Raw genomic sequence first — 57,671 nt, 5'->3', positions numbered from 1 at the left:
CAAGCGGCAAAGGCAGCACGACCAAATCTAGATGTTTGGCAACCAGATGGGTGAAGTGACTAGGGGCGGTAAAGACAAAATCGGTATAGCTACACAAACTGGCTGCGCTATTAAAATCAGGGACGGTGATAGCTATATCTCTTTCATAGCCCAAGTCTGCCAAACGGTAATCCAATAACCAGCGGTCACTGCCATCGCAACGCACTTGTACATGTCGCAGTGCCAAGTATTGCTCGAGGTTCCATTGCTGTTTTAGTACAGGGTGATCTCTTCGTACCACGCACATTTGGGAATCTCGGTAAATCTCTTGTTCACAAATATCCCTAGGTGGAAGCATAGTTAACTTAGCATCATTAATGTCGATATCTTTACCCGTAATGCCGATATCTAGCTCTCCCATTTGGAGTTTCTTAAACGTTTGATCCGTCCAAGAGTGGGTGCTGATATTTAGATTCGGGCCTTGCATAAATATCGCTGGCAGGAAGTGGGGAAGAATTAATGGGTAAACACTTTCAACAGCTGCGATATGGAATCGGTATTCACTCGACTGAGGTGAAAATTGTTCAGGCTGAGTAATCAGCTCTAATTGATCCACTAGCGTTTCGAGCTTAGGTTTTAAGAACAACATTTTAGGTGTTGGCTTTAAGCCATGAGAAGTGCGAATGAAGAGGGGATCATCAAATTGTTCGCGCAACTTTGCTAGCGATTTACTGACGGCTGATTGGCTTAGATGGAGTCGGCTTGATGCACGTGTAACACTCAGTTCTTCACTCAAAACTTGTAAGCAAACAAGCAAGTTCAGGTCTATTCGAGCCAATTTATCAATTTTCATATGATTTTCCACTGAGGAATATTAGTGATGATTATAAGCCATTTGTTCGAATAACAGCATTCTTCTATTATGCGTGCTCTTTATTATCTATCTTGGAACCTATTTAAAGCATGTCTACATCTGCAAACTCTTCAACTGTGCAAAGTAAACAGCAAATGATTTTACTGACGCTATTAGTGCTGTTTAGCCCGCTGGCAATCGATATTTATCTGCCTGCGTTGCCACAGATTTCGCAAGCGTTTCACGTGGAACATGCATTAGCGCAAGATACGATTACTTGGTTCTTATTTGCTATGGGTGTTGGTCAGCTGTTTGCTGGTCCTTTAGCAGATAAACTCGGACGTCGAACTGTTGCATTGGCAGGTGTTAGCATTTATATCGTGAGCGCTTTATTGGCGTGGGGTGCTCAGAGTATTGAGTGGATGCTAATGTCTCGTCTGCTACAAGGATTGGGTGCGTGTGCAACGTCTGTAGCAGCCTTTGCGACGGTTCGCGATATCTTTGGTCCAGAACGCAGTGGCAAGATGATTAGCTACCTTAATGGTGCAATCTGCTTTATTCCTGCGTTGGCTCCAATCTTGGGTAGCTGGTTAACTCAGCAATTTGGTTGGCGTTCTAACTTTAGCTTTATGGCTGGCTTCGGTGTGTTTGTTGGATTCTGGCTTCTGATCCGTATGAAGGAGACCAACCCGACTACAGAGAAGCAAGCGGTATTTAAGCTATCGCGATACTGGTCTGTATTAAAAGTGCCTTCATTTTTGTTCCATGCTTCTCTATGTATGTTGGCAATGGCAGTCATTCTTGCTTACGTTACTTCGGCTCCTGTAGTGTTGATGGAAAATCTAGGCTTAACCATGAATGAATTTACCTTCTGGTTTGGTATCAACGCGGTTGTAAATATAGCTGCGTGTCTATCTGCTCCAAAGCTGATGGATAAATGGGGTACGCATAAAATTCTGATCTCTGGCATCGTGATGTTACTTGTAGCTGGTGGTTTGATGGTTGGAATGAAATCTCAAGGCACGGCTTTGGCATTTATGTTACCGATTTTCCTCTCATCGGTAGGCTTCGCTTGGATTCTGGGTTCTGCTGCTGGTAAAGCATTAGCACCATTTGGAGACAAAGCGGGTACAGCCGCTGCGCTACTAGGTCTGTTCCAAATGAGTGGTGCAGGGCTTGTTGTGGGTACGTTGCAGCGTTTTGAGCTGGAACCTCAAATGATGATTGCTCTTCAAATGTGGATCATCGCTCCTGCTCTTATTATTTTGCTTTCTAAAGCAGGTAAAGAGTGGCACAGATTAGCATTCCAATAGCCGATATTGACTGGAATACAGAATAGCGTGTCATTAATTTGAACAAGGGTTCAATTACGAAGTAAGGTTTTGTAAATACTCAGACGCGCTATTTTCTATTCGAGGTAACAGGTGTATATTATTTCGCTCATCGTCATCAGAAATAGTGTCTTGGAATCGAAATACAGTGTCCCTAACTACCTATGAAATGGCTCGTATTCTCGAGCAGTTAGAAGAATCACCTGAAAAAGTGATGTTTGGTAAGTTACTTAATGAGTTAGGTAATCAAAGCAGTGAGCGAGTACGTAGTGCCGCTAAACAAGTCCCACTACCAGTTCTGCGCGATTTAGTTTATCAATTTCAACAAGTGATTGATTCGCGCAAAGGTGAGCAAGTCGATCTACTGGCTAAACAATTAGCTCAGCAAGGTATCTCAGCCGAAGAGCTGTTGAACTACCTGAACAAATAAGTGATCCTGAAAAAAGAACCCAAGTCTGACGCTTGGGTTTTTTGTCTTTTCTGCTTTTGTAAGCTTTGAGTATTTCGCTACTCAATCTTCATTAAGGAATCACATTACGGTTTATTGGATTCTGCAATGAGATAAGCGTCTCTGTCGATTGCACTTCATCGATCGCTTGCAGCTTATCAATCAGTACAAACTGTAGTTCTTCAATTGAACGGCACATCAACTTTACGAAAATGCTGTACGCGCCTGTGGTGTAATAAGCTTCAACAACCTCATCAAGAGCATTCAGCTTTTCAAGTGCTGAGTGGTAATCACGCGCGGCTTTTAAGTTGATACCGATAAAGCAGCAAACGTCGTAGCCAAGCTTTTTGGTATTCACAACCACTTCTGTACCTTGAATAATATCGGCAGCTTTCATTTTCTCGATGCGCACGTGTATGGTTGCTGGGCTGACATTGAATTGTTTTGCCATCTCAGCGTAGGGCGTACGTGCATCGTCCATTAAGATTTTTAGAATAGCGCGATCAAGCTCGTCGAGCTTTGTAGAAGCAACTTGCATACAGGTTCCTAGTTCAATCGTTCAACGAAGATTCTTCCGCATCTTATCACACTGAAACCTTAGGTTTCTGATGAAAATCCGCTACACTTGCAGCGATTTTTGAAACTCATTATGGAATGACACTTTGCAGCTACAACTGATTTGTGAAGCCCCTGAACGCGCTTCTGAGCTTAATGAAATTGCCACACGCTGGAAGCTTACACACAGTGATGAAAGCGTATTTGCGTTGGTATTGACCCATGAGCGATTGGAACTGCGTAAGGTAGATGAGCCTAAGCTGGGTGCAATCTTCGTTGATTGGGTGACTGGTGCGGTCGCGCATCGACGCAAGTTTGGTGGTGGTAAAGGTCAATCCATTGCCAAAGCGGCAGGGCTAAATAAAGGTGTAACACCGACAGTGCTTGATGGTACTGCGGGTTTAGGCAGAGATGCCTTTGTGTTGGCATCTTTAGGTTGCAAAGTACAAATGGTAGAGCGACATCCTGTGGTTGCGTCACTGTTGGATGACGGATTAAATCGAGCCAAACAAGATGCCGAGATTGGCGCTTGGGTTTCACAGCGAGTGACCTTACTACATGCATCGAGTCACGATGCTTTAGATAATTTAGCCAATGACGCCAGCTTCGTTTGTCCTGATGTGGTGTATTTGGATCCTATGTATCCACACCCAGAGAACAAAAAGAAGAGTGCTTTGGTGAAGAAAGAAATGCGTGTATTCCAGTCACTTGTTGGTGCGGATAATGACGCTGATGCGCTACTAGCGCCTGCGCTAAAATTGGCAACGAAGCGTGTTGTAGTAAAGCGCCCAGATTACGCAAATTGGTTGGCAGAGCAAAAACCCAGTATGGCGATTGAAACCAAAAACAACCGCTTTGATGTTTATGTCATCGCAGCAATGAAAGAGTAATAAACCTAGCTTGCCTTTTTATTAGCAGAGGGTTATATATAACCAAGAATCATTATCATTTTTGTTTGGTTGTATTTATGGCTCAGCGTCTGTGTAAATTAAGTCGTCACGACATCACTGCCTCATTGTCAGATATTCATCGAATTGTTGCTGCGCCTAAGTACTTGTGTCGCTCATGCGCTCGTTCTTCTTCGGACAAAAATAGATTGTGTAAGCCTCAGGCTTTCAGCGTAAAAGCATCCACAGCTAAAGGCTCTGCTAGCAAGGAAAGAGTCAGTAAAGAAAGTGTGAAGGTAGAGAAGAGCAATAAAGCGGCATTAAAAGTTGCTAAGAAAACACTCAAAGCGCAGAAAAAGTATCACAAGAAATTGGAAAAAGTGCTTAAGAAACAACGTAAGCTCGCCAAGAAACAGCAAGCGTTACAGTTGAAGTTTTCTAAGTTAAATCCAGCGCCAAACGGTGAGTATTCACTTACTTCTCAGTACCATTAACGGACACTAATTAGCACCAAATACAAAAACGCCCATCGGTTTATACCTGATGGGCGTTTCGCTATTAGATTCTTTTCTCGCTGAGACTACGCGCGTTCAGCTACTTTATGGCTTTGGGCTACTCTTTATGCCTCTGAGCAATAGCTCTGGGCTACTTTACGCTTAACCCAAGTTTCATTGATCCATAAAGACAACAAGATAATGATGCCGCCAATCGACAGACGAGCGATATCCACATCGCGGTTCCAAATAACGATGTTGACGATTAAACCTGCTGGTACCAAAGCGTTGTTCATAATCGCTAACGCTCCTGCGTTAACCATACATGCGCCTTTGTTCCATACGAAATAACCCACACCTGATGCAATCACACCTAGGTAAATCAGAATACGCCATTGTAGAGATGTGGTTGGAAGTTTAGCTGGGTTACCGAGCAGCGCGAAAGCGACGGTTGCTACAACCAATGCGCCTAAATAGAAATAACCAAACACAGTGCGTTGAGGGAGCTCTACGCTTTGGTTTTCCATCACGTATTTATAAGCCACCTGACCAATAGCAAAACAAAGGTTAGCGCCTTGTACCACTAAGAAACCGATAACGAAGTTTTCGTTGATACCAGCAAACTTAATGAATACTGCGCCAGCCACCGCAATCGCCGCCGTTACTAGATACCACGGAGAGAAACGAGCTTTAAGCAAATCGTAAATCAAAGTGACGTAAATAGGCGTGAAAACGGTAAACAGTAGCACTTCAGGAACAGAGAGCAGTAAAAACGATTGATAGTAGAAGCAGTACATCAACCCAAGCTGGATACCACCAATAGCCATAAGCTGGATAATCAGTTTTTTTGGTACTTGCTTGAATTTTAAGAATGGAAGGAAAACAACGCTTGCCAGTGCGACACGCATGAACACTGAGAACCAAGAATCAACCTGACCAGCAAGATAAACGCCGATCAGGCTGAATGAAAATGCCCAAAGAAGGGTAACTGCAGATAAATAAAACATAATCCCTGATAATTTTATAAGTGGATGTTGAAAATTATCCGCAGTCTATCTGATTTATTATTGTTCGTCAGTCATTAAGTGGTACTACCAACATGTCGACAGGTGAGCAATTAATGAGCTGTCTTGTTGAGGAGAGCAGCTTGCTCCAAAAGTCTTGGTGGTGACCACAAACCACAAGGTCAATATTGAACTCTTTAATGGTGTCACAAAGCTCGTTACTCAAGTCACCGCTGCCAACCAATGTGTGGTTGATAGGGTAATTAGCATGATCCGCTAGCTCTTTAAGCTGAGCTTGTGAGGCTTCCATTGCATGATGCTGAGTTTCCGCCAAATTAATATCAATCAGTCCGGTATACAGTTCGGCGTAGTTAACATCGATATGGATAAACGAGACCGCAGCATCTAGAGGTGTTGCAAGTGCAACGGCTTTTTCGACCAACAATTTGCTGTCTTCAGATAGGTCAACAGCAACTAAGATATGTTTATAACCCATGATGCTTTCTCCATTTAATTGTCCTGATTTCAGGTTAATTAAACTCTAGCACCTAGAGAGAAACATTTTTGCCATGATGATCTCATATCCATGCTGAATGATGTGCCACCTCTAACTAACAAATAGTAATGATCGTGTTATAGTGACTTCAGTTTGTACAATTTTAGTTTGCACAATAATTTAGGAGCGTCCTATGCTTTCACAAGCGATGGTTGATCAATTGAATGATCAAATTAATCTCGAATTTTTCTCATCCAATCTATACTTACAAATGAGTGCTTGGTGTGAAGATAAAGGATTCGAAGGAGCAGCTGAGTTTTTAAGAGTTCACGCAGCTGAAGAAATGCAACACATGCAGAGACTATTTACTTATGTCAGTGAGACGGGTTCTCTGCCAATTTTAGGTGCGATTGAAGCTCCTCGACACGATTTTGCAAGCTTGGGTGACGTGTTTCGTGAGACCTATGAACATGAGCAAATGATTACACAAAGAATCAATAAATTAGCTCATGCGGCATTCACATCACAAGACTACTCAACATTTAACTTCCTTCAGTGGTACGTTGCGGAGCAACATGAAGAAGAGAAGTTGTTTAAAGGGATTTTAGACAAGCTAGAACTGGTTGGTGAAGATGGTAAAGCGTTGTTCTTTATCGATAAAGATCTAGCTGCATTGGCACAAAAAGGCTCATCTTCTGTAATGGATGCCCCTGCTGCTTAATTGCAGTGAAAAGACTGTAAACACGATCGTCTTTTTCTCCGGGTAGCCCTCTTACTTTGGATGTAGGGAGGAAAAGATGATCAGTGGAGATACCATTCTATTAGCGCTAATGATTGTTACTGGTATTAACGTAGCAAGATATCTGACCGCGCTGCGAGCTCTGATTTATATCATGCGAGAAGCTCACCCGTTGCTTTATCAGCAAGTCGATGGACGGGGGTTTTTCACCACACATGGCAACATGTCCAAGCAGGTTCGCCTATATCACTACTTGAAAAGTAAAGAGTACCTTCATCATCACGATGAAGTGTTTACTGGCAAGTGTGATCGTGTACGTGAGCTTTTCATTCTCTCTTCGTCCCTAGTGGTGTTTACCTCTGTGGTTGCGTTTATGCTCTAGATGAAGTGCTTCTATGCTTTGTATGATCAACTTTACGTTATTTATGAAGAACGTTATTTATGAACAATAGAAGCCTTGGATAAACGCATTGGTAAGAGTGAACGTTTACCGTTAAAATGCCGCTTCAAGTGAGTGAGGACGTACCGCTGTACGTCCTTTTTTATTGCCGTGTTCTTCTGACCAAGTTCTTGTGGTATCGGTTTGAAGAGGCAAAGTTCTAAATATTGGCATTGGTGAGTAATGAGTGAAAAAGTAGATGTTGTCATCATAGGCGCAGGAGCCGCGGGATTAATGTGCGCTGCTGAAGCTGGAAAACGCGGACGCCGCGTAATGGTGATTGACCATGCGAAAAAACCAGGTCGTAAGATCCTGATTTCGGGCGGTGGTCGTTGCAACTTCACCAACTACGATGTCTCGGCTCACAACTACCTATGTCGCAATCCGCACTTTGTGAAGTCGGCGCTTTCGCAATACACCAACTGGGATTTCATCTCGATGGTGGGTAAATACGGCATCGAGTTTGAAGAGCGTTCTCACGGTCAGCTTTTCTGTTTAGATTCCGCAAAAGACATTGTGAATATGCTGCTTAAAGAGTGCGAATTGCCGAATATTACTCAGCGTTATCAAGTAGAAACTCTGGATATTAAGCAAACCGAGCAGGGCTTTCATCTACACACCACACAAGGTGATATAGAGTGTGAATCTCTAGTGGTGGCGACGGGCGGTCTCTCAATGCCTAAACTCGGCGCTACACCATTTGGCTATAAGATTGCAGAACAATTTGGCCTGCCTGTGATTTCAACGACCGCTGGCTTAGTGCCTTTCACGCTGCATGTTGAAGATAAAGACGCGTTAGCGGAGCTTTCTGGTATCGCTGTTCCCGCTGAAATTCAGGCTGAATGTGGCAAAAGCTTTAAAGAAGCACTGCTGTTTACGCACCGTGGATTGTCTGGCCCATCTGTTTTACAAATTTCCTCGTACTGGAAACCAGGGCAAGCGGTCACAATTAACTTGGTACCTGAAGTGAATGTGGATGAGTTATTAACTCGCTCGCGTGAGAAACATCCAAACCAGACGCTCAAGAACACCTTAGCTCGTGTATTGCCTAAACGTTTGGTAGAGGTATTTATTGAGCGCAAACTGCTGGTGGACAAGCCTCTCAAGCAATTCAATCCTAAAGAGCTTGAAACGATCAAAGAGACGTTGGAGCAGTGGCGAGTTGCGCCAAATGGCACCGAAGGGTATCGAACAGCGGAAGTGACTCTTGGTGGCGTGGATACCGATGTGCTGTCGTCAAAAACCATGGAATGCAAAGACATTAAGGGTTTGTATTTTGTCGGCGAAGTGATGGATGTAACTGGCTGGTTGGGTGGCTATAACTTCCAATGGGCTTGGTCGTCAGGTTTTGTCGCTGGCCAGAACGCTTAATCTATTAACGCATTGTTTTAATTTATATTTATTTCGATGAGTATTAATTTCAGAGGCTTTCACTTAGAGCCTCTGAATTACACTGTTAACGTCAATTTTTTATTCCGACCACTCAACTCTAAATATACGTTTTTAAACTTCTTTAGCGCCTTTAGGCAAAACGGTAGGGTAGTATTTTCGTAGGTATCGCTGCTCTGCAATCATATCTTTGAATGATAAACCTTCACGCAGGTGGCAGATAACTTCATTGCCGACAATTCTCAGAACTTTTCCTTCGATTGCAATATTGTTATCCATTGAGTTGAGCAGCACTTCGCCTTTAATCACATCACCAATCTGGAACAGCGTTGTATCGCGGGTAATCACTCGCATACCTTGTTCCGAAATTTCACTGATTTTAAGTTCTTTGCCTTGAACTCGTAGCGTCGGCATGACCGTTCTCGTCTTATAACTTAGACGAAAAAATTGTCTTTGCTCGGTGTGATTAGTCATTGTCGTTATTGGCTTTTAGCCACTCTATTTTATTGGATTAAATTGAGCCGCAAGTTATTCGCGTACTCTCTAAGTTAAAGTTTATCTACTTTTGCTGATTTTTCGAAGCAAGCTCGATCTCAATCAGGGATTATTTAATCTGTTTCGGAACATTCCGAATGATTATTTCACTCAATTACCACAAGTGAAAATTATTTATGTAATAAATAACAACAAACAAGAGGCCGAAAAGATAGATTTCACGCGGTATTTTCTTTTGTACATTGAAAATGTAGTAGTCTTTACTTTAATTAACGTTGGTTAACTCAAAACTATAACTATATGAATTTACGCAAACTCTTTTTTATCTGTTTAGTCATCGTGTTCTCTGGTTGTGCTACCTATGCGGGGCTTAACTACGATGAACTGTTTGGTGCACCTCAAGTACGAGAGCGTCAGGTGGCTTTAGACTCGCCTCAAGCAAAGTATTTTATGCAAGAGGTGAAACCCATCATTGATAACCGTTGTGTGGTTTGTCATGCCTGTTATGACGCACCATGTCAGTTAAAACTCTCATCAGTCGAAGGGATTGATCGTGGTGGCAGCAAAACTCAAGTTTACGAAGGAACTCGCCTAAGTGCAGCAACACCGACACGTCTGTTTGAAGATGCTCAAACGACGCAAGAGTGGCGAGACTTTGGCTTTCATCCTGTGCTCAATGAACGAGACCAAACCACTCGCGCCAATCTAGAAGCGGGGCTAGTTGCAAGGTTATTGCAACAAAAAGAGTTGCACCCTCAGCAGCAGCAAGATCAGTTAGAAGGGTTTGATTTTTCTATTTATCGCGAGCAGCAGTGCCCAACGTTGGAAGAGCATGAAGCTTATCAGCAGGAGTATCCGGACTGGGGGATGCCTTTTGGTATGCCTAACCTGAACAAAAGCGAATACAACAAGTTGATGGCGTGGTTGGAAAACGGTGCGCAGATGAATGAGCACATTCCGTTAACGAAATCACAGCAAACCTTAGTCAATAATTATGAGACTTTGCTTAATGCGGACGGTATCAAGAACCAGCTCGCAGCTCGCTATATTTACGAGCACTTGTTCCTTTCTCATCTCTATTTTTCTGATTTAGAAGAGAAAACACCGCGTTTCTTTACTTTGGTTCGCTCCTCTACACCTCCGGGTGAGACCGTTAAACGAATTGCGACTCGTCGCCCGTATGACGATCCACAAGTCGAACGTGTTTATTATCGGATTATCCCAGAGCAAGGAACCATCGTTGATAAAACCCATATGCCTTATGCTTTGAATAAGAAGCGTATCCACGATTGGAAAGCGTGGTTTATCGACGCGGATTACAAAATTAGCCAGTTGCCAAGCTATGAACCGTCGGTGGCGGCAAACCCCATGACAGCGTTCATTGACCTGCCAGTGAATGCTCGCTATCGCTTCTTATTGGATAACGCACAGAACACCATAATGGGCTTTATCAAAGGTCCGGTTTGCCGTGGTCAGCTTGCGCTTAACGTTATCAATGATGACTTCTGGGTATTCTTCTTAGACCCTGATAAAGCGGATATCCCAGAGGTAAACGAGTTTTATCGCTCTCAAGCGGATAACCTAAAACTGCCTGCTGAGCGTGAGGACACCATCAACCCAATTGCTACTTGGATTAGCTACGCCAAGCAGCAAGCACGTTATTTGGAAGAGAAATCGGCATTTACCCGTAAGCAGTTTAAAGATGGTCGCTACGTCACTACGGATTTAATTTGGTCTGGTGACGGTACCAATCCGAATGCAGCATTAACCGTATTTAGGCATTTTGATAGTGCGTCAGTGGCGCAAGGTCTGGTGGGCAATAAGCCAAAAACCGCTTGGGTATTTGATTATTCATTGTTGGAACGAGTTCACTATCTGCTGGTGGCGGGCTTTGATGTTTATGGCAATTTTGGTCATCAGTTAGTGACTCGTATGTTTATGGATTTCTTGCGTTTAGAGGGAGAAAGTAACTTCGTGACGCTACTGCCACAGAACATGCGACATCAGGAGTTGTCGAGCTGGTATCAAGACCAAACGGCGTATTTCACCGAGTTTTTGCTACGTAACGTGAAGCCGTTTGATGAGCCAAGCAACGTGGAATACACCACCGATGATCCGAAATCAGAGCTGTTTGATAAGCTGCGAGAGCGAGTTCAGCCTGTGTTAAGCCCGAGATATGACATTGTGGATACTGGGTTTACCGATAATCATGAGCGTGAGCTGAATAGCGTCAATGAGATCACAGGCGAGGGTATCTTACCGATTCCTCAATTGATGATGCTGATGATTGAATCCAAAGCGGGAGAGTCTCAGTTGTTTACGCTGATCCATAACAATGCTCATAGCAACATTTCCAGCTTGTTTGATGAAGAGAATAACCGTGTTCCTGAAAACGACAGCTTAACTTTAGTGAGAGGTGTACTAGGAAGCTATCCAGCGGCATACCTATCACTAAAAGAAACCGAAATTCCTGAGCTGGTGGAACGTTTAAGAACCCTTGATGGTGAAGAAAGCTATGTTCAGTTGTTGGATCGGTTTGCTGTGCGTCGTAGCTCGCCGGACTTTTGGTCTTTCAGCGACAAGGTTCATCAGTGGTATAAGAAAGATCAGCCAGTTGAAGCGGGACTATTGGATTACAACCGGTTTGAAAACCGATAAGTTCGGTGGCTATTTTTACATCGTTTAGCAAAAAGCCAGTCTTACAACTGGCTTTTTTTCTTGATGACAAAGCTTCTTAATGTAAGAGCTTCTTAACAGCGAAGTTTCTTAATGTCAGTGTTTCTTAATAACAAAATAGCTATGAATCGCCTGTCACCAATGAACCAATCCGGCTGGTGTTCACTACTTTTCTGCGTTCGCTCATGATGATGAGCAGGCGTTGCAGTGCGATAAAGCTGAATAGCAAAATGCCAACGATGATTTTGGTCCACCAAGAGCTCAAAGTACCGTCGAACGTAATGTAGGTTTGGATTAACCCTTGAATCAACACACCAAACAGCGAGCCAAATACAGTACCAACACCACCCGATAGCAAAGTGCCACCGATAACCACAGCAGCGATAGCATCCAGCTCAACCCCTACAGCCGCGAGTGGATAGCCCGCAGACGTATAGATAGAGAACACAATCCCAGCACAGGTCGCTAAGAAAGTGGAAAGCATGTAGATACCAATGGTGGTGCGTTTGACCGGAATCCCCATCAAACCCGCAGAAGTGGCGTTACCCCCAATCGCGTACACGTTGTTACCAAATCGAGTGCGATGAGCCACCAGCATTCCAATCGCTACGATACACAACATCACTACCGCCAACAGGCTCAGGCGACCACCGCCCACGATGTGCCATGAAAAACGCGACATCTCTTTATAGACCGGGTGTTCAATAGGAATAGATTGCTCAGAGATTAGGAAGCTCACACCGCGCAGGAAGAACATGCCAGCCAATGTGACGATGAAAGCGGGTATTTTTAAGGTATCAATAATCCAACCCATTAAACCGCCAAACAGCGAACCCATAACCAGTACCATCACGATGGCAGTGAAAGGATGAACTCCCCATTCACCGATAACCGTCGCAAGGAAAATACCGGTAAATGCGACAACTGAGCCTACCGAAAGGTCGATACCGCCGGAGAGGATAACGAACGTCATACCGACAGCAAGAATGCCCAAGAACGCGTTGTCGGTGAGAATGTTACAGATCACGCGTGTACTCATAAACGCAGGAAATTCCACCATACAAAACGCATAGCCAATCAGGAACACTGTGATGGTGATAAACAGAGGAAAATTACGCTTAATCATTATCTATTTCCTCTTAATCAGTTGTATGACCGTTGGCGATTGCAATATCAACACGGTTAACACCACCAGCGATTTCACGATATGGTTCCACTGTGGCTGGTATCCCGAGAGCAAAATACCTGTGTTGATACTTTGAATGATGAACGCGCCAACCAGAGCCAGCATCAGGTTAAAACGCCCCCCCATCAGAGACGTGCCACCAATAACCACAGCTAAAATGGCATCCATTTCCAACCATAAACCGGCGTTGTTAGCGTCAGCGCCTTTGATGTCTGCTGCAACGATAATCCCTGCAATAGAAGCCATCACACCACTGATAACGTATACCGACATCACAATCGCAGGGGTGTTAATGCCCGCATTTTTGGCTGCTTTAATGTTGATACCCACAGACTCGATAAAGAGCCCCAATGCTGTTTTCTTGGTGAGCGCCCAAACAATCAATAGTGCGCAAACCAACAACAGGATTGGGGTAGGGAAATAGAACAGTGAGCCACTACCAAACCAAGAGAGAGTCTCATTGTTGAAGGTAATAATTTGCCCTTCAGTAATGAGCTGAGCCACACCGCGCCCAGCCACCATAAGAATCAAGGTGGCGACAATCGGCTGGATTTTACACACCGCAACAAGAAAGCCGTTCCATAAGCCACATGCTACGCCAGCTAACACTGAACAGAGCAAAATGGTGGACGGTGCGTAACCTTGCTCTGCCATACTGGCAAGCACGGCACCGCTGATCGCCATTACCGCGCCAACCGATAGGTCAATACCGCCGGTTGCGATAACCAGTGTCATACCTATGGTAAGTAGCGCAACAGGCGCACCGCGGTTAAAGATATCGATGACGCTACCAAATAGGCGGTCATCTTGAATGTGAATCGAGAAGAAATTATCGGCGATAAGGCTGTTAATAATGAACAGCAGGATTAAAGCCGCAAACTGTGGTGCACCCTTCGGCAAGGTAAACTTATTGCGCGGCTGCGGCGCTTTCGATGGCGCCTTTTGCAGTGACGCTTTATCCATCGATGCTTTCTCTATAGATGCCTTCTCTATAGGAGATAGGGGATTGAGCGAATTCATAATCACCTCAACTCGCAATTGCTTGCATTATGGCTGGCACGGAAAGTTCTTCGGTCGGTATCTCTGCAACGGGTTTTCTGTCACGTAATACCACCACGCGATCGGCATAGCCAACCAGCTCTTCAAGCTCAGAAGAGATAACCAACAGCGCGAGCCCATTGGCACAAAGACTTTCGATTAAACGAATGATCTCAGCATGAGCGCCGACGTCGATACCTCGGGTCGGTTCATCAAGGATCAAGAACTTAGGCTTGGTGAGTAGCCAGCGAGCGAGCAGAACCTTCTGTTGATTACCGCCGGACAAAAACTCAATCGGCTGTTCAAGGCTAGGGGTTTTGATTGCCAGTTGGTCAATGTAGCGCTGTGCCACGGCTTCTTGTTCTTTGCGTGAGATAGGCTTAAACCAGCCCCGTTGTGCCTGCAAAGCCAGAATGATGTTTTCACGCACTGATGCTGCGCCAATGATGCCATCGGTTTTACGATCTTCAGGGCAGTAACCAAAACCTAAGTGAGAAGCTTGGCGAGCCGAGCGAACCTGAATAGGGCGGCCTTTTAGTTCACAGGTGCCGGAATCACTAGGTTCAATGCCGAAAATGACTTTCGCGGTTTCGGTTCGACCGGAACCGAGTAAGCCCGCTAAACCAACAATTTCTCCGGCATGAACTTCAAGATTAAACGGGTGGATAGTGCCTTTTTTGCCGTAGTTGGAAAATGCCACCATAGGTTCGTTGTGCTTGCGGGTTTTTCCAGCACGTTTGAGAGCCGTATCTTCCAGTTCACGGCCAAGCATCATTTTCACTAGCTCAATTTGTGGTAGCTCGCGGGTCTCTTTGGTGCCAACCAACTGACCGTTGCGTAAAACGGTAATGCGGTCGCTCACTTCGTACACTTGGTCAAGGAAGTGGGTGATGAAAATTAGGCTTACACCTTGTTCTTTTAAACCAAGCATTATGTTAAATAACATCTTCACTTCGTTACTGTCGAGACTGGCGGTTGGTTCATCGAGAATCAGTATTTTGGCTGAAAGAGAGATGGCTCTGGCGATAGCAATTACTTGCTGAATAGCTACGGAAAAGTGGTTGAGAGGTTCAGTAACATCGATATCCAGTCCATAGCTGGTAACAATTGTACGTGCTTTCTCAGCCATGGTTTTTCGGTCAACGAAGCCCCATTTTTTAGGTTCATTGCCAATAAATAGGTTGTCCATAACAGACATGTTTGGCAGTAGGTTTACTTCTTGGTAAACAGTACCGATGCCGAGGCTTTGTGCGTGGGCGGTATTTTGCGGAGAGATAGTCTGACCATCGAGAGTGATTTCACCACCATCACGTTGATATACGCCGGTTAAAGTTTTAACTAACGTTGATTTACCCGCGCCATTTTCACCTAATAGCGCCATGATTTCGCCTTTTCTTAGGCTGAAATCGACATTTTCTAGCGCTTTCACACCGGGGAAATATTTACAAATTCCTTTAGCGCTGAGCAGGATATCTTGCTGATTGTCTAACGGCATAATAACTCCAACAATCTAAATCATCCCTCCCGAAAGGGAGGGATGATGACAATAAAATTAGTAACCTAAGTCTTTTTTCATTTCTAACTGAGCTTTTGCATCAGCTGGTAAATATAAATTGGACTCGGTAACAATTTTCTTCGGTGGAGTTGTGCCTTTATCTTTATATGCAATAAGTGCATCAAGAGCTGGGCCAGCCATATTTGGAGTAAGCTCAACGGTCGCGTTTGCTTCGCCACTCATCATCGCTTTAAATATATCTGGAACCGCATCAATTGAGACAATTAAAATATCGCTGCCTGGTTTTAAACCTGCTTCTTTAATTGCTTGAATAGCGCCAATTGCCATATCATCGTTATGGGCAAATACCGCACAAATATTTTTGCCGTTATTTTCAGCTTTAATAAAGCTTTCCATAACTTCTTTACCTTTACTACGGGTAAATTCGCCAGACTGAGTACGAACAATTTGAATATTGTCGACTTTGTCTACCGCATCGCTAAAGCCTTTTTTACGGTCGATAGCCACACTCGCACCGACAGTACCTTGCAGCTCTACCACGTTACATTTTTTGCTGCCTACTTTGTCGATCAACCATTTACCAGCCACAGCACCTTCTAATACGTTATCAGCAGTTACCGCTGTCATATAAAGAGAGTCGTCTTCTACTGTGATACCACGGTCTAGTAGGAATACTGGGATACCGTAGTCTTTTGCTTCTTCAAGCACAGGTCCCCAGCCAGTTTGCACTACAGGTGCGATGAAGATTGCGTCTACACCCTGAGCGATGAACGAACGTACAGCTTTGATTTGGTTCTCTTGTTTTTGTTGTGCGTCAGAGATTTTCAGTGTGACACCGCGTTTTTCTGCTTCAACTTTGGATACCGCTGTTTCAGCTGCACGCCAGCCTGATTCAGATCCAATTTGAGAAAAACCAACGGTTAATGAAGCAGCCATTAGTGAACCAGACATTAAAATGGTACTGACAGCGGTTGCTAAAGTGAGTTTTTTTAACATGATTAAGTCCCTATCTTGTTTAACTCTCCCTTCGTGTTTGAAGCGACAGCGTGGTTGACTCATGCACGCACTTCCCACCATAGACTGCAATACGTCCTTGCTATGTATGAGAGTAGGTGTTCATTGGTCGTCTAACTGTCATTTCAATAACGTTGGGGATATTTTGTTTCACTGTAATGCTCATTATTAAAATTTATTGAAATAGCTATGAGCAATAAAATATTAAGACGGGAAATTAACCTGTGGTTGGATTTTAATCACATAAAAAATTTGGTAGCCAAATAGTCCATTTTATTAGCAACTTACTACTACAAATCTAATACCTAAGTGCAATTAAATTTTGGCTTTTAATTAAATAAATATTACTGGGTTTATTTATTTGAAAATAAAAAAAGCCCTCTTAATTCGAGGGCAACATGAGAAAAATATATGTGGGGGTATATAACTTATTGAGTTTTCTGTTTGTAGCGGTCAAAAATAACTGCTGCAAGTAGGATTGCACCACGAACAACATATTGAGCAAACGGAGACATGTTCAACAGGTTCATCGCGTTCTCTACAGTACCAAGGATAAGAACACCGGCGATAACGTAAGAAACTTTACCGATACCACCTTTCAGTGACACACCACCCAATACACACGCAGAGATAACAACTAGCTCGAAACCAACAGAAGTCATTGGCTGACCTGATGTCATACGAGCTGCTAGGATGACACCTGCAAGTGCTGAGATAAAACCAGAGATTGTGAAGATCATCATTTTAGTTTTAACTACGTTTACACCTGCAAGACGTGCTGCTTCTTCGTTACCACCAATCGCAAGTGTGTTACGACCGTAAACGGTGCGGTTAAGAAGGAAAGCAAATACACCGAAAGTGACCAGTGTTAGCCAAATTGGAGTTGGGATACCAAGTACTGAAGAGTTACCTAAAGCAAAGAAGCTCTCTTCGGTAATACCGACCGCTTTACCATCAGAGATGATGTAGCCAAGACCACGAGCAATTTGCATGGTAGCCAGTGTTGTGATCAACGCGTTGATTTGCAGTTTTGCAATCACGAAGCCGTTGAGTAAACCAAACACCACACCTGAAAGCAGGCCAGCACCGATACCTAGTGCAACGCTGCTAGTTGCGTTGATGGCAACTGCAGTAACAACACCAGAGCAGGCAATGATAGAAGCCACTGATAGGTCTAAGTCACCACAAGCAAGGCAGAACAACATGGCACACGCCACCATACCGCTCATTGAAATGGCAAGACCAAGGCCTTTCATGTTGATGAAAGTCGCGAAGTAAGGAACGAACAGGCAGCAGAGTATAAACAGACCTGCAAACACCATTAGCATTCCAAACTTGTCCCAAATTTTAGAGAAGTTAAATCCGCCGGATTTCGCCTCAGACGTCATCGCTTTAGTAGGGCTAGATAAAGACATAATGATATTCCTCAGGTTTAAGCTGCTGCTGACTCTTTGTCGAGCATTGCAAGACGAAGAGCAGTTTGTTCGTTAAATTCATCGCGTTGAAGTTCGCCTGTCACTGCGCCATCTTTCATCACAAGGACGCGGTCAGAGATACCCAACACTTCTGGTAAATCGCTGGAAACGACCAATACGGTGACTCCGTTTTCCGCCAGCTTAAAAATCAATTCGTATATTTCAGACTTCGCACCTACGTCGATACCACGGGTAGGTTCGTCCAGTAAGATCACGCTCATCGCAGTTGACAACCAACGGCCAAGAATCACTTTCTGTTGGTTACCACCAGAGAGCTTGCCAATCGGTTGTTCAAGCGATGATGCCTTAACATTCAGCGCTTGTTTTTGCTTGGTTGCGTTGTCTTTTTCCCAAGCGAAATCGATAAGGCTGTTAAATTTGAGGTGCCATGGACGCGCACTGATGTTGGTGTTTTCCTGCACCGACATGATTGGCACTATGCCATGTGCTTTACGGTCTTCAGAGCAAAGGGTAATACCTGCACGAATCGCATCTTGTGGGGTTTTAATACCGATTTTTACATCGTGAAGGAAAATATCCCCACCGGTTTTACGCTCTGCGCCAAACACCAAGCGAGTCAGTTCGGTACGTCCAGCACCAACAAGACCAAACAGGCCAAGAATTTCACCCTGCTGGATATCCAGTGAAACAGGAGCGCTAAGTCCAGACCCTTGAATGTTCTCAAGGCGTAAGCCGCTTTTACCTAATTCGCGAGAGCGGTAGTTGTAGATGTCGTTAATTTCACGACCAACCATCAGTTCTACTAGGCGGTCGTTAGTCAGTTCAGACATGTCTTCAAAAGACTGAACGTGTTGACCATCTTTGAAGATAGTAATGGCGTCACACAGGTTGAAGATCTCTTCCATGCGGTGAGATACGTACATAATGATTTTGCCAGCATCTCTTAGTTCACGGATAACCTTGAACAGATTTTGAATTTCACGTTGAGACAAGCTACTGGTTGGTTCATCAAATGCGATGATTTGTGCGTTGCGGCTAAGAGCTTTGGCGATTTCCACCATTTGCCATTGGCCGATAGATAATTCTTTTAACTGGCATGCTGGGTCAAAAGTTTCACCAAGACGCTCTAACTGCACACGGGCATTTTTGTTTAGCGTTTCGGTATCAACACGACCACCTTTGGTTGGAAGCTGCCCAAGATAAATGTTTTCAGCAACGGTGAGCTCAGGAACCAAGTTCAGTTCTTGGTAGATGATAGCGATACCGTGATCAAGTGCATCGTTAGTTGAAGTAAGAGTGATCTCTTTACCATCAATTGCGATATGACCTTCTGTTGGCTGGTGGAACCCACTCAAGGTTTTAAGCAGAGTTGATTTACCTGCACCGTTTTCTCCCATCAAAGCATGAACACTACCTGCGCTTGCGCGGAAGCTAACGTTGTTCAGTGCTTTTACACCAGGGAAGTGCTTCGAAATATTACAAAACTCTATGTAAGAAGGGGACTTCGCCATGACATTCTCTCCGTAAAATCAAGAGGGTGACGGCCAAGGTAGCCGTCACCAAAATTGAGCTTATAGCCCTTTCTTCGCTAGTTCGTCTTTGAAGTTGTCACGAGTGATAAGAACTACGTCAGTAACTTCAACAAATTTAGTTGGTTCAACGTCTTCTTTAACCCACTTGTAAAGAGATTCGATACTTCTGTAGCCGTGTACGTCTGGGCTTGGAAGTAGAGAACCGTAGAAGCCAGTTGCGTTTGCTTTAGCAAGTTCGTTTACAGCATCTACACCATTGATACCGATACCGATAACGTTGTCAGCGCCGAAGCCTTGACCTTCAGTAGCACGGATACCACCAAGAACTGTGTTGTCGTTCATACCAACAACAAGCCATTGTTTAACATTTGGGTATTGAACAAGTAGTGAGTTAGCTGCGTCCAATGCTCCTGGGATGTCGTTAGTTTTAGTTGGTACGCGGTAGATTTGACCTTCTGGGAAGCCTGCTTGTTTTAGAGCAGAGATAGAACCATCAACACGACGACGTGCAGTGTCTAGCTCGTCAGCAGTGATCGCCATAACACCTGTTGATGCTACGTCCCATTTACGCTTAGTCATTTCTTTATAAAGTTCTGAACCTTGACGTTCACCGATAGCTGTTGCTGCCATCATTACCAAAGGTACGTCGACCATAGGTTCGCCTTTGGCGTTAAGGAACTGGTCATCAACAGTGATAACTTTTAAATCATAGCTTTTTGCTTTAGCCATGATTGCTGGACCTAATTTAGGGTCCGGAGTACAGATAACGAAACCTTTCGCGCCTTGAGCTGCAAGGGTATCGATAGCATTCAGTGTTTTTTCACCATCTGGCACAGCCATTTTCACAACTTCAAAGCCTAGGTCTTTACCGGCTTTTTCTGCGAATGACCATTCAGTTTGGAACCATGGCTCTTCAGGTTGTTTAACTAGGTAACCTAGTCGCATGTCATCGCTTGAACCAAAGAACGCATTGGCAGAAGCGCTTAACATTGTTGCCCCGGTTAAGGCAGTCGCTAGTAATAATTTTTTTAGTTTCATTGTTATTCCATCCGCTGGGTAGGGTTTGTTTCACGGACATATTTGAAGATTTCATTTCAAGTTGAAGTGACGAAAATCACACCAAAAAAATGTAGCGATTTTGTCCATTCATTTAGCGGAGGTGAACATGATGGGGATCTCAAATGTTACGTTTTAGTGCATTTCTGACTGCTTTTGGTGCGTATGTAATCGTTTGAATAGTTGTTATAGCCTTATTTGGCAAGGCTTGGTGTGTTTTTTAATCAGATGCACAGAAATAAATTCATGGCGGTTTTGTCCATACATCTAGCAGGCAATGTCATGGCTGAATCATCCATGCAGGGGTATAACAAATAAAAAATATCACCCTACATGGACACCCTATACGGAGCTGTTATGAAGCATTTAGCGACACACCCTGCACACGTTATTGGTCTGGATTTTGGTTCAGATTCCGTACGTGCATTATTGGTCAACGCTGTTAGTGGTGAGGAAGTGGCATCTGGTGTCACTTACTACCCGCGTTGGATGGAAGGCCTATATAACGAACCTGAACAATCTCAGTTCCGCCATCACCCGAAAGACTACATAGAAGCGATGACTCAAGCGATACGTGAAGCACTTGAGCAAGTCCCTGCGGAAATCGCTCAGTCTGTGGTGGGTATTGGTGTTGATACTACGGGTTCGACGCCAGCTCCGGTTGACGCACAAGGTAATGTTTTAGCTCTGTTGCCTGAATTTGCAGAAAACCCGAACGCGATGTTTATCTTGTGGAAAGACCACACATCAGTATCAAAAGCAGATTTGATTAATGAATTGGCCCACGGTGGCGAGTTCATCGACTACACCAAGTACATTGGCGGTATTTACTCTTCAGAATGGTTCTGGGCTAAAGCAGCTTGGGTGAGTGAACAAGATGATCAAGTAGCGAAAGCCGCTCATAGCTGGGTGGAGCTGTGTGACTGGATCCCAGCACTGCTTTCAGGTAACGAACATCCAAGTAAATTCCGCCACGGTATCTGTGCCGCTGGTCATAAAGCGATGTGGCATGACAGTTGGGGTGGCCTACCGGATCAAAAATTCCTTTCTGCGATTTCGCCAACGCTTGATGGTATTCGTGAGCGTATGTTTGATGAGGTTTATACCTCTGAAGATGTGGCAGGTTACCTAACTCAGGAGTGGGCAGAGAAACTTGGTTTGCCAGCAGGTCTAGCGGTTGCTGTAGGTGAGTTCGACTGTCATATGGGCGCTGTTGGCGCAGGGGCAGGCGAGCATGATTTAGTTAAAGTTATCGGCACTTCAACCTGTGACATCCTGATGGTGGACGCAGATAAAGTGGGCGATCGCACCATTCACGGCATTTGTGGTCAGGTGAAAGGCAGCGCGCTACCAAGCTTGATGGCTTTGGAAGCGGGTCAGTCGGCATTTGGCGATGTTTATGCTTGGTATAAGCGCGTACTGATGTGGCCTATTCAGGCTCTAGCGAAAACCAATACCGATGCGGCAAAAGTGATGGAGCAGTTGGATAAGTCGATTGTGCCAATGCTTGCTGAGGCTGCGCAGCAATATGCTTTCAACGATAACTCACCATTAGCGATGGACTGGCACAATGGCCGTCGTACTCCTTACGCAAACCAACGCCTCAAAGGCGCGATTACCGATCTGAACTTGGGTTCTACCGCACCAGCGATGTTTGCGGCTTTGGTTGAGTCAACGGCTCACGGCGCGAAAGCGATTGTCGATTGTTTTGTTGACCAAGGTATGGATGTTGAACGTGTTATCGCCATCGGCGGTATCTCGCAAAAATCCCCATACGTGATGCAGATGTGTGCTGACGTTATTGGTCGTGACATTGCCGTGGCAAGCTCTGAGCAGTGTTGCGCTCTGGGTGCTGCGATTTTCGCCGCAGTTGCTGCCGGTGTGTATGAAGATGCTCAACAAGCACAGAAAGCGATGGCAAGCCCAATCAGTCAAGTTTACAAACCGAATGCGGCAGCAAAAGCGCTACGTGAACAACGCTACGCTGGCTACCGTGAGCTTGGTCAACACCTAGAGCAAATTTCTGAATCAAAACTGTCTCAGGAGCGTAGCCATGGGTGAGCTAGCAATGGGCGCAGCTAAATCGGTACTTAGCCAAGAAGAGCGCCTGAACAAGCTTCGCCATGATGTGTGGCAAGCGAACTTAGATCTCGAACGTCACAAGTTAGTGACGTTCACTTGGGGCAACGTGTCAGCGATCGACCGTGAATCTGGCTTGGTAGTGATCAAACCAAGCGGTGTTGCTTACGAAGATTTAAGCGCTGAAAACATGGTGGTGGTCGATCTGGAAGGCAATATCGTTGAAGGCGATTTGAACCCGTCGTCAGATACCGCGACGCACTTAGTGTTGTACCGCACCTACGCCAAGATTGGTGGCGTGGTTCACACCCATTCACCTCAAGCAACGGCTTGGGCGCAAGCAGGTAAAGCAATCCCGGCATTAGGTACAACTCATGCGGATTACTTCTACGGCAGCATTCCATGTACTCGTGCTCTCTCAAATAAAGAGATCGCTACAGATTACGAATTGAATACCGGTCTGGTGATCGCAGAAACCATTGGGGATAACGACCCAATTGCGATTCCCGGAATTTTAGTCAAAGAACATGCACCGTTCTGCTGGGGCAAAGATGCTCATCAAGCGGTGCACAACGCAGTAGTGACAGAGGTTGTTGCCGGAATGGCTCTGCAAACTCTACAGATCAATCCTGCGGTGGAATATATCAATCAAGCGTTGCTCGATAAGCACTACCTACGTAAACACGGAGCCAATGCTTATTACGGTCAGTCAGCTAAGAATAAAGGGTAAGTCATGAAAGTATTTAATGAAAAACAAGTTTGGTTTGTCACTGGTTCACAAACGCTATACGGACCAAAAGTGCTTGAGCAAGTTGCGCTTGAAAGCGGTCAGATGGTTGCGAGTTTCAACGAAACCAGTGCAATCTCTGTACCTATGGTAGACAAAGGCACAGTTAAGTCTCCGGAAGAGATTCTTAATGTATGTCGTGCAGCGAACAACGATCCTGACTGTATCGGTTTGGTTCTTTGGATGCACACCTTCTCTCCTGCAAAAATGTGGATTGCTGGTCTTTCTCAGTTGAACAAACCGTTCATGCACCTTCACACTCAGTTCAATGCGGCGCTTCCTTGGGACAGCATCGACATGAACTACATGAACACACACCAAAGTGCTCATGGTTGTCGTGAATTTGGCTTTATCGGCACTCGTATGGGAATCGACCGTAAAGTGGTTGTTGGTCACTGGCAAAACCCACAAGTTCATAAAGAAATGGATGATTGGTGCCGTGCGGCTGTGGGTATCCACGCAGGTCAAAACCTAAGAGTGGCGCGTTTTGGTGACAACATGCGTCAAGTAGCGGTAACCGAAGGCAACAAAGTTTCTGCGCAAATCCAGTTCGGCTATGAAGTGAACGCTTACGGTTTGGGTGAACTGACTGAAGCAGTTCAATCAGTGTCGGATGCTGATGTGGCTCGCATGTTGGATGAGTACGCATCAACTTACGAAATGAAATCAGAGCTTCTAACGGATGCTTCACTGCTTAAATTGATGCAGCACGAAGCGCGCCTAGAAATGGGTATGGAACGTTTCTTAACAGATGTTGGTGCTAATGCATTCACCAACACCTTTGAAAACTTAACCGGTCTAGGTTCTCTACCAGGTCTTGCAACACAACGTCTGATGGCGAAAGGCTTTGGTTACGGCGGTGAGGGTGACTGGAAAACGTCGGCTATGGTTCACATCATGAAGCAGATGGGTAAAGGTCGCCAAGGTGGTACTTCTTTCATGGAAGACTACACCTATAACTTCGGTGCAACTGACCAAGCTCTTGGTGCGCACATGCTAGAAGTGTGTCCATCAATCGCTGCGGCAAAACCACGCCTAGAGATTCACCGTCATACGATTGGTCTGAAGTGTGATGTTCCTCGTCTGCTATTTAGCGGTAAAGAAGGTGATGCACTTAACGTGTCTGTAATTGACCTTGGTAACCGCTTCCGCATGGTCGTGAACACAGTGAAGACTGTCGCTCCACCACAAAGCATGCCACACCTACCAGTTGCTCACGCGCTTTGGGAACCAATGCCAAATCTACAAGTCGCTGCGGCAACTTGGATTCATGCAGGCGGCGCACACCACAGTGCATACAGCCAACAGGTGAGTGTTGATACCCTAGCGGATTACGCAGATATCCTAGGTATGGAAATGGTTGTTATCGACGAAAACACTGAGACTCGTACGTTCAAGCAAGAGCTGAAAACTAACAGCTTGTACTACCGTCTAGCTTCAGGCGTTTAATCGAAAAATCTCCCTCACGGTGAACACTCATTGTGAGGGAGAAGTTGTAGAGGTAATTATGGCGGTTGACGAATCTAAACTAGAGCAGGGCTTTGATACTCTCAGCCCGTTTGATATTCACTATAACCGTTGGACACTGCGTGTTGCTGGTCAGTGTTCAACTAAGTTTGAGCTACTGTTTGACGATACTGTGTTGTATCAAGGTAAGCTGGAACTGATTAACAATGGTGAGTTACTGGATGTATCGCAGGCTCAGTGGAAGTTCCGTCACCGCCAAGATCGTATTGAGCAATGGTGCCAGTTGCATCATGTCGATAAGCTATCAGTCAACATGAACTACTATTTTCACGATAAAGCAGTCGTGATTGAGTATTTGGCGCGCAATAGCATTCCCACACGATTAGATATCCGACACGCAATTGTTCCCGCTAAAGCGGAAACCCCTGCTGTAGCGAATAACAACAGCGAGCCGCCTCAATCCGAGCAACCGGATTGGCAAATGAGTCGTCACGGGCTTCCTAGTGAATCTATTCGTCACTCCATCAAACCTGATCTGTTTCGTGAAGCTTTTTCAGCCACTCAGTGGATCGTATTAGATAAAATGTGATGTCGAAAATCGCAATACTTCCGGGCTCAACATACACTAGACAAAATTCTAATGATTGTTGGTCTATGCAGAACACTGATCCACTCAAGCCTGGGTATGACTTCGATGCACATTTAGTTGCGGGACTTACACCGATCATCGAAGGTGATGAGCTCGACTACACCATCGACCGTCAAAACGGCATGAAAGGGTACATCATCAATATCACCAGCAAAGGTGAAGGCACTATTTTCTCCGGAGAAAATGAATTTCATGTCAAAGCGGGAGACTTACTACTGTTTCCGCCAAGTGCAGCTCACTATTACCGCCGCAAAGACGACAATGCGTCATGGTTTCACCGTTGGGTCTATTTTAGACCAAGAGCCTTCTGGAATGACTGGTTAAGCTGGCAGGAAGAACGCAATGGCGTTTATGTAACCAGTGGATTATCGACGCAAGATATTGAGCACATTGAAAGCTTGTTTGTCGATATCGAATACACCGCGAAATCGGATTTACCTTATCGGGACGATTTGGCGATTAACTTGCTTGAACAGCTGCTGATTCGCTGTAAATCGGTGCAGCCGGATGTGGTCAGTAAGCCACTCGATCCACGCATCATTCAGGCGATTAACTACATGACACAAAACCTCAATCAGGATTTCACGCTTGAGGAAATTGCTGCACATACCTGTTTATCGCCATCTCGCTTAGGGCATCTGTTCCGTGATGAGATGAAGATGACTATTACTCAGTGGCGGGATGACCAACGTATTAGTCGCGCTAAGCAATTGTTAGTAACTACTCACTATTCGGTAAACCACATTGGACGAATAGTAGGCTACTCAGATCCCCTTTATTTCTCTCGCGTGTTCAAACGAAAAGCTGGCGTCAGCCCGAAACTTTATCGAGAAAAAATCACCTGAGAACAGATCAAAAAAACCGGAGCACAGCTCCGGTTTTTCTTTATCCGCTAAGAATTTTTGACAAAAAATGTGCGTATCTTGAGCTAGATTCCAGCTTTGGCTGCAAAGGCAATGGTAAAGCGAATGGCGTTTTCAACTCTCAACATTTCTAAACTATAGTTGAGTTGTTAGTTGGCAAAAGAGTTAGTTGATAAAAGAGTCGGTTGGCAAAAGGAGTAGCCTGAATGAATCAAGAAGCCTTGCTCTCTCGTTTTAATGAATTACCTCGTATTGAAAGTATCCAGCAAGAGTTACTGAATATGGTGAACAGCGACAACCTCAATTTCAGTGAGTTGTCGCGCAAGATGTCGATGGATCAAGTGCTCAGTGCCCGTGTGTTGCGGATGGCGAACTCAGCCCAGTTTGGCGGTGCACAAGGCGTATCAACCATTAACGAAGCGATCATTCGTGTTGGCAGTGGCGCCGTGAGAACACTGGTTTCTTCTTCCGTTGTATCCGGTGTGTTTCCTAAACTGGCGACACTCAATATCAAAGACTACTGGGCGAACACTTTCGAAATCGCCATGATTGCCAGCAAGCTCGCCAGAGCTGCCCGTTTAGACCCTAATGAAGCGTTTACCACTGGCGTTCTGCATAACATTGGTGAACTCATGATTCACGCGTTAGAGCCTGATATTGCTTCGCAAATAAAATATCGGGTAGAGCATGGTGAAGAGTTGGTTGCAGTGCAAAAAGAGCTGCTTGATACCGATGCACAAGAGCTTGGTGCTAGGCTGGCTCGCGAATGGCAGTTCCCGTCTGATATGGCGGATGCGATTGAAAATGTGAACCATCCGGGAAGAGCAACAGAAGCTAAGCGATTAGCCTGTGTTCTGTTTTTGGCTCGTGAAATCCATAAGCGTTGGGACTCATTGTTCGATGAACGAGAAAAGCGTGCGTTTCTTACTCGTCATCCTGCTGCTAAGGCTCTGGCGTTGTCGCCGGATGTGTACGTGGAAATAGACAGAGTTCGTGGGCAGGGCGTAGAGCTGGCACACCAACTTTTTTAGTCAGTCACAATCGCTTAAAACAGCCATGTAAAACCGTCATTTAAAAAATAGATAGAAAGCCCATGCAACAGCGTGGGCTTTGACCTATTTAGGTAGAAGGCGCGAGCTTTTTGGAAAGCTTCAGTTGCTGCACTATCAAACCAATGATGATCAACACTAAGCCGATTAATGTCGAAGGATGAATTTCTTCACCTATGATGGTCGCAAGCAGGATTAATGAAATAAACGGCGAAGCAAAAATTAGGTTACTGATGCGCGCGGTATTGTTGGTGCTCTTTAGTGCGCTAAGCCAAAGCACAAAGGTAATTCCCATTTCAAATAATCCCACGTAGGTCACAGCGGCCCAACCTTTAACGGTAATTTGGCTCCATGGCGCGCCTTCGTAGACGTTCAATCCAATGGCAAACGGAATAGCAACAAGAAAGCCCAGTAGCACGCCGACAACCGGCTCAGCTTGATTCTTAGTGTTGAGTATCCAATATCCCGCCCAAAGCAATGTGGAAAGCAGTGCTAACCCAACACCCAACGGGCTGTCGAATTTCAAACCGAGAATATCGCCTTTGGTCGCTATCACAATTACGCCTAAGTAGCTGAGTACACAGGCTAACCAATCTTGTTTTCTGATAGTTTGACCCAAGAAAATGGCTGCCATAAACGTTAAAGTGATTGCCCAGCTATAATTAATAGACTGAGCTTGCGAGGCTGGGAGTAAGGCGTACGCTTTAAATAAAATAAGATAGTAAGCCAGAGGGTTAATCAGCCCTAATAGTAAGTAATACCAAGGATTGGCAAAAAAGGTGCTGGCGATCAGATTTAAATGACCTCGAAGGGCACAAATGATGAATAAAGCCAGTGCAGAGACAATACTTGCGATAGTGAGCATTTGAATTGGCGTGAATTCTGCCAACGTGAGTTTGAAAGCTGTAGCAACGGTGGACCAAAACAGAACTGCGGACAGTCCTAGGCCTAATGCGCGACGCTCGTTCATTTGTTTTCCCTAACTTGATTTGACGTTATTTGGCTAGTCTAACGGTGGAATAAATGCGCCACAAACTGGACATTTATCCAGTATGGAAATACCATTTTTGTCAACAGACTTAAGTCACGACTAGACGAAGTAAACCTTTATGATGCAATGGATTATCAACAATATACTGCTTTGGGCTCCCGCACTTGCGAGTGCAATTATATCGGGGAGCGTGATAGGGCTTTGGGTTAAGCAAAAAATGGCGGTCAGAACCCAACTGCTTGATCAGCAAATTATCAATGATGCTCGCTGGTATCAACAGCAAATCGAGCAGCTTAAGGTTTCATTGAACAACAGCTTGGGAGAGTTGGAAGAGCTCGATCAAGAGCGTGATAAAGCAGAGTACGAACTCAAGCAACTGCACGGCAAACTTATGGCAGCGATGGAAAAGCTACGCTATTTCGATGCGGTAAAAGCGGAGCGTGACCAACACAATGAAGAGCTGAGCCATTTACGTGAGCAAAAAGCGCAGCTTGATGTTCAATTGCGTGAGCAAGAAGCGCGTCATCAACAGCAATTAGAATCCAGCGCAGAAAAATTGCGTCTGCTTGAAACCGCTGAAGAGCGCCTCAAACAGCAATTTGAACATCTCGCGAACCAAGTCTTCGAAGACAAAGCCGCAAAAGTGGATCAGCAAAATAAACAGAGCCTTGATGGTTTGTTGAGTCCGCTTAAAGAGCAGCTAGAAGGTTTCCGCAAACAGGTAAACGACAACTTCAACAATGAAGCGAAAGAGCGCCACACCTTAGTTCACGAGCTGCGTAATCTGCAAAGCCTTAATGAGCAAATGGCAAAAGAAGCGTTGAACCTTACTCAGGCGCTAAAAGGTGACAACAAGCAGCAAGGTAACTGGGGTGAAGTTGTTCTTGCTCGAGTGTTGGCGGAGTCGGGTCTGCGTGAAGGTCATGAGTACGAAACTCAAGTTAGTTTGCAAAATGACATGGGCAAGCGTTATCAACCGGATGTGATTGTTCATCTGCCACAAGATAAACAAGTGGTGGTGGACTCAAAAATGACGCTGGTGGCTTATGAACGTTATTTCCATGCGGAAACGGATGAAGAGCGTGATACCGCACTGCGCGACCACTTGATTGCGTTGCGTAACCATATCAAGGGATTGAGCCAAAAAGATTACCATCAGCTTCGTGGCATAGAGAGCTTAGATTATGTGCTGATGTTTATTCCAGTCGAGCCTGCATTCCAAGTCGCGATTCAAGCCGATCCTAGCTTGGTAAAAGATGCGATGGAGCAAAACATTATTCTTGTCAGTCCGACCACGTTGCTGGTGGCGCTGCGTACCATTGATAACCTATGGCGCAATGATCGTCAGAACCAGAATGCCCGCTTAATTGCCGAGCGAGCCAGTAAGCTTTATGACAAGTTACGCCTATTTGTTGATGATATGGAAGGTTTGGGCTCTGCGTTAGACAGAGCAAACCAGAATTATCAGGGTGCGATGAACAAGCTTGTTACCGGCCGTGGCAATGCCATTAGTCAGGCAGAAAGCTTTAAACAGCTTGGGGTTGAAGTGAAACGTTCTATTCATTCTCAATGGGCTGAAAAAGCACAAATTGGCGAAGATTATGAAATTTCTCCTCCAGTTGAAAGACATCAGGGAGAAGTAGAAAGACATCAAGGAGAGGATAAAGTAAACTGATTGCCCGCAGCAGTTTATAGACCTTTGGGAACACTTTTTCTACAGAGAAAGCGTACTGCTTTGCAACGAAATTGAAAGAAACGAATGATGGCGGTCTCAATATACTTACGTAGAAAGAATGTTGCGACCACAATGACGGATAGTAGCGATGACGGACAGTAGTAGCGTGCAAACGAATACAGCAATGACAGATCAAGAAACAACGCATTTCGGTTTCGAAACCGTTCGTAAAGAAGAAAAAGCAACCAAAGTAGCTCAGGTGTTTCACTCAGTAGCAGCGAAATACGACATCATGAATGACTTAATGTCGGGTGGTGTTCATCGACTATGGAAGCGTTTTACGATTGATTGTTCAGGTGCACGTCCGGGACAAAAAATTCTCGACCTTGGCGGCGGTACTGGTGACCTAGCTGCGAAGTTTTCTCGCATTGTGGGCGATAAAGGCCACGTTATTCTGGCAGACATCAATAACTCTATGCTTAACGTAGGTCGCGACAAGCTGCGTGACCGTGGCATTGTCGGCAACATCGATTTCGTGCAAGCGAACGCAGAAGAACTGCCATTCCCAGATAACCATTTTGACTGCATCACTATCAGTTTCTGTCTGCGTAACGTAACAGATAAAGATAAAGCACTGCGTTCAATGTACCGCGTTCTGAAACCGGGTGGTCGTCTGTTAGTTCTTGAGTTTTCTAAGCCAGTTTTAGATCCGCTTTCAAAAATCTATGACGCGTACTCTTTCCATATTTTGCCAAAAATGGGTGAGCTGATTGCCAACGATGCAGACAGTTACCGTTATTTAGCAGAATCAATTCGTATGCACCCAGACCAAGAAACCTTAAAAGGTATGATGGTTGAAGCCGGCTTCGAACAAGCTAGTTACTACAACCTGACAGGCGGTATCGTCGCACTGCACCGCGGTTACAAATTCTAAGGACCGCCTATGCCGTTTGAACCTCTTGTCACTGCGGTGATTGAAACTTCTCTGAATACACTGATTAAGGACGATCCTAATTTGGGGCGTCGTCTTGCTCGTCTGAAAGGGCAAGTGATTCAAGTGCATCTGAAAGAGTTGAATAAGACCCTAACGTTTGTTTTCAGCCAACAGATCGATGTGCTGGCTAATTATGAAGGCAAACCAGATTGCTACTTGTCTCTGCATCTGTCTGTACTGCCAGAACTGCGTGAACAAGCCAATATCACTAAACTCATCAAACAAGATAAGTTGGTGCTGGAAGGCGATATCCAACTGGCTCAGAAATTTTCGCAACTGATGACAGATTGTAAACCTGACATTGAAGAGTGGCTGTCACGAGTCACCGGTGATGTGGTTGCTCACACTGTGGTTCAGGGGGCGAAAAACGTCGGCTCTTTGTTAACTTCTCAGTTTAATAAGCATCAGAACCATCTTGCTCAAGTGCTGACTGAAGAGTGGCGTATTGCACCTGCTCCGTTAGAGATCGCCTATTTCTGCGATCAAGTCGATGATGTGAAAAGTCAGGCTTCTCGTTTAGAAGCTAAGCTATCTGCTCTGCTTGAGAAAATGGCTCTGGGTGAAAAAGTGGCTCAAGGAAACGCTGAGGTTGCTAAATAACGTATGACGCCTTCAGAACTTAAGCGCCTATATCGAATTATCAAAGTTCAGCTCGAATACGGGCTGGATGAGTTCCTTCCTGATCATCAACTGACCAAAGTACCTCGTCTGTTACGTAAATCTCTGTTTTGGCTTCGTAATAAGCATACGGATAAACCCTTGGGTGAACGTCTGCGCCTTGCGCTGCAAGAGTTAGGTCCTGTGTGGATTAAATTTGGACAGATGATGTCGACTCGTCGTGATCTGTTCCCGCCGCATATCGCTGATCAGCTTGCACTGTTGCAAGATAAAGTCGCGCCATTTGATGGAAAACTCGCTAAGCAGCAGATGGAAAAAGCTCTCGGCGGCAGTTTAGAAAACTGGTTTGACGATTTTGATATCGAGCCGCTAGCGTCAGCTTCGATTGCTCAGGTACATACCGCGAAATTGAAAGAAAATGGTCGTGAGATCGTTTTAAAAGTGATTCGCCCTGATATTCGTCCTGTGATCGATGCTGACATCAAGCTGATGTACCGCATGGCGCGTATTGTTGCCAAAGCTACGCCAGAGACTAAACGTCTTAAGCCGGTCGAAGTGGTGCGCGAATACGAAAAAACACTGATTGATGAGTTAGATCTGCGTAGAGAAGCGGCTAACGCGATTCGTCTGCGTCGAAACTTCGAAGGCAGTGAGGAACTTTACGTTCCTGAAATTATTAGTGATTTGAGTAATGAAACTGTCATGGTTTCTGAGCGAATATACGGCATTCAGGTTTCTGATGTAGAACGTCTGCGAGAAAACGGCACCAATATGAAGTTGCTGGCTGAGCGTGGCGTGAGTGTCTTTTTCACTCAGGTATTCCGTGACAGCTTCTTCCATGCTGACATGCATCCGGGCAACGTGTTTGTAAACCCTGAGCATCCAGAAAATCCGCAGTGGATTGGGTTGGACTGTGGTATTGTCGGTACACTCAACAGCGAAGATAAACGTTACTTGGCGGAAAACTTCTTGGCTTTCTTTAACCGAGACTACCGCAAAGTGGCAGAGCTGCACGTTGATTCAGGTTGGGTTCCTCATGACACCAATATTGACGAATTTGAAGTCGCAATTCGTATTGTGTGTGAGCCTATCTTTGCCAAACCGCTGTGTGAAATTTCCTTTGGCCATGTGTTGTTGAACCTGTTCAATACCGCGCGTCGATTCAATATGGAAGTGCAGCCACAATTGGTATTGCTGCAGAAAACACTGCTTTATGTTGAAGGATTAGGACGCCAGCTTTATCCACAGCTTGATTTGTGGCAAACGGCGAAACCATTCCTAGAAAAATGGATGATGAACCAAGTGGGACCGCAGGCGGTGATTAATGCCGTCAAAGAGCGCGCGCCATTTTGGGCTGAAAAATTGCCAGAGTTACCAGAGCTGCTTTACGATAGCTTGCGTCAAGGTAAAGTGATGAATCAACGTATTGATCAGCTTTACCAAGGATACAGAGAAACCAAGCGTCAGCAGGCAACAGGCAAGTTTTTATTTGGTATTGGCGCCACATTAGTCGTATGCTCGGCAATACTGGTCGCCAGTCACTTAGAGCAGCTAGCAGTAGGCAGTGCGATTGCAGGCTTCACATTTTGGCTGTTTAGTTGGCGGGCTTATCGTCAATAGACGTTAAACTCTTGAAATCATTATTAGCAAATAACCCCGAGGTATAAATAATGGGTGGTATCAGTATTTGGCAACTTCTTATCATTGCTGTAATCGTAATTCTGTTGTTTGGTACAAAGAAATTACGTGGCATCGGTGGTGATCTAGGTGGTGCAGTAAAAGGTTTCAAAAAGGCAATGGCTGAAGAAGACAAGCCAGAAGTGAAAGACGCTGATTTTGAACCAAAGAACTTGGAGCAACAAAAAACAGCTGCTTCAACTGAAACCAAAAAAGACAAAGAGCAGGCGTAAAGAGTGTTCGATATCGGTTTTTGGGAGCTGGTATTAATCTCTGTTGTTGCTTTAGTTGTATTGGGTCCTGAACGTTTGCCACATGCTATTCGTAGTGTGACCAAGTTTATTGGTGCAGCGAAAAGTATGGCAAACAGTGTGAAAGATGAGCTTGCTCATGAGCTGAAAGTGCAAGAGTTACAAGACAACTTGCGCAAAGCCGAGCAAATGGGCATGAAGAATCTTTCACCTGAGTTGCAAGAATCTGTCGATAAACTAAAGCAGGCGGCGCAAGATGTTCAGCGTCCTTATGCTGCATCGAACCATACGCAAACAGCGGATAACTCAGCCGCAACAGTCGCAGAAGCGATAGATGTTCAAGCAACGAAAGATGTCTCTGAATCTATTAACGTTACTGCGCAAGCTCAGCCTCTGCCAACTGAGGAAGAGCTTAAATCGGCAGACAAGAAAGCCGAGTAAACCATCAAGTGAAGAGCTCCGAGGCTCTTCATTTTCTGTTATATGATCTCAGTTATATGAGCTGTCACATGAGGTTCCAATGTCTTCTGTAGAACAGACACAGCCTTTAATTAGTCACCTTCTTGAGCTACGTAACCGCTTATTGCACAGCATTGCGGGCGTACTGGTTGTGTTTCTCGCTTTGATCTATTTCTCTGGTGACATTTACGAGTTTGTCTCCAAGCCTTTGGTGGAGCGTTTGCCAGAAGGCGCAACGATGATTGCAACCGATGTTGCTTCCCCGTTTTTTACGCCACTGAAGCTGACCTTGATTGTTGCTGTGTTTCTGTCTGTCCCTTATATCTTGTATCAGGTATGGGCGTTTGTGGCTCCGGGCTTGTATAAGCATGAGCGTCGTTTAATTTTCCCTTTGTTGTTCTCTAGCTCACTGCTGTTTTATTGTGGTGTCGCTTTTGCCTATTTCGTGGTTTTCCCACTGGTATTTGGCTTCTTCACCGCTATTGCATTAGGTGGGGTAGAAATCGCAACCGACATCGCCAGTTATCTTGATTTCGTCTTAGCGCTGTTCTTAGCGTTTGGTATCGCGTTTGAAGTACCTGTCGCTATCTGCTTGTTATGTTGGACAGGGGCAACCACACCTAAGGCTTTGGCGGCTAAGCGTCCGTACATCATAGTGGCAGCATTTATTGTTGGTATGCTACTGACACCACCAGATATGATTTCTCAAACTCTGCTGGCAATTCCAATGTGCTTGTTGTTTGAAGTAGGGCTTATCTTCGCTCGCTTCTATACCAAGAAAGAAGCGGATGAAGAGGAAGTGGAAGAGTAGCCTTCAATCCATTCTCGATATGATTTTGAAAAAGGAGCTTAGGCTCCTTTTCTATTTTCTGCCTTTGTAACCCTTATCTGAGCAAAAGTCTGTGAATATCACAGTTTTACGATCTCGTTGCCTGTTGATGGTTTTTTGCACAATAAATTGATTTAAAACAATTGTTCTGCGATCTGCTTTCGCAATTCAATCACATTCGTCTAATTATATAAGCAAATCCTAATTTACCAGGAAGGTATGTTCGGAATGAAAACAATAATGATTAGACCCTATTTAACTTCGCTGATGCTGTTATTCGTAACAGCGGCTTCATTTGTTCATGCGTCAACGGCGGATCACAAAACCTTTGAGCAGCTGAATGGACCTTTCCACAAGGCTCAGGAGGTCACAAAGGCGTGTTTGGAATGTCACACTCAAGCTGGTGAGCAAATCCAAGCGTCTACCCATTGGACATGGGAGCACAAACAAACCAGTTCAGATGAGATTTACGGCAAGAAAAATGTCGTCAATAACTTCTGTATTTCCACCGCGTCTAACGAACCTCGCTGTACTAGCTGTCACACCGGATATGGCTGGAAAGACGATCAATTTGATTTCACCAAACAAGAGAGTATCGACTGTTTGGTTTGCCATGATCAATCCGGTCAATACCGTAAATTCCCGACGGCGGCTGGTCATCCCAATTACGTTGATACGGAGTGGCCAGTAGGTTCTGGCAAAATACTACCCGCAGTTGATTTAGCGAAATCAGCTCAAAGTGTCGCGACCCCCGAGGTGAAAAACTGCGGTAGTTGCCATTTCTTCGGAGGTGGTGGTGATGCGGTTAAGCATGGCGATATGGATTCAAGTTTGAACACTGCGTCGGTTGAACTGGATGTTCACCTCGCCAAAGATGGTGCTAACTTGAAATGCCAGGATTGCCATACCACCAGTGCGCACATTACTCAGGGTTCTCGCTACTCGATGAAGGCGAAAGATACCTCTGGTATCGACATTCCCGGACATACGGACATGAGTCGTGCGACTTGTGAGTCTTGCCATAGTGCAGCGCCTCACCAAGGTTCACGTGAAGCGATTCGCCTCAATCAGCATGCAGAAAATGTCGCCTGTCAGACATGTCATATTCCCGAATTTGCTCGTGAAAAAGCGACAAAAACCTTCTGGGATTGGTCAACGGCGGGAGATAAGAAACGTCCAATGACCAAAGATGAGTGGGGCAATCCACTTTATGATCCGAAAAAAGGCGACTTTGTTTGGCAAAAAAACGTTGTGCCTGAGTATGCTTGCTTTAATGGCGAAATTGATTACACCACTGTCGGTGAAAAGGTTGTGCCTAAGGCTGATGGTGTAATTGAGCTGACTAAAGTACAAGGCGTTTGTGGCGAGGAGGGCACACGTATTTGGCCGTTTAAAGTGATGAAAGGTAAACAGCCTTACGATGTGAAAAATCAGCTAATGATAACGCCGCATTTGTTTGGCAAAGATGACGCAGCTTATTGGAAGTCTTATGACTGGGTAGCCGCTGCTACGGCGGGTATGGCAGCAACAGGATTAGAGTTTGGTGGCGAGATGGCATTCGTTGACACTGACTACCATTTCCCAATCACCCATATGGTTGCTCCAGCAGAGAAAGCGTTGGAGTGCCAAGATTGCCACAGTAAAGATGGACGAATGGCTAAGATTGCGGGTTTCTATATTCCCAGTCGTGATGATGCCCTTGGTGGTAACAGTCGATACTTGTGGTGGTTAGTCGCCTTGACTGTGCTCGGTGTTGCGTTACACGGTTTGCTAAGGTTCTTTGCTCGCCCACAAGGTAAGGAGTAGGTTATGCGTCATATGGTTTATAAACGCTTTGAACGCTTCTGGCATTGGGCGCAAAGCTTACTCATTATCGCGATGATAGCGACCGGATTTGAGATTCATGGTTCTTACCAGTGGCTAGGTTTCGAAGATGCGTTGTTCTGGCATGAGCTGTGTGCTGTCACACTGATCGTTCTGTGGCTATTTGCCATCTTCTGGCATTTCACTACAGGCGAATGGCGGCAGTATATTCCAACGACAGACAAGCTTTCGGACGTCATCAGTTTCTATGTTCGAGGTATTTTTCTCGGGCAAACTCATCCGTATAGATCAACCCCAGAACGTAAACACAACCCATTGCAGCGCTTTTTCTATCTGGGCTTTAAGCTGATATTAGCCCCGTTGATTTGGGTAACTGGTGCGCTGTTATTGCTTCATCCTTTTGGAATCGAAGTTATCCCATTGGGCGCTCTGTCGGGATTGCATTTGCTGGTGGCATTCTTATTTGTGGTGTTCCTGATTGGGCATGTCTATATGACCACCACAGGACCGACACCCACTAGTCATATCAAAACCATGATTACTGGCTATGAGGAGGAGCATTAATTTAAGGTGAAAGGCAAATAGATCTCACTCTTGGCTCATAAAGAGAAAGCCCCTTTATTTGAACAATAAGGGGGCTTTTTATCTAAAGATTGAACAGCTTTTTGGCGTTCAATGTGGTGAGAGTGTCGACTTCTTCAATCGTCATATCGCGAAGTTCTGCGACTCGTTTCGCGACGAGCTGGGTGTAAGCGGGTTCATTACGCTTACCGCGATGAGGGACGGGTGCAAGGTAAGGGCAGTCAGTTTCTAAAATCACGTAGTTAAGGTCGAGATGAGGAATGACCTGATCCATACCGCCATTTTTAAAGGTTGAAACGCCACCTAAGCCAAGATGAAAGCCCAACTCGTTGATTGCTTTAGCTTCTTCTACACTGCCACCAAAACAGTGGAAAACACCGCGCAGAGAGCCATCTTGCTCCTGACGCAACAGCGTTAAGGTTTCTTCAATTGAATCGCGAGTATGAATCACTACTGGTAGATCCATCTCTTTTGCCCAGTTCAGTTGGGTGACAAACGCCATCTCTTGTTCTGCTCGGTAGGTTTTGTCCCAGTAAAGATCGATACCAATTTCACCGACTGCGATGAAATTGTGTTTATCGAACCATGCACGGATGGTTTCCAGAGTCTGATTTACGTTGGCGTCCACATAGCACGGATGAAGCCCCATCATAGAACGGCAAATCTCAGGATAGGCGGCTTCTGTTGCCAGCATAGGCTCAATGGATTCCAAATCGATGTTTGGCAGCAAAATTTGGTTGATACCTTGTTCTAAAGCGCGTTGAACGACGTCATCTCTGTCTTGGTCAAATTCGCTGGCATAGATATGGGCATGGGTATCAATCATGGTGTTGTCTCGTTACATTCTGTTTGTCGGTAGTATAAGTGAGTGTGAGTATACTCTTCCTACTTGAAACTGCAGCGGTGTTGTCTGCGTTCGCTCACCCCAATCACATAGTTATCTATGCTCATGGGGATTCACTCACTTGCCGCCTACCTGCAACTTCAAGTAGTTTGATTATATCAGGTCATTTTTTGTATTTTTGCTTAAAGGCTCTAGCACCTGAGTTTGAGAGTGATATGATTTCGCCTGAACCTGTTCTACTAAAGTGCTTTATCTCAATTGCTCTTGTTACGTGAGCTTGCATCTTTAGGCGAACAGGATATCTACACATCAAATAAAGTCTGAACTTATGAATCAGACAGACCAAGAAGGAGAGTAGAGTGTCAGTATCCATCCAAGGGCAGTTCCCAGGTCGTCGTCTACGCCGTTTACGTAAACACGATTTTTCTCGTCGCCTAGTGGCAGAAAACAAACTTTCGGTAAGTGATCTGATTTACCCAATGTTTGTTCTGATGGGCAAAGATCGCCGCGAAGCGATTGAATCTATGCCGGGAATTGAACGTCTGTCGATCGATCTATTGTTGGAAGAAGCGCAGTATCTAGCAAACCTTGGTGTTCCTGCTATCGCTCTATTCCCTGTGGTTAACCAAGATGCAAAAAGTTTAGACGCTGCAGAAGCTTACAACCCAGATGGTTTAGTGCAGCGCGCAGTTCGCTTACTCAAAGAGCATGTTCCACAAATGGGAGTGATCACTGATGTGGCACTTGACCCATACACCACTCATGGTCAAGACGGCATTATTGATGACACTGGCTATGTGATGAATGATGAGACCACCGAAGTTCTCATCAAACAAGCTCTGTCACACGCGCAAGCGGGTGCCGATGTGGTTGCGCCATCAGATATGATGGATGGTCGAATTGGCAAAATTCGCGAAGCTCTGGAAGAAGCGGGTTACATCCATACTCAAATCATGGCGTACTCTGCGAAATACGCTTCTTGTTATTACGGTCCATTCCGTGATGCGGTCGGCTCTGCGAGCAACCTAAAAGGTGGCAACAAGAAAAACTACCAAATGGACCCAGCTAACAGCGATGAAGCAATTCACGAAGTTGCAATGGATGTTAACGAAGGCGCGGATATGGTGATGGTTAAACCGGGTATGCCATATTTGGATATCGTTCGCCGCGTGAAGACGGAACTGCAAGTACCGACTTTTGCTTACCAAGTTTCTGGCGAATACGCTATGCACAAAGCGGCGATTCTAAATGGTTGGTTATCAGAGAAAGACACAGTGATGGAATCTCTACTGTGCTTTAAGCGCGCTGGTGCAGACGGCATTCTGACTTACTTTGCAAAAGATGTGGCTCAGTGGTTAGCAGAAGAAAATGCGCAAGCAGCTCAGTTTCTAAAGTAAACTACCTAAAGTAAAAACAAGTCATTAAAGGCTGGCATTTGACCAGCCTTTTCTTTTTTGGACTCTAATTAAGGAAACATGAATGAAGATACGTGAAGGCAGTTTGTCTGAAGTCGTTAAGGTCGTGACTGAAATTGAAGAGTTCATTGTGAAAGAGAGCGAGCAAAGTCTGGCGCAAAGACTGGATGGTAAGCGTCATTTAATTTTGGTTGCGGAAAAACAAGGTCAAATATTAGGTTTTAAGATCGGCTACGAGCTCGATTCTAAAACCTTCTACAGCTGGTTTGGTGGCGTTTCCCCTAAAGCACGCAATATGGGATTGGCGCAAAAGTTACTCGACGAACAGGAAAAGTGGGTGATTGATAAAGGATATCAACAACTTAAAGTTAAATCCCGCAATCAGTTCCCTGCCATGTTGAGGCTGCTATTGAGAAATCATTACCTGATTGAAAACTTTGAACCTTATGAGCCTTTATTGGAAAGTCGTATTCACTTTGTGAAGCAGTTAAAAAATAAATGAGATTTTTTCTCATTTGGGTGTTGACAGTTAAATGAGAATCATTATTATTAACTTTGTCTTAGGGAATGAGTGAATTTCATAAGGATGTGAACGAGCTGCTTTTTAAACTGTTTAATGAGCATCGAATGAACAACCCAACGAACAAGCCTATTCTTTTTGACACGACATTGCTCACATTGCTTCCAGTGTAATTTTTAGGCTTTACGGTAGTGCTGAACGTTGTAATTCAGGCTGACCTTATATTGCTAGGCGACATCTAACGATGTCGCTTTTTTTATGCCAGTTATCCACCGCCGATTATTAGCGCTTTTTAGATCTTATATTTTTCTGTTTTGCTCATGATGTATAGAGACAAGTTTTTCCTTTTCCAGATTAACGAGATTTCACTCCGTAAGAAAAATCCTCAAATGTAAGATTTCTGTGTCAGTGTATGAAATTGCATCATTCAATTTGGATCGAGATCTCAAGGTGACTAAAAGGACACCGAGTGTCTTTTCCACAATTGACGATCGGGAGATGATCGTGTTTGAAAACTTAGATCTTTTATTTTTTGTATATAAAACAGTATTTTGATTGGTGTTTTGTGACTAGTTTTTTCAAGTTGATAACCAGTGGATAAATTCTATGAACAGAGTTATCCACAGAATTGTTTGCGTGTTGGTGAGTAATTAAACGAAAGCGTGAACTTGAGGCTGCAAGGTAACATAGAATCCTGAACACAGTCGTGGCATCCTAGTCGCCAATTGTTTCTCATTGGACTAGCAACACTATGGCTCGCATTCCTGATAACCCGTTAATTTTGATCGACGGTTCTTCTTATTTATATCGCGCATTCCACGCTTATCCAGGCACCATGAGTAACGGAGATATTCCAACTAATGCTGTCTACGGCGTAGTGAATATGGTCCGTTCGATGATGCGTCAATTTGCTTCGGATCGTATTGCCGTTATTTTTGATGCCAAAGGCAAAACGTTCCGTGATGAAATGTTCCCTGAATACAAAGCACATCGTCCACCAATGCCGGATGATTTGCGCTGTCAGATTGAACCTCTCCACAACATTATTCGTGCGATGGGCTTACCACTTCTTTCAATTGAGGGTGTGGAAGCCGACGACGTGATTGGTACGTTGGCGTATCAAGCTTCACAAGCGGGTATGCCTGTACTTATTAGTACTGGCGATAAAGATATGGCTCAGTTGGTGGATGATAACGTTACGCTTATCAACACCATGACCAATGTGGTAATGGACAGAGAGGGCGTGATTGAGAAGTTCGGTATTCCACCGGAACTCATTATCGATTACCTCGCGCTGATGGGCGATAAAGTCGATAACATTCCAGGTGTACCGGGTGTCGGTGATAAAACGGCGACGGCGTTACTGCAAGGTATCGGCGGTCTGGATGCTCTCTATGAGAACCTAGATAAGATTGCAGACTTGGGTTTCCGTGGTTCGAAGACTATGGCTCAAAAACTCGAAGACAACCGCGACAATGCGTACATGTCTTATAAGCTGGCAACGATTAAGCTCGATGTTGAGTTAGAAAACACACCTGAATCACTACATAAGCAAACGCCAGATCGCGATGCTCTGATTGAGCTGTACGGCAAAATGGCATTCAAATCTTGGTTATCTGAGCTGCTAGAAGGCGGCACAGGTGTTGTTGAAGCTGTTGAGAAAAGCGGTGATACCGCATCTACTGGCTCTGTAGCTGCTTCTGTTCCTCAAGCGGATACCTCTGCGGTGAAAATCGACCGTAGCCAATATCAAACCATTCTCGACCAAGACACTTTCAAAGTGTGGCTAGATAAGCTGCAATCTTCTGAGCTGTTTGCTTTTGACACGGAAACCGACAGCCTAGATTACATGGTGGCAAATTTAGTTGGTGTCTCTTTTGCGGTAGCAGAAGGCGAGGCAGCATACGTTCCTGTTGCTCATGATTATCTGGATGCACCACAGCAGCTAAGTCGTGATTGGGTTCTTGAACAACTAAAGCCTATCTTAGAAGATGAGTCGAAACATAAAGTTGGTCAGAACTTAAAATACGATGCGAGCGTACTTGCGCGTTATGGTATTGAGATGCGCGGAATTGCGCACGACACTATGCTGGCGTCTTACGTTTATAACAGCGTGGGCGGTAAACATGACATGGACAGCCTAGCTCTGCGCTTTATGCAGCATAGCTGCATCTCGTTTGAACAAGTTGCGGGCAAAGGCAAGAATCAGCTAACGTTCAACCAAATCGATTTAGAGCAAGCGGCACCTTATGCAGCTGAAGATGCGGATGTTACTCTGCGTCTACACAATCGTTTATGGAAACTGATTGAGCAAGATGAAAAGCTGCTTCCTATCTACCGTGATATTGAGATGCCATTGGTGCCTGTGATTTCACGTATTGAGCGTACGGGTGTGTTGATTAATGACATGCTGCTTGGTACTCAATCACAAGAAATCGCTCTACGCCTTGATGAGTTAGAGAAGAAAGCGTTTGAAATTGCGGGTCAAGAGTTCAACCTAAGCTCGCCAAAACAGCTACAAACAATTTTGTTTGATCAGATGAAGCTTCCGGTTGTGAAGAAAACACCATCTGGCACGCCATCAACCAACGAAGAAGTGCTGCAAGAGCTGGCATTGGATTACCCGCTACCGGCTGTGATTCTGGAATATCGTGGTTTAGCTAAGCTAAAATCCACTTACACCGACAAGCTGCCGAAGATGATCAACCCAACGACTGGTCGTGTACACACGTCTTATCATCAGGCGGTGACAGCGACAGGTCGTTTGTCTTCGACCGATCCTAACTTACAAAACATTCCAATTCGTAACGAAGAAGGACGTCGTATTCGCCAAGCGTTCATTGCTCCGCATGGTTGGAAAATCATGGCTGTCGACTATTCGCAAATCGAGCTTCGTATCATGGCGCATCTGTCTGGAGACAAAGCGTTATTGGAAGCGTTCCAGCAGGGTAAAGACATCCACGCTGCTACAGCCGCAGAGATCTTGGGGATCACCATCGATCAGGTGACCAGTGAGCAGCGTCGCCGAGCTAAAGCGGTTAACTTTGGTTTGATCTACGGTATGAGTGCATTTGGTCTGGCTAAACAGTTGGGTATTCCTCGTGGTGAAGCGCAAACCTATATGGATAAATACTTCGAACGTTACCCTGGCGTAATGCAGTACATGGAAGATACGCGAAGTGCTGCCTCTGAACAGCGGTATGTAGAAACCATCTTTGGTCGTCGTCTACATCTGCCTGAAATTTCTTCTCGTAACGCTATGCGTCGTAAAGCGGCAGAGCGCGCTGCGATTAACGCACCAATGCAAGGCACTGCGGCAGACATCATCAAAAAAGCGATGCTGTCCGTTGATGAGTGGATCCGTGAAGAGGGTAATGGTCGCGTTAAATTGCTAATGCAAGTACACGATGAATTGGTGTTTGAAGTTGAAGAGACGGCTTTATTCGAAATTGAAAGTAAAGTACGAGAATTGATGGAATCCGCCGCTGAACTTAAAGTGCCACTGGTTGCTGAAGCAGGGCATGGTGACAACTGGGATCAAGCACACTAATCACACTGTTTTGCCCAAAAACCGAGTAAAATATGAGCCAGCGCACAGTCGCTGGCTTTATTTTTATCTGCGAAAAAATAAACGCAATTCAAGAGTTTATGTTGCTTAATAAAAACTTAATGAAAAAAAATTACAAAAGTGGTTTTCATTTCTGACCAATTGTTGTACATTAACTTCCGTAGGGTACAGAGGTAAGATGTTCTATCTTTCAGACCTTTTGTTTCACGTTATTGGATTAGGCTGATTCAGCCGCCCCAGTCTCCTTTTGACTGGGGCGTTTTTTCTTGTGCGCTACAAAACTTTTTCTCTGCTGAAAACACACTTCTTCTTTCCAATATTCTTGACCGTTTTAACCACCTTAAAGCAACTATTGGTTCGTATTTTTATGAATCCTAATGTCAATTCTGTAATTTTATATCATCCATCAAATCTCTTATTTTTAGAGTATTAATTCTATTGTTTTGGTTTTAACTGGCTGAAAAATAATAGGAATGAAGTTGTGTTGAGGTGGAAGGTGTTTTTCGTGATCAGGATATATTGTATTTGAGAAGGGATTGGGGAATTCTAGATCGCATAATAATAACGATTACCTTGTATTCTCTCCATTCCCCCACTTAGGTGGGGATTTTTGTATCTGCAGGTTATTCACTAGCAACTTTAAGTGAGAAAAGAAAAGCCCCGCCAAGTGGCAGGGCTGTTTTGGGAATACTTCCTAATTATTCTTGTTCAGAATCTTGCTGGTCTTCTTCAAGAACTTCTTCTACTACTTGTTCCGCAAGTGCTGGCGCAAACCATGAATCGAGTTTTGCGCGCAGAATATCGACACCAATGCCACTTAATGATGAGAAACCATCAACGCTCACATCACCACCAAATTCTTTCGCATCATTACGAATTTTTAGAATTTGAGCTTTACGCGCACCGCTTTTCAGTTTGTCTGCTTTAGTCAGTAACACCTGAACAGGGATACCGCATTCTACAGCCCACACGACCAGTTGTTGGTCGAGATCTTTCATCGGGTGACGAATATCCATCAAAACAACTAGGCCTTTTAGACATTGACGCTTTTGCAGGTACTCACCTAATGATTGTTGCCACTTTTTCTTCATTTCAAGTGGAACTTGGGCAAATCCATATCCTGGTAAGTCAACAATGTGGCAACCTTCGGTCACTTTAAACAAGTTAATTAATTGAGTTCGTCCTGGGGTTTTACTGGTTTTCGCTAGGCTCTTCTGATTAGTTAATCGGTTGAGAGAACTAGATTTTCCAGCATTTGAGCGTCCTGCAAACGCAATTTCGATACCTTCGTCAGCTGGAAGATGGCGAATGTCTGGTGCACTGGTAATGAAATGCGTGTTTTGATAATGAATTTTTACGCTCACTGTTAACTCCATCTCGACTTTGTGTAGTCGATTGATTACTTTTTTGTGAAATTGTGTAAAATAACCGTGCTCGGCATAAGGTCGCCAATTGTACCACAGTGGTACTGGAAGCTTGATTATTATAAATGGAATGTCATGAATAAATTAGCGCTAATATTGAGTCTTTTAGCCAGCTGCTCCGTATGGGCCCAAGGCAGCATAGAAGCTGGCAAAGCAAAATCCGAAACGTGTGTTGCCTGTCACGGTGCTGATGGCAACAGTCTAATTACAACTTACCCTAAACTTGCTGGCCAACACGCTAAGTATATTGAGAAGCAGCTAAAAGATCTCAAACTTGGTGCTACTAGTGCTGGTAAACAAGGCCGTTACGATCCTGTAATGAGTGCTATGGCTATGCCACTTAGCGACGAAGACATGTCTGACTTGGCTGCTTACTTCTCTTCACTCCCTATCTCTTCTAACTCTACACCTGAAGACGTAGTAAGCACTGGTAAGGCATTATACACAGCTGGTGATGCAACTCGCGGATTGACCGCTTGTATCGCATGTCACGGTCCACGTGGTAATGGTACAGAACTTTCAGGATTCCCTAAAATTTCTGGTCAGCATGCTGATTACGTTAAAGCACAACTGCTGAAGTTCCGCGATGATTCTCGTGGTAATGATATGAACGCGATGATGCGTGATGTTGCTAAGAAATTGACCGATGCCGATATTGAAACTTTGTCTAAATATGTTGGTGGTCTGCACTAACTGATGGCCTGCACTAGCAAGGCCTAGCCAAGTTCGAGCAATGTTGTAAATAACCCCGAAGCCTACTTCGGGGTTATTGCATTTTAGGGCTGGATTTTTTTGTTAGCCTGTCAATTTAGCTATTCATCAGAAATGGCTGATGGGTTTGTAAGACATTTGCCATTCAAAGAACTTTTCTTTTGTTTAACTTTTAATTAACTATTTGATTTTTATAAATCTTGATTGTTTTAAACAAAATTGGTGTAAAAATTAGAGCTAGATCCATTGTTTACACGCTTGATAGGCGTAAAGTTCTCGTGTCGGCAAGATGCTGACAGAGGGAACTCAGACCAAGAAGGTCTCCAAGGAGCAAGTAGGGATAGCTTGCAATCCGGTAAGGGACAAACAATAAGTAGGATGCTTATTGGTATAGGGATGGTCACCTCGTCTAAAGGTAAGACAGTGTAAAGGATCGAGCAAAGGAACGCTTTGCTACAGGAAGTAACACTTAAAAAGTAATAGTGGAAAGCCAAAATTCATCAGGATGATGACAAAACACACTTTTTAGCAGGGAAAGCACTAAAAACAAATGGAATATTGGTGTACCTAATCGGTACGACCCCTTTTTTGTCACACACGTGACAACTTAGAAAGCGATAGGTAAACCTATCGCTTTTTTTATTTTTAACTAAATTGTTGAAAAAGTGTTCGTTTACACTCCACTCCAGCGCCAGTTTCTGGTATGTTTCGCATCCCCCGTTAAAGGATGCCGAAATGCACAACTGCCCTCTATGTCACAGCGATAAAACCGATGCGTATTTTGCAGATAAACATCGGGAGTATCTTCAATGTCAGACATGTCAGTTGGTATTTGTTAACTCGCAGCACCGCTTAAGTGCTGAGCGTGAAAAAGCGTTTTATGACTTACACGAAAATGATCCGAACGATGCTGGCTATCGTCGCTTTTTATCTCGTGTATGTGATCCTATGCTTGAAAGACTGGCTCCAGAATCGAAAGGGTTAGATTTTGGCTGTGGCCCAGGGCCAACCCTCTCTTTGATGCTAGAAGAAGCAGGTCACAATGTGGCTTTGTACGATATCTTCTTCCATCCAAACGAGCAGGCGCTACAGACGGAATACGATTTTATGACTGCCACTGAAGTGATTGAACATCTGCATCATCCCGATGCGGTGTGGCAGCAATGGTTGAATTTGGTTAAACCCGGAGGCTGGATTGGTCTAATGACCAAAATGGTAAAAGACAAAGACGCTTTTGCTAGCTGGCACTACAAGAACGACCTCACGCATGTGGTCTTCTTTAGTCGCGCCACATTCCAGTTTCTGGCCGAGCGAGATAAGCTCGAACTTGAATTTATAGGCAACGATGTAATTTTGCTGAGGAAACCCCAGTAATGTCTAGAGAAAAGAAAACTTCCACCGGTATTAACGGCGATCTCGTTTTCGCACGTAAACATAACCGTAAGAATGACGACGTTGAAGGTCGTGAGCGCAAGAAAGCGAAGAAGCACAAAGGATTGAAAAGCGGTAATCGTCACTCTGAAGGCAAACAAAAAACCGAACGAGCAGCGGCACAGGCTCGCGATCCTCGTTTAGGCAGCAAGAAAAAGATTCCTTTGATTGTTGATGCTAAGAAACCAACTAAACAAGAGCGCCGTATTTCTGCTGAGAAAGAGCTAGAAATGCTAGAAAACGATGCGCAACTAAATGTGTTGCTGGATCGTATCGACAACGGTGAGAAGCTTGGTGCTGGTCTTCAAAAATATGTTGATGAGAAACTGGATCGCATTGAAATCTTGATGAAGCAACTTGGCATCTACGAAGATGATCTTGAAGTTGAAGAAGAACAAGATGAGCCTGTTGAAAAACTTTCTGCTAATAAAGAGCCAGCGGTCAAAGCGACCAAACGCCAGCCAAAAACAGATGATGAATACTTGTCTGACTTCGAAAACATGGACATGAATGAGTACAAGGGATAAGGACTTAGAATGAACGTAACCCTATTAGTAATAGTCGGCGCTGCGATCATTTTGGGCCTGGCATCTTATGCTGGCTACCTTCTGCTGCAACTGAAAAAGCAAAAAGCGTTGCAGCAGCAACACCAGTCTCTGGCGATTGAAAAACGTAACGCGAATATCTTTGAGAGCGTAAACATACTGTGTATGGCTGGAATACAAGGGCAGTGCGATCTGTCAGAAATCAGTATTCGCGTCTACAACATTATGGATTATGTTCAGGGCGAAGACCGTGTCGAATTTGATGCAGAGTATCCAGCGATTTCAGAGCTTTATCATATCGTTAAGGATATGCCTCGTGGTGAAGCTCGTCAGGGTATGGCTAAGCAAGAGCGCATGAAACACAACCTTACTCGTCAGAAAGCTGAAAGTCGCTTGAATGACGCCATCATTGAAGAACTTCAAGCGCTGAAAAAACGCGTTCAGCCACTGAATAATCAAATTGCCATTCAAATGGTGTGATAAATGGTTCATCTGCTAGTAAGTGATCGAGCTAGCAGATTCGAACATTTTGTTGCTAAATTTTATTTTGCTGCCCGACGCTTTTCATGTCGTGTGGCAAAATGCACCTATTCAGATTAGGTCAACAGACTGAAAATAGGTCAATAGACCCTAAACAACGGAAAGAGTCACTATGTCGTCGCAAGTCGTACCGAGTCAGCAGATCGTTTGGGATCAGGCTGTTTTAGACAAGTACAACTACTCTGGGCCTCGCTACACGTCTTATCCTACTGCAGTAGAGTTTCATGAAGCTTTTACTATTGCAGATTACGATAGGGCTTGTGCGCAGTATCCGGAGCGACCGCTATCGCTTTACGTTCATATCCCATTTTGTCACAAGCTTTGCTACTACTGTGGCTGTAATAAAGTGATTACACGTCATTCGCATAAAGCGGACGAGTATCTGGATATTCTTGCCCACGAAATTCAGCAACGCGCGTCATTGTTGCAAGGTCGTCGAGTTACTCAGCTGCATTTTGGTGGTGGTACGCCAACATTCCTGACGAACAAGCAAATTACCCGTTTGATGACTCTGCTGCGCAGCGAGTTTTTCTTTGAAGATGATGCAGAAATCAGTATCGAAGTTGATCCGCGTGAGATTGAACTGAGTGTGCTTGACCATCTGAGAAGCGAAGGCTTCAACCGTCTGAGCATCGGTGTGCAAGATTTCAATAAAGAAGTTCAAGCGTTAGTGAACCGTGAACAAGATGAAGAATTTATTGTTCAGTTGGTTGAACGTGCAAAACAGCTGGGTTTCCGTTCTACCAACTTAGATTTGATCTATGGTTTGCCTAAGCAGACTTTAGAATCCTTTAGCCAAACGCTAGAAAAAGTACTGGAGATGAAACCGGGTCGTCTGTCGGTGTTTAACTACGCGCACATGCCGCAACTATTTGCTGCCCAGCGTAAGATTAAAGACGCAGACTTACCATCTGCCGATGAGAAAATGGCGATTCTACAGCACTCCATTTCTACGTTGACTGGTGCGGGTTACCAGTTCATCGGTATGGACCATTTCGCTTTGCCTGATGATGAGCTGGCTATTGCTCAGCGTAATGGAGTACTTCATCGCAACTTCCAAGGCTACACCACTCAAGGTGAATGTGATTTAGTTGGTTTTGGTGTATCGGCTATTTCAATGATTGGTGATGCTTATGCACAAAACCAAAAAGAGCTAAAAAAATACTACGAGCAAGTGAATGAAATGCGCCACGCTTTGTGGAAAGGCGTCAGTCTTGATAGTGATGACTTACTACGTCGTGAAGTGATCAAACAGCTGATTTGTAATTTCAAGCTTGATAAGCGAGATATTGAGCAGCAGTTTGGTGTACGTTTTCATCAATATTTTAAGCATGATTTAGCACTGCTACAGACCTTTATTGATGACCAATTGGTCGTAGTGGATGATAAATATATTGAAGTCACACTTCGCGGACGTCTGTTGATTCGTAATATCTGTATGTGTTTCGATAAATACCTTCGTCAACGTGCTCGCCAGCAGCAATTTTCTCGCGTGATATAGCGCTTATTGGAAAACAGTATTAAAAAAGCCAGCGAATAAGCTGGCTTTTTACTTTCATCAATTCGGTGAAAAGGTAACTGACATCCGAAATTAATTTGCTTCTAGTAGGCTCAGAGCTTTTCGCGTCACATCATGTGCTGCATGAGTCAGATTTTGATGCTGCAGAGCGTCGGCTAAATATGCGTAGTCAGAAACACTTGAGCGCAGAGACAACGCTTGCTCTAAATGTTGCTGCGCTAATTTCCATTCTTCTTCACGCAGATACAGCTGACCTAAAGCGCTGTGTGCTTCGGCATTCTTATCATCCTTTGCGATTGTACCTTTTAACATCACAATGGCTGGGTAGCGGTCGCTAAGATTGAGTTCTGGAATTAAAGCGTAAAGCTCAGGTGTTGCCTGCTTTTTCAAGTTCTCTTTTATTAAAGAGAAAGCTTCATTATCGGCTTTTCGTTTAATCAGTTGCTGGATAAACGCGGTGACTAACGCGGGTTCAGCTTTGAGTTTTTTCGCCAAACCATTCCAATGTGCCAGCAAACCTTCAGTACCTTTCTGACTCGCAATCGCTTCTAAAGCACCACACTGAGCCGTTAACGTTAGCTTTTGTGCTTCTTGTTCCGTTAAGCGTTTCGCTTTTACCAGCTTCGGCAACAGATCGAGCAAAGGTTTCCACTCTTTGTTATGCAGATAAGTCTGCTTGAGTAAGTTTAAGATGATGGTGTTATTTGGGTGCTGATGTTGCAAGGCGTTTAGTGTTTGCGTTGCTTTGTCATAATCACCGTCACTAATTTGTTGCTTGGCTCTGGTAAGTTCAACCGCTAAGGTCGCGTTCTCTTGTTTCGCAGCCATTTCCAAGTAGCGATCGCGTTTCTCTCTGTCACCCATGCCATTGGCTGCTTCTGAAGCCACAAGGTAGCAGAGTAGAGGCATATCATGGTGACTAGCCCAACGAATGACTTTTTTCTCTGCCTGTTTCCAGTCACCTTCAAGGAGTTTGATAATGCCTTGGTTTGTGTAACGACGAGAACGGCGTTGCTTACGAATACTAAACCAGTTCCAAGTCGTGAAGCTCATGTAGAAAAATTTCTTCACCACAAATTCAAGTGCAAACAAAGCGGCTAGGGCACCGATAATAAAAATAACCAGTGTCGTAACACTCATTTCAATGGTTTTGTTAGCAATTGAGATCAGTACGTAACCTTGTTGACCAGCATACTGAGTGCCGACAAATAGCCCCGCCCCAAGGACTACGAAAAGAAAGATTAAACGAATCATTCTTTATCCTCCTTAATGACGGAAGTGACTTCGCGGCGTAAGCGCTCATTAATTACATCAGACAGCTGTTTTTGTGTTTCCAGTTTTACTGGGTAATCCACTTGAACGTTTTGTTCTGCTAGTTTCGCCAGTGTTGATTGGAAAGCTTTAACCGAGTTGTCGTTTTGATTAAAGAAAGAGGTTGACCACTCTTGAGCGGTTTTTAATGCCGTGGAGTAGATCTCTTGTTGTTCGACGTACACAGATTTAATTGCAGTTTCTAGCTTCGCTTTCACGTTCTCTTTTAGATAGAAATGCTGCTGAGGTGAAAGCAGTGGAATCACGTTACCATCACGAGTACGGAAGGTGATGAAGTTTTCAGCGAAATCTTTTAGTGATGTCATCAAATTGTCTTGCCAATTATTGATGTCATCAGAAACCACTTGCTGAGTCTCTTGAGGTGCGTCAGGTAAAATAGCGTTTGCTAGAGGTAACGAATCAACTTGTTGCTGTAGGCTGGTTAAGCGCAAAACAAGGCCATCACGGTCAACCAGTGGAACCGTTTTTAACTTGGTTATGTCATTCGCCATCGCTTTACGTAGCGGTGTTAAGCTTGGGTCATTAAGCGATGCGATACGTTGATCGGCACTTTCCATTAGCTGAGTGGCACTCTCGACATCGTGTTCAATGAACAGTTTGCGTCCGGCAAGTTTAACTAAGTAATCCGCTTCAGCGAGCAACCAGTCATTTGGGCGTCGACCTTTTACATCCGCCATCGCTAACTGTAAGCCTTCAATGCTTTTTTGTTGCTGCTCAAGAACGGTTTCTGCTCGATGAGTAATTTCAGTAGCCTTTGCTGCCGCTTGTTGTGTGATTTCTGCAAGTTGAGTATCAACCGTGCTGCGAGTCTGGTTTAGTTCGGCACGCAGTGCTGCAATTTGTGCTTCGTATTGAGTTTGTTGCTGTTGCATTTGAACAGCGAGACCACCGCCGAGTAAAACTGCGAGAACAATGGCCACAGTAGCCAGTTTTGTGCCTTTCTTGCTTTGTTTGTCTAATTTGTTCAACTGCTCAACGTTTGAGGTCGAGTGGCTTTGAGTTGACTTTTGAGCTGTTGGTTTAGATTCCGTAGGTTTACTATCAGGAGAAGCTTCTTTAATTGGTGCGGTTTCCGCTTTTGGTTGCGCTTCTTTAGTATCCGTATTTGAGGATATAACGTCCGACGGAATTGAGTCTGACGGAGTTTCGATTGGAGCAGCAGTAGAAAGTGTTTCTTGGTTTTTTTCCGGTTCTGTTTTCGGATTATCTTTTTTACTTGTCATTGCTGATTGTCCTGTTCGTTATGGCTGGAGAGCGGCCACTAAATCTGGGTTCGCTGCACTGCGAGTAACAACGATATGTTCAAATCCCATTGTTTTTGCATCGTTTGCGATACGTTCGCTTGGTACCAATAGTTTCAGCTTACGAGCCCATGATCTTATTGATCTATCGTTGATTGAGCTATCGAGTTGAGACATAAAAAAAGCCAGTTGATGACCACTGGTAATGATTAGGGTATCAACGTGTTTTTGCTGCCATTGTTTATAAGAGTGATTGGCATCAAAAGGTAAATCTGTTCGTTGATACACTTCTTTATACGTCACCAACGCGCCACGTTCACTAAGCGTTTCATGGATCAGTTCACGCCCACCGTTTCCTCGTAGAATGGTAATCTTCTGACCGTAAACGGATTGTAACTCTGCCAGTTCAAGCAGATGCTCGCTATCACTGACTTGAGGGTAGTTTACTGATTGTCCTGTTACTTTGCTTAAAAGGTGTGCTGTTTTTTGACCAACGGCAAGGTATCTTGTTGATGTTGCCCAATTTGATTGCTGTTGTCTCAAATATTGGTCACTAAAAGCGACTGCATGTTGGCTAACCGCAATGATGGTATCACATTGATGTATGTCGGGAAGAAGGTGAGGCAGGTCTGTACCTGCCTCGATAGTGATCAGCGGATGGTGTAAAGCGGTAATACCTAATTCTTTGAGTTGTTGGCACAACTCTATACCTTGCGCTTCTGGGCGCGTTACTAATACCGCCATCTTATTCCGCCGCCTATTATTTCACTGATAACGTTAAACTAACTGCTGAGTGTTATTTTAACTACAGCGTTTTATTCTAACTAAAGAGTGTTATTCGTGTTCAGCGTACAGCTTAGTTAGAATCTCTTTTGCACCTTGATTTAATAGCTGGTGAGCGAGCTCGATTCCCAACTGTTCAGCATCTTGGCGAGCGCCTCGGATTTCACCACGCACGATGGTTGAACCATCAGGTTCACCGACTAACGCACGCAGCCAAATTTCATTACCTTCAAGCAAGGCATAACTGCCGATTGGCACCTGACAACCACCTTCTAACGTTAGGTTCATGGCGCGTTCGCATTTTACACGGTCAGCCGTATCTGCATGGTTCAGCGGTGCTAACAACTCTCTCAAGCGCTCGTCGTCTAGACGGCATTCAATACCTACCGCACCTTGTCCAACTGCAGGCAATGATTGTTCTGGCTCGATGAAGCTACGAATTCTCTCTTCCAGTTCAAGACGTTTTAAACCTGCTGCAGCAAGGATGATGGCATCATATTCACCCGCATCGAGTTTGCCTAAACGTGTACCCACATTACCGCGAAGCTCTTTAATGACGAGATCTGGACGAGCTTCTTTTAGCTGACATTGGCGACGTAGGCTGCAAGTACCGACAATCGCGCCTTGTGGCAGTTCATCAATGGAAGAGTAGGTGTTTGATACAAAAGCATCTCGTGGGTCTTCACGCTCACAGATAGTGACCAAACCAAGACCTTCAGGAAATTCGACAGGCACATCTTTCATTGAGTGCACGGCTAAATCTGCGCGGCCTTCAAGCATCGCCACTTCTAGCTCTTTAACGAACAAACCTTTACCGCCCACTTTTGCCAGTGGTGTATCAAGGATGATGTCGCCTTTTGTTACCATAGTTACCAATTCAACTTCGAGACCTGGATGAGCAGCTTGCAGAGCATCTTTTACATAGTGAGCTTGCCATAAAGCCAATGGACTTTGACGGGTAGCGATTCGAATAGGCGTAGTCTGTGTCATGGTAATCCTGATAAAAATATTTGTTATAGGGCAACTGAAGTAGGGTCTGTTGACCTTTTTCGACGATAATTTTTAGGCTCATAGTCTACCACCGTAAAAAATAAAGTTTCACTACTAGTTATTTGTCTTGTGGTTGTGGTGTTTTATTACGAATAAAATTAAGTGCAAATGTGATTATTAACACATTTGTAACTATGATTTAGTAATAGGTAACGTTAGATAGTTACAATGCTGGTTGCAAAGGCTTTCAAGCGCTCTTGTGATATAAGACTTTAGTGTGACATAGTACCAAGATCGCTTTACCAGTGCGGATTAAAGTGTTAAATTGATCACGTTTTGATGGCGCTTTAGTGTGAAATGCAACCAAAGTGCACATTTTTGTTTCAACCAAGGACCAAACCTTGCAGGCTTACACACAGACGTTAATCCAGAGATTAGATAAGTTAAACCAGCAACGCATCAGGCGTGCGCTGGCTCTTATGGATTTGCAAAGCCAGCGAGTATTCCACCTTATCCCCGCTTTATTTCACTATAATCACCCGATTATTCCCGGCTATTTCAGTAACGAAGTTCCGCATGGTATCCATTGTTTTGAACTCAATGATATTCAACAGCAATTCGTTAATGACACCGAGTTAACGCTTAATCAGCCTTTGACGACTTCAGGTCGACCTGAGATTTTGGGTCTGTACACCATGGGTAGTACATCGTCTATTGGTCAAAGTACTTCCAGCGACTTGGATATTTGGGTATGTGTGAGCTCGCTAATGGGCTGTGAAGCTCGTGAGCGTTTGACCAATAAATGTTTATTGATCACGGATTGGGCGAAGAGCCAAGGTGTTGAAGCAAACTTCTTCTTGATGGATGAGCAACGATTCCGTTCCAACCAATCAGAAGCGATGACGGGTGAAAACTGTGGTTCATCCCAACATATGCTGCTATTGGATGAGTTTTATCGCTCAGCCGTACGCTTAGCAGGTAAACGTCTTTTGTGGCAAATTGTGCCGCCTGAGATGGAAGAGTGCTACGACGAATACGTCACTCAGCTGTGTTCAAAATCTTATATTGACTGCTCTGAATGGATCGACTTCGGTCAGCTTAACCATATCCCAGCGGAAGAGTACTTTGGTGCGAACTTGTGGCAGTTGTATAAGAGTATCGACTCACCGTACAAATCGGTGATGAAGGCGATACTGCTAGAGGCCTATTCGTGGGAGTACCCGCATACACAGCTATTGAGTGTAGACAGCAAGCGCCGTTTCTTTGCCCATGACCCAGATCTCTACGGTATGGATTCATACTACCTGATGCTGGAAAAGGTAACGCGTTATCTCGAACGTATCGGTGACGATACGCGCTTAGATTTAGTTCGCCGTTGTTTCTATCTCAAGACCCATGAAAAGCTTTCTCGTGAACCAGGTGTTGGCTCGGTTGAATGGCGTCGTGAGGCCTTGGGTGAGTTGACACAACAATGGGGATGGTCGCGCTCTGTGATTCAGGAGCTGGATAACCGTCGTCACTGGAAAGTTGAGCAAGTGAAAGTGGTTCACCATTCACTGCTTGATGCTTTGATGCTCAGCTACCGCAACCTTATTCAGTTTGCTCGTCGTAATGACATTACGTCGGCGATTAGTCCGCAAGACATTTCGATATTGGCGCGTAAATTATATGCGGCATTTGAAGTACTTCCGGGCAAAGTGACTTTGTTAAATCCACAGATTTCACCGGACCTGCACGAGCCTGACTTAACCTTTATCGAGGTGAGTAAAGGCCGTACTAATAAAGCCGGTTGGTATCTGTATAAGCAGCCAATCATTGCACATCGCATCATTGGTCAGCCTTATCTTGAGCACAACGAATATCTCAGTAAGTTGGTGGCTTGGTCATTTTTTAACGGCATGATCACGGAGTCGACACGTCTGCACTCTGTGGTACGCGGCGCACATCTTGATATCGATAAGTTCTACCAGATGGTCAGCGATTTGCGTAACACCTTCTCACTGCGTAAGCGTCGTCCAACGATGCAAGCGTTAGCAAGTCCGTGTGAAATTAGCCAATTGGCGATGTTCATCAACTTTGAAAATGACCCTACTGCGGAGCTAAGTGGTAAGGCATTGAAAGTGGATTTGAAGAACGCAGACATCTTCAGCTTTGGTGCTGAACAAAAATGCTTAGTGGGCAGTGTGGACTTAGTTTACCGAAACTCATGGCAAGAAGTGCGTACGCTGCATTTTAAAGGTGAAACTGCCATGATGGATGCACTGAAAACAGTGTTAGGTAAAATGCACCAAGATGCTTTGCCGCCAGAATCGGTAGATGTGTTCTGCTACAGCAAGAACTTGCGTGGTGTGATGCGTAATTTGGTGTATCAGCTACTGGCAGAATGTATTGATTTGCGTTTGAAGCCTGTTGAACAAGAGAAGCGCCGTCGTTTCAAAGCTTTGCGTATCGGTGATCAGATGTACGGTCTGTTCTTTGAGCGTCGTGGAGTGTCAGTACAGAAGCTGGAAAACTCGGTCGATTTTTATCGCAGCATTTCAACCAACAAGCTGAAAGGCTCTCCGCTGCTTATGCTTGACCGCGATGAAGACTATCAATTGCCGAATGTGGTAGATAGCTTTGCAAGTGAAGGTCTAGTGCAGTTCTTCTTCGAAGACACGGAGAAGGGTTTCAATATCTATGTGTTAGATGAAAATAACCGCGTTGAGGTATATCACCAGTTCAATGGTGAGAAAGATGAGATGATCGCCAGTGTGAACTCGTTCTATACATCAGTTCGTGATGACAATGAGTTGGCATCTCAGTTGATTAACTTCAACTTGCCTCAGTACTATCAGATTGTTCATCCGGAAGAGGGCGAAACTTACGTCGTGCCTTATCGCAATGACACATCGCTTTACTCTCGTCCATCGAAAGCGGTAAATGCCTAACTTGGTAAGAACCTAGAACTGAAAGTAAAAAAGAGCACCTTAGTGCTCTTTTTTCTATTTGGATATTTAACGCTTCGATTCAGCTTTGTAAGTCTAAGACTATTCCCAGTCAATCTCTTCGTCAGCGTGCTTTTCACACTCTTGCTTAACCATGCTGATGAGTTCCATACCCGTTTTAGAACAAATCCATTGTTCATCGCGCCACTGGAAATGAAAGCCACCTGATTTCGACGCCAGCCAGATCTCTTTCATTGGCTCTTGGCGGTTGATAATGATTTGACTGCGGTCTTCAAACTCTAAAGTCATCACGTTACCCGTCGTTTCATAATCAATATCGGCACCCGAATCATCAATGGCGTGTTCAATGATTTGCATCTGGCTATCGACCAGTTGATGAAATTCAGTCTCGTTCATCCTATCTGTCCTATTGCTTTTCCTGATTGTGGTGCGATTATAGGGGGCATTGAATCAATAATCACGATATGCAAAATGAAAAAGTCCATTACAGCACTATTTCTTTT

The 57,671-nt window shown here is 44.6% G+C and carries 53 protein-coding genes and 1 pseudogene (2 of these 54 cut by a window edge); 34 read left to right on the top strand and 20 right to left on the bottom strand.

From position 1 onward, the window contains the following. Positions 1 to 832, bottom strand: partial view of a LysR substrate-binding domain-containing protein gene (locus ACOSVQ_RS12380; protein WP_491982855.1) — the 5' portion only. 110 nt of this gene lie to the left of the window's left edge; 832 of the gene's 942 nt are visible here — the first part of the coding sequence; its start codon is at positions 830 to 832; the stop codon falls past the left edge of the window. Between the two features lie 110 nt (positions 833 to 942). Here ACOSVQ_RS12380 and ACOSVQ_RS12375 point away from each other — a divergent pair, with 110 nt between their 5' ends. Both ACOSVQ_RS12375 and tsrA read left to right on the top strand, forming a co-directional pair. Then, the gene (locus ACOSVQ_RS12375; protein WP_491982854.1) at positions 943 to 2,145 is read left to right on the top strand and encodes a multidrug effflux MFS transporter; all 1,203 of its coding nucleotides are present in this window, start codon (positions 943 to 945) and stop codon (positions 2,143 to 2,145) included. A gap of 166 nt (positions 2,146 to 2,311) precedes the next feature. Then, positions 2,312 to 2,593 carry an H-NS-like global regulator TsrA gene (tsrA, locus tag ACOSVQ_RS12370; RefSeq protein WP_491982853.1) on the top strand — a complete coding sequence of 94 codons (282 nt, stop codon included), beginning with the start codon at positions 2,312 to 2,314 and terminating at the stop codon, positions 2,591 to 2,593. A gap of 91 nt (positions 2,594 to 2,684) precedes the next feature. Here tsrA and asnC read toward each other — a convergent pair whose 3' ends face one another. Next, the gene (asnC, locus tag ACOSVQ_RS12365; protein ID WP_042490084.1) at positions 2,685 to 3,149 is read right to left on the bottom strand and encodes a transcriptional regulator AsnC; all 465 of its coding nucleotides are present in this window, start codon (positions 3,147 to 3,149) and stop codon (positions 2,685 to 2,687) included. 124 nt (positions 3,150 to 3,273) lie between these two features. Between asnC and ACOSVQ_RS12360 the strand changes: the two genes are divergently transcribed. Together ACOSVQ_RS12360 and ACOSVQ_RS12355 are read left to right on the top strand one after the other, a co-directional pair. Continuing rightward, on the top strand, positions 3,274 to 4,056 hold the full coding sequence (locus ACOSVQ_RS12360; protein WP_491982852.1) for a class I SAM-dependent methyltransferase: 783 nt from the start codon (positions 3,274 to 3,276) through the stop codon (positions 4,054 to 4,056). Between the two features lie 77 nt (positions 4,057 to 4,133). Next, positions 4,134 to 4,547, top strand: coding sequence for a hypothetical protein (locus ACOSVQ_RS12355; protein WP_491982851.1), 414 nt, complete (start codon positions 4,134 to 4,136; stop codon positions 4,545 to 4,547). A 125-nt stretch (positions 4,548 to 4,672) separates the two neighbouring features. Here ACOSVQ_RS12355 and ACOSVQ_RS12350 read toward each other — a convergent pair whose 3' ends face one another. Then, positions 4,673 to 5,554 (bottom strand): carboxylate/amino acid/amine transporter, encoded by an 882-nt coding sequence (locus ACOSVQ_RS12350; protein ID WP_491982850.1) that lies wholly within the window; start codon positions 5,552 to 5,554, stop codon positions 4,673 to 4,675. A 67-nt stretch (positions 5,555 to 5,621) separates the two neighbouring features. Further along, positions 5,622 to 6,047, bottom strand: coding sequence for a universal stress protein UspA (gene uspA, locus ACOSVQ_RS12345; RefSeq protein WP_491982849.1), 426 nt, complete (start codon positions 6,045 to 6,047; stop codon positions 5,622 to 5,624). A 193-nt stretch (positions 6,048 to 6,240) separates the two neighbouring features. On the opposite strand from uspA, the gene ftnA reads away from it, so the two are divergent. The 3 genes from ftnA (at position 6,241) to ACOSVQ_RS12330 (ending at position 8,596) form a co-directional block, all read left to right on the top strand. After that, the gene (ftnA, locus tag ACOSVQ_RS12340) at positions 6,241 to 6,768 is read left to right on the top strand and encodes a non-heme ferritin (RefSeq protein WP_416922887.1); all 528 of its coding nucleotides are present in this window, start codon (positions 6,241 to 6,243) and stop codon (positions 6,766 to 6,768) included. 76 nt (positions 6,769 to 6,844) lie between these two features. Continuing rightward, complete coding sequence (gene uspB, locus ACOSVQ_RS12335; RefSeq protein WP_102941474.1) at positions 6,845 to 7,168, top strand: universal stress protein UspB; 324 nt, start codon at positions 6,845 to 6,847, stop codon at positions 7,166 to 7,168. A gap of 240 nt (positions 7,169 to 7,408) precedes the next feature. Beyond that, positions 7,409 to 8,596 (top strand): BaiN/RdsA family NAD(P)/FAD-dependent oxidoreductase, encoded by a 1,188-nt coding sequence (locus tag ACOSVQ_RS12330; RefSeq protein WP_491982848.1) that lies wholly within the window; start codon positions 7,409 to 7,411, stop codon positions 8,594 to 8,596. A 132-nt stretch (positions 8,597 to 8,728) separates the two neighbouring features. Here ACOSVQ_RS12330 and ACOSVQ_RS12325 read toward each other — a convergent pair whose 3' ends face one another. Further along, on the bottom strand, positions 8,729 to 9,088 hold the full coding sequence (locus ACOSVQ_RS12325; RefSeq protein ID WP_491982847.1) for a PilZ domain-containing protein: 360 nt from the start codon (positions 9,086 to 9,088) through the stop codon (positions 8,729 to 8,731). A gap of 321 nt (positions 9,089 to 9,409) precedes the next feature. Between ACOSVQ_RS12325 and ACOSVQ_RS12320 the strand changes: the two genes are divergently transcribed. Beyond that, positions 9,410 to 11,767 carry a fatty acid cis/trans isomerase gene (locus ACOSVQ_RS12320; protein ID WP_491982846.1) on the top strand — a complete coding sequence of 786 codons (2,358 nt, stop codon included), beginning with the start codon at positions 9,410 to 9,412 and terminating at the stop codon, positions 11,765 to 11,767. Between the two features lie 139 nt (positions 11,768 to 11,906). Here ACOSVQ_RS12320 and yjfF read toward each other — a convergent pair whose 3' ends face one another. The 7 genes from yjfF to ACOSVQ_RS12285 form a co-directional block, all read right to left on the bottom strand. Then, the gene (gene yjfF, locus ACOSVQ_RS12315) at positions 11,907 to 12,911 is read right to left on the bottom strand and encodes a galactofuranose ABC transporter, permease protein YjfF (protein ID WP_491982845.1); all 1,005 of its coding nucleotides are present in this window, start codon (positions 12,909 to 12,911) and stop codon (positions 11,907 to 11,909) included. Between the two features lie 3 nt (positions 12,912 to 12,914). Continuing rightward, on the bottom strand, positions 12,915 to 13,991 hold the full coding sequence (gene ytfT, locus ACOSVQ_RS12310) for a galactofuranose ABC transporter, ATP-binding protein YtfT (protein WP_491982844.1): 1,077 nt from the start codon (positions 13,989 to 13,991) through the stop codon (positions 12,915 to 12,917). Between the two features lie 7 nt (positions 13,992 to 13,998). Continuing rightward, positions 13,999 to 15,504 (bottom strand): galactofuranose ABC transporter, ATP-binding protein YtfR, encoded by a 1,506-nt coding sequence (ytfR, locus tag ACOSVQ_RS12305; RefSeq protein ID WP_491982843.1) that lies wholly within the window; start codon positions 15,502 to 15,504, stop codon positions 13,999 to 14,001. A 57-nt stretch (positions 15,505 to 15,561) separates the two neighbouring features. After that, positions 15,562 to 16,521 (bottom strand): galactofuranose ABC transporter, galactofuranose-binding protein YtfQ, encoded by a 960-nt coding sequence (gene ytfQ, locus ACOSVQ_RS12300; protein WP_491982842.1) that lies wholly within the window; start codon positions 16,519 to 16,521, stop codon positions 15,562 to 15,564. A gap of 446 nt (positions 16,522 to 16,967) precedes the next feature. After that, positions 16,968 to 17,954 carry an L-arabinose ABC transporter permease AraH gene (araH, locus tag ACOSVQ_RS12295; RefSeq protein ID WP_491982841.1) on the bottom strand — a complete coding sequence of 329 codons (987 nt, stop codon included), beginning with the start codon at positions 17,952 to 17,954 and terminating at the stop codon, positions 16,968 to 16,970. 17 nt (positions 17,955 to 17,971) lie between these two features. Then, positions 17,972 to 19,486 carry an L-arabinose ABC transporter ATP-binding protein AraG gene (araG, locus tag ACOSVQ_RS12290; protein ID WP_491982840.1) on the bottom strand — a complete coding sequence of 505 codons (1,515 nt, stop codon included), beginning with the start codon at positions 19,484 to 19,486 and terminating at the stop codon, positions 17,972 to 17,974. Between the two features lie 60 nt (positions 19,487 to 19,546). After that, a complete protein-coding gene (locus tag ACOSVQ_RS12285; RefSeq protein WP_102941484.1) occupies positions 19,547 to 20,545 on the bottom strand; it encodes an arabinose ABC transporter substrate-binding protein in 999 nt (332 codons plus the stop codon). 375 nt (positions 20,546 to 20,920) lie between these two features. Here ACOSVQ_RS12285 and ACOSVQ_RS12280 point away from each other — a divergent pair, with 375 nt between their 5' ends. The 6 genes from ACOSVQ_RS12280 to ACOSVQ_RS12255 all read left to right on the top strand — a co-directional run bounded on the left by ACOSVQ_RS12280 (position 20,921) and on the right by ACOSVQ_RS12255 (position 27,439). After that, a complete protein-coding gene (locus tag ACOSVQ_RS12280) occupies positions 20,921 to 22,624 on the top strand; it encodes a ribulokinase (protein WP_491982839.1) in 1,704 nt (567 codons plus the stop codon). A gap of 7 nt (positions 22,625 to 22,631) precedes the next feature. Then, on the top strand, positions 22,632 to 23,372 hold the full coding sequence (locus ACOSVQ_RS12275) for an L-ribulose-5-phosphate 4-epimerase (protein ID WP_491982870.1): 741 nt from the start codon (positions 22,632 to 22,634) through the stop codon (positions 23,370 to 23,372). A 3-nt stretch (positions 23,373 to 23,375) separates the two neighbouring features. Next, complete coding sequence (gene araA, locus ACOSVQ_RS12270) at positions 23,376 to 24,878, top strand: L-arabinose isomerase (protein ID WP_171138478.1); 1,503 nt, start codon at positions 23,376 to 23,378, stop codon at positions 24,876 to 24,878. A gap of 58 nt (positions 24,879 to 24,936) precedes the next feature. Then, on the top strand, positions 24,937 to 25,485 hold the full coding sequence (locus ACOSVQ_RS12265) for a hypothetical protein (protein WP_491982838.1): 549 nt from the start codon (positions 24,937 to 24,939) through the stop codon (positions 25,483 to 25,485). A 65-nt stretch (positions 25,486 to 25,550) separates the two neighbouring features. After that, entirely contained in the window at positions 25,551 to 26,390 is an 840-nt protein-coding gene (araC, locus tag ACOSVQ_RS12260; protein WP_491982837.1) for an arabinose operon transcriptional regulator AraC, read from the top strand. 224 nt (positions 26,391 to 26,614) lie between these two features. Beyond that, positions 26,615 to 27,439 carry an HDOD domain-containing protein gene (locus ACOSVQ_RS12255; protein WP_491982836.1) on the top strand — a complete coding sequence of 275 codons (825 nt, stop codon included), beginning with the start codon at positions 26,615 to 26,617 and terminating at the stop codon, positions 27,437 to 27,439. 88 nt (positions 27,440 to 27,527) lie between these two features. Here the strand turns inward: ACOSVQ_RS12255 and ACOSVQ_RS12250 are convergent, their stop codons facing one another. Then, positions 27,528 to 28,427 carry a DMT family transporter gene (locus tag ACOSVQ_RS12250; protein WP_491982835.1) on the bottom strand — a complete coding sequence of 300 codons (900 nt, stop codon included), beginning with the start codon at positions 28,425 to 28,427 and terminating at the stop codon, positions 27,528 to 27,530. Between the two features lie 142 nt (positions 28,428 to 28,569). Here ACOSVQ_RS12250 and rmuC point away from each other — a divergent pair, with 142 nt between their 5' ends. From rmuC to ACOSVQ_RS12205, 9 genes and pseudogenes are all read left to right on the top strand, one after another. Next, a complete protein-coding gene (gene rmuC, locus ACOSVQ_RS12245) occupies positions 28,570 to 30,123 on the top strand; it encodes a DNA recombination protein RmuC (RefSeq protein WP_491982869.1) in 1,554 nt (517 codons plus the stop codon). A 148-nt stretch (positions 30,124 to 30,271) separates the two neighbouring features. Beyond that, the gene (gene ubiE, locus ACOSVQ_RS12240; RefSeq protein ID WP_102941492.1) at positions 30,272 to 31,057 is read left to right on the top strand and encodes a bifunctional demethylmenaquinone methyltransferase/2-methoxy-6-polyprenyl-1,4-benzoquinol methylase UbiE; all 786 of its coding nucleotides are present in this window, start codon (positions 30,272 to 30,274) and stop codon (positions 31,055 to 31,057) included. Positions 31,058 to 31,066: 9 nt separating this feature from the next. Next, positions 31,067 to 31,717 carry a ubiquinone biosynthesis accessory factor UbiJ gene (locus ACOSVQ_RS12235; protein ID WP_491982834.1) on the top strand — a complete coding sequence of 217 codons (651 nt, stop codon included), beginning with the start codon at positions 31,067 to 31,069 and terminating at the stop codon, positions 31,715 to 31,717. Between the two features lie 3 nt (positions 31,718 to 31,720). Continuing rightward, positions 31,721 to 33,355 (top strand): ubiquinone biosynthesis regulatory protein kinase UbiB, encoded by a 1,635-nt coding sequence (gene ubiB, locus ACOSVQ_RS12230; RefSeq protein ID WP_491982833.1) that lies wholly within the window; start codon positions 31,721 to 31,723, stop codon positions 33,353 to 33,355. 50 nt (positions 33,356 to 33,405) lie between these two features. Further along, entirely contained in the window at positions 33,406 to 33,645 is a 240-nt protein-coding gene (tatA, locus tag ACOSVQ_RS12225; RefSeq protein ID WP_491982832.1) for a Sec-independent protein translocase subunit TatA, read from the top strand. A 3-nt stretch (positions 33,646 to 33,648) separates the two neighbouring features. Continuing rightward, a pseudogene (gene tatB / locus ACOSVQ_RS12220) lies at positions 33,649 to 33,981 on the top strand (Sec-independent protein translocase protein TatB); the annotation flags it as partial. 202 nt (positions 33,982 to 34,183) lie between these two features. Continuing rightward, a complete protein-coding gene (gene tatC, locus ACOSVQ_RS12215) occupies positions 34,184 to 34,933 on the top strand; it encodes a twin-arginine translocase subunit TatC (protein WP_491982831.1) in 750 nt (249 codons plus the stop codon). Positions 34,934 to 35,179: 246 nt separating this feature from the next. Further along, positions 35,180 to 36,757 carry a tetrathionate reductase family octaheme c-type cytochrome gene (locus ACOSVQ_RS12210; protein ID WP_491982830.1) on the top strand — a complete coding sequence of 526 codons (1,578 nt, stop codon included), beginning with the start codon at positions 35,180 to 35,182 and terminating at the stop codon, positions 36,755 to 36,757. A 3-nt stretch (positions 36,758 to 36,760) separates the two neighbouring features. After that, on the top strand, positions 36,761 to 37,339 hold the full coding sequence (locus tag ACOSVQ_RS12205; protein WP_491982829.1) for a cytochrome b/b6 domain-containing protein: 579 nt from the start codon (positions 36,761 to 36,763) through the stop codon (positions 37,337 to 37,339). An 82-nt stretch (positions 37,340 to 37,421) separates the two neighbouring features. Here the strand turns inward: ACOSVQ_RS12205 and ACOSVQ_RS12200 are convergent, their stop codons facing one another. Then, positions 37,422 to 38,183 (bottom strand): TatD family hydrolase, encoded by a 762-nt coding sequence (locus tag ACOSVQ_RS12200; protein ID WP_491982828.1) that lies wholly within the window; start codon positions 38,181 to 38,183, stop codon positions 37,422 to 37,424. Between the two features lie 377 nt (positions 38,184 to 38,560). Between ACOSVQ_RS12200 and hemB the strand changes: the two genes are divergently transcribed. From hemB to spfP, 4 genes are all read left to right on the top strand, one after another. Continuing rightward, positions 38,561 to 39,598 carry a porphobilinogen synthase gene (gene hemB, locus ACOSVQ_RS12195; protein ID WP_491982827.1) on the top strand — a complete coding sequence of 346 codons (1,038 nt, stop codon included), beginning with the start codon at positions 38,561 to 38,563 and terminating at the stop codon, positions 39,596 to 39,598. Positions 39,599 to 39,680: 82 nt separating this feature from the next. Then, entirely contained in the window at positions 39,681 to 40,118 is a 438-nt protein-coding gene (locus ACOSVQ_RS12190) for a GNAT family N-acetyltransferase (RefSeq protein ID WP_491982826.1), read from the top strand. A 769-nt stretch (positions 40,119 to 40,887) separates the two neighbouring features. Further along, positions 40,888 to 43,686: a DNA polymerase I gene (gene polA, locus ACOSVQ_RS12185; protein ID WP_491982825.1), complete on the top strand. Its 2,799-nt coding sequence runs from the start codon at positions 40,888 to 40,890 to the stop codon at positions 43,684 to 43,686. Positions 43,687 to 43,882: 196 nt separating this feature from the next. Continuing rightward, positions 43,883 to 43,930 carry a small protein SpfP gene (spfP, locus tag ACOSVQ_RS12180; RefSeq protein WP_438356636.1) on the top strand — a complete coding sequence of 16 codons (48 nt, stop codon included), beginning with the start codon at positions 43,883 to 43,885 and terminating at the stop codon, positions 43,928 to 43,930. A 472-nt stretch (positions 43,931 to 44,402) separates the two neighbouring features. On the opposite strand, the gene yihA is transcribed toward spfP, so the two are convergent. Then, entirely contained in the window at positions 44,403 to 45,068 is a 666-nt protein-coding gene (yihA, locus tag ACOSVQ_RS12175) for a ribosome biogenesis GTP-binding protein YihA/YsxC (protein ID WP_491982824.1), read from the bottom strand. Positions 45,069 to 45,203: 135 nt separating this feature from the next. Here yihA and ACOSVQ_RS12170 point away from each other — a divergent pair, with 135 nt between their 5' ends. The 5 genes from ACOSVQ_RS12170 (at position 45,204) to hemN (ending at position 49,856) form a co-directional block, all read left to right on the top strand. After that, positions 45,204 to 45,821, top strand: a complete 618-nt coding sequence (locus tag ACOSVQ_RS12170) for a c-type cytochrome (RefSeq protein WP_491982823.1) — start codon at positions 45,204 to 45,206, stop codon at positions 45,819 to 45,821. Between the two features lie 753 nt (positions 45,822 to 46,574). Beyond that, positions 46,575 to 47,213, top strand: a complete 639-nt coding sequence (locus tag ACOSVQ_RS12165; RefSeq protein ID WP_491982822.1) for a class I SAM-dependent methyltransferase — start codon at positions 46,575 to 46,577, stop codon at positions 47,211 to 47,213. After that, positions 47,213 to 47,797 (top strand): Der GTPase-activating protein YihI, encoded by a 585-nt coding sequence (gene yihI / locus ACOSVQ_RS12160; RefSeq protein WP_491982821.1) that lies wholly within the window; start codon positions 47,213 to 47,215, stop codon positions 47,795 to 47,797. The genes ACOSVQ_RS12165 and yihI overlap by 1 nt, the downstream gene beginning before the upstream one ends. 9 nt (positions 47,798 to 47,806) lie before the next feature. Next, a complete protein-coding gene (locus ACOSVQ_RS12155) occupies positions 47,807 to 48,295 on the top strand; it encodes a DUF2489 domain-containing protein (protein WP_491982820.1) in 489 nt (162 codons plus the stop codon). A gap of 172 nt (positions 48,296 to 48,467) precedes the next feature. Further along, complete coding sequence (gene hemN, locus ACOSVQ_RS12150) at positions 48,468 to 49,856, top strand: oxygen-independent coproporphyrinogen III oxidase (protein WP_491982819.1); 1,389 nt, start codon at positions 48,468 to 48,470, stop codon at positions 49,854 to 49,856. A 90-nt stretch (positions 49,857 to 49,946) separates the two neighbouring features. On the opposite strand, the gene ACOSVQ_RS12145 is transcribed toward hemN, so the two are convergent. The 4 genes from ACOSVQ_RS12145 to hemC all read right to left on the bottom strand — a co-directional run bounded on the left by ACOSVQ_RS12145 (position 49,947) and on the right by hemC (position 54,220). Continuing rightward, positions 49,947 to 51,128, bottom strand: a complete 1,182-nt coding sequence (locus tag ACOSVQ_RS12145) for a heme biosynthesis protein HemY (protein ID WP_491982818.1) — start codon at positions 51,126 to 51,128, stop codon at positions 49,947 to 49,949. Further along, positions 51,125 to 52,429, bottom strand: a complete 1,305-nt coding sequence (locus ACOSVQ_RS12140) for a uroporphyrinogen-III C-methyltransferase (RefSeq protein ID WP_491982817.1) — start codon at positions 52,427 to 52,429, stop codon at positions 51,125 to 51,127. The genes ACOSVQ_RS12145 and ACOSVQ_RS12140 overlap by 4 nt, the downstream gene beginning before the upstream one ends. A gap of 18 nt (positions 52,430 to 52,447) precedes the next feature. Continuing rightward, positions 52,448 to 53,191: a uroporphyrinogen-III synthase gene (locus ACOSVQ_RS12135; RefSeq protein WP_491982816.1), complete on the bottom strand. Its 744-nt coding sequence runs from the start codon at positions 53,189 to 53,191 to the stop codon at positions 52,448 to 52,450. 90 nt (positions 53,192 to 53,281) lie between these two features. Then, the gene (hemC, locus tag ACOSVQ_RS12130) at positions 53,282 to 54,220 is read right to left on the bottom strand and encodes a hydroxymethylbilane synthase (protein ID WP_491982815.1); all 939 of its coding nucleotides are present in this window, start codon (positions 54,218 to 54,220) and stop codon (positions 53,282 to 53,284) included. A 401-nt stretch (positions 54,221 to 54,621) separates the two neighbouring features. Here hemC and ACOSVQ_RS12125 point away from each other — a divergent pair, with 401 nt between their 5' ends. Then, positions 54,622 to 57,150, top strand: coding sequence for a class I adenylate cyclase (locus tag ACOSVQ_RS12125; RefSeq protein ID WP_491982814.1), 2,529 nt, complete (start codon positions 54,622 to 54,624; stop codon positions 57,148 to 57,150). 99 nt (positions 57,151 to 57,249) lie between these two features. On the opposite strand, the gene cyaY is transcribed toward ACOSVQ_RS12125, so the two are convergent. Continuing rightward, a complete protein-coding gene (cyaY, locus tag ACOSVQ_RS12120; RefSeq protein WP_491982813.1) occupies positions 57,250 to 57,564 on the bottom strand; it encodes an iron donor protein CyaY in 315 nt (104 codons plus the stop codon). 75 nt (positions 57,565 to 57,639) lie between these two features. On the opposite strand from cyaY, the gene lptM reads away from it, so the two are divergent. Further along, positions 57,640 to 57,671, top strand: the beginning of a protein-coding gene (lptM, locus tag ACOSVQ_RS12115) for an LPS translocon maturation chaperone LptM (RefSeq protein ID WP_491982812.1). It continues 85 nt past the right edge of the window; 32 of the gene's 117 nt are visible here — the first part of the coding sequence; its start codon is at positions 57,640 to 57,642; the stop codon falls past the right edge of the window.

It is taken from the genome of Vibrio sp. HM8-C (assembly GCF_058630515.1).
This window is presented reverse-complemented; position numbering and strand designations above follow the sequence as displayed.

What these genes read in the sequence shown, in the direction of transcription:
- ACOSVQ_RS12375 (WP_491982854.1), top strand. Translation starts at nt 943, where the DNA reads ATGTCTACATCTGCAAACTCTTCAACTGTGCAAAGTAAACAGCAAATG.
- asnC (WP_042490084.1), bottom strand. Translation starts at nt 3,149, where the DNA reads ATGCAAGTTGCTTCTACAAAGCTCGACGAGCTTGATCGCGCTATTCTA.
- ACOSVQ_RS12355 (WP_491982851.1), top strand. Translation starts at nt 4,134, where the DNA reads ATGGCTCAGCGTCTGTGTAAATTAAGTCGTCACGACATCACTGCCTCA.
- ACOSVQ_RS12350 (WP_491982850.1), bottom strand. Translation starts at nt 5,554, where the DNA reads ATGTTTTATTTATCTGCAGTTACCCTTCTTTGGGCATTTTCATTCAGC.
- uspA (WP_491982849.1), bottom strand. Translation starts at nt 6,047, where the DNA reads ATGGGTTATAAACATATCTTAGTTGCTGTTGACCTATCTGAAGACAGC.
- ftnA (WP_416922887.1), top strand. Translation starts at nt 6,241, where the DNA reads ATGCTTTCACAAGCGATGGTTGATCAATTGAATGATCAAATTAATCTC.
- uspB (WP_102941474.1), top strand. Translation starts at nt 6,845, where the DNA reads ATGATCAGTGGAGATACCATTCTATTAGCGCTAATGATTGTTACTGGT.
- ACOSVQ_RS12330 (WP_491982848.1), top strand. Translation starts at nt 7,409, where the DNA reads ATGAGTGAAAAAGTAGATGTTGTCATCATAGGCGCAGGAGCCGCGGGA.
- ACOSVQ_RS12325 (WP_491982847.1), bottom strand. Translation starts at nt 9,088, where the DNA reads ATGACTAATCACACCGAGCAAAGACAATTTTTTCGTCTAAGTTATAAG.
- ACOSVQ_RS12320 (WP_491982846.1), top strand. Translation starts at nt 9,410, where the DNA reads ATGAATTTACGCAAACTCTTTTTTATCTGTTTAGTCATCGTGTTCTCT.
- yjfF (WP_491982845.1), bottom strand. Translation starts at nt 12,911, where the DNA reads ATGATTAAGCGTAATTTTCCTCTGTTTATCACCATCACAGTGTTCCTG.
- ytfT (WP_491982844.1), bottom strand. Translation starts at nt 13,991, where the DNA reads ATGAATTCGCTCAATCCCCTATCTCCTATAGAGAAGGCATCTATAGAG.
- ytfR (WP_491982843.1), bottom strand. Translation starts at nt 15,504, where the DNA reads ATGCCGTTAGACAATCAGCAAGATATCCTGCTCAGCGCTAAAGGAATT.
- ytfQ (WP_491982842.1), bottom strand. Translation starts at nt 16,521, where the DNA reads ATGTTAAAAAAACTCACTTTAGCAACCGCTGTCAGTACCATTTTAATG.
- araH (WP_491982841.1), bottom strand. Translation starts at nt 17,954, where the DNA reads ATGTCTTTATCTAGCCCTACTAAAGCGATGACGTCTGAGGCGAAATCC.
- araG (WP_491982840.1), bottom strand. Translation starts at nt 19,486, where the DNA reads ATGGCGAAGTCCCCTTCTTACATAGAGTTTTGTAATATTTCGAAGCAC.
- ACOSVQ_RS12285 (WP_102941484.1), bottom strand. Translation starts at nt 20,545, where the DNA reads ATGAAACTAAAAAAATTATTACTAGCGACTGCCTTAACCGGGGCAACA.
- ACOSVQ_RS12280 (WP_491982839.1), top strand. Translation starts at nt 20,921, where the DNA reads ATGAAGCATTTAGCGACACACCCTGCACACGTTATTGGTCTGGATTTT.
- ACOSVQ_RS12275 (WP_491982870.1), top strand. Translation starts at nt 22,632, where the DNA reads ATGGGCGCAGCTAAATCGGTACTTAGCCAAGAAGAGCGCCTGAACAAG.
- araA (WP_171138478.1), top strand. Translation starts at nt 23,376, where the DNA reads ATGAAAGTATTTAATGAAAAACAAGTTTGGTTTGTCACTGGTTCACAA.
- ACOSVQ_RS12265 (WP_491982838.1), top strand. Translation starts at nt 24,937, where the DNA reads ATGGCGGTTGACGAATCTAAACTAGAGCAGGGCTTTGATACTCTCAGC.
- araC (WP_491982837.1), top strand. Translation starts at nt 25,551, where the DNA reads ATGCAGAACACTGATCCACTCAAGCCTGGGTATGACTTCGATGCACAT.
- ACOSVQ_RS12255 (WP_491982836.1), top strand. Translation starts at nt 26,615, where the DNA reads ATGAATCAAGAAGCCTTGCTCTCTCGTTTTAATGAATTACCTCGTATT.
- ACOSVQ_RS12250 (WP_491982835.1), bottom strand. Translation starts at nt 28,427, where the DNA reads ATGAACGAGCGTCGCGCATTAGGCCTAGGACTGTCCGCAGTTCTGTTT.
- rmuC (WP_491982869.1), top strand. Translation starts at nt 28,570, where the DNA reads ATGCAATGGATTATCAACAATATACTGCTTTGGGCTCCCGCACTTGCG.
- ubiE (WP_102941492.1), top strand. Translation starts at nt 30,272, where the DNA reads ATGACGGACAGTAGTAGCGTGCAAACGAATACAGCAATGACAGATCAA.
- ACOSVQ_RS12235 (WP_491982834.1), top strand. Translation starts at nt 31,067, where the DNA reads ATGCCGTTTGAACCTCTTGTCACTGCGGTGATTGAAACTTCTCTGAAT.
- ubiB (WP_491982833.1), top strand. Translation starts at nt 31,721, where the DNA reads ATGACGCCTTCAGAACTTAAGCGCCTATATCGAATTATCAAAGTTCAG.
- tatA (WP_491982832.1), top strand. Translation starts at nt 33,406, where the DNA reads ATGGGTGGTATCAGTATTTGGCAACTTCTTATCATTGCTGTAATCGTA.
- tatC (WP_491982831.1), top strand. Translation starts at nt 34,184, where the DNA reads ATGTCTTCTGTAGAACAGACACAGCCTTTAATTAGTCACCTTCTTGAG.
- ACOSVQ_RS12210 (WP_491982830.1), top strand. Translation starts at nt 35,180, where the DNA reads ATGAAAACAATAATGATTAGACCCTATTTAACTTCGCTGATGCTGTTA.
- ACOSVQ_RS12205 (WP_491982829.1), top strand. Translation starts at nt 36,761, where the DNA reads ATGCGTCATATGGTTTATAAACGCTTTGAACGCTTCTGGCATTGGGCG.
- ACOSVQ_RS12200 (WP_491982828.1), bottom strand. Translation starts at nt 38,183, where the DNA reads ATGATTGATACCCATGCCCATATCTATGCCAGCGAATTTGACCAAGAC.
- ACOSVQ_RS12190 (WP_491982826.1), top strand. Translation starts at nt 39,681, where the DNA reads ATGAAGATACGTGAAGGCAGTTTGTCTGAAGTCGTTAAGGTCGTGACT.
- polA (WP_491982825.1), top strand. Translation starts at nt 40,888, where the DNA reads ATGGCTCGCATTCCTGATAACCCGTTAATTTTGATCGACGGTTCTTCT.
- ACOSVQ_RS12170 (WP_491982823.1), top strand. Translation starts at nt 45,204, where the DNA reads ATGAATAAATTAGCGCTAATATTGAGTCTTTTAGCCAGCTGCTCCGTA.
- ACOSVQ_RS12165 (WP_491982822.1), top strand. Translation starts at nt 46,575, where the DNA reads ATGCACAACTGCCCTCTATGTCACAGCGATAAAACCGATGCGTATTTT.
- yihI (WP_491982821.1), top strand. Translation starts at nt 47,213, where the DNA reads ATGTCTAGAGAAAAGAAAACTTCCACCGGTATTAACGGCGATCTCGTT.
- ACOSVQ_RS12155 (WP_491982820.1), top strand. Translation starts at nt 47,807, where the DNA reads ATGAACGTAACCCTATTAGTAATAGTCGGCGCTGCGATCATTTTGGGC.
- hemN (WP_491982819.1), top strand. Translation starts at nt 48,468, where the DNA reads ATGTCGTCGCAAGTCGTACCGAGTCAGCAGATCGTTTGGGATCAGGCT.
- ACOSVQ_RS12145 (WP_491982818.1), bottom strand. Translation starts at nt 51,128, where the DNA reads ATGATTCGTTTAATCTTTCTTTTCGTAGTCCTTGGGGCGGGGCTATTT.
- ACOSVQ_RS12140 (WP_491982817.1), bottom strand. Translation starts at nt 52,429, where the DNA reads ATGACAAGTAAAAAAGATAATCCGAAAACAGAACCGGAAAAAAACCAA.
- ACOSVQ_RS12135 (WP_491982816.1), bottom strand. Translation starts at nt 53,191, where the DNA reads ATGGCGGTATTAGTAACGCGCCCAGAAGCGCAAGGTATAGAGTTGTGC.
- hemC (WP_491982815.1), bottom strand. Translation starts at nt 54,220, where the DNA reads ATGACACAGACTACGCCTATTCGAATCGCTACCCGTCAAAGTCCATTG.
- cyaY (WP_491982813.1), bottom strand. Translation starts at nt 57,564, where the DNA reads ATGAACGAGACTGAATTTCATCAACTGGTCGATAGCCAGATGCAAATC.